Source organism: Marinisporobacter balticus (genome assembly GCF_004345705.1).
Taxonomy (GTDB): domain Bacteria; phylum Bacillota; class Clostridia; order Peptostreptococcales; family Thermotaleaceae; genus Marinisporobacter; species Marinisporobacter balticus.
Window position 1 is genome coordinate 115343 of record NZ_SLWV01000006.1, and the last position, 46256, is coordinate 161598.

The following is a 46256-nucleotide window of genomic DNA, read 5'->3' on the forward strand; positions in this document are numbered from 1 at the left end:
CGATTATCTCTTCCGCCACAATATGAAGATATTAGTTCTACACAGATTAGGAATTATATTGATCAGAATCGAGAGATCTCAAAGCTGATTGATCCGATTGCACAGAAATTTATTTATGAGAAAGGTTTATATCGAAGAGAACCGCAATACAAAACTTTGATGGAAACAAAATCTGTATCGGTAGAGTTGGTAAAAAATTTAGGGGGGAAGACTTTAAGTGAATTATCTACTTTATCATTTATGAATTTTGAAGAAAGTTATGCAAAACTTAAAAATTTTTCAAAAAAATTAAATCCAAGAATATTAATATTGCGTTCTATTGAGAAAAATGGCGAGATCCTAGGGGTTTCAGCTTTCCATTGGGTACGTTCCAGTATGCTTTTTAAGGAATTTAAGGATGAAAATATTTCAGAATATATAAGAAAACATGCTATTGGAAGGATTTTAGTGATGGATGGTATTTTTGTAAAGGATCAACAAGAATTTGAAAATATGGAACAAATGATGCTGACGGAAACGTTAGCTTATGCATTACCAAAGGATTATACTTATGCAGTTTACAAAAATATGATGCATGGCACTAACGCTGAATGCATCAGTGAAATATTAAAATGCCAAGGCTTTGAACAAATATGTCATGAAGAGAATCCTGTTTTTGTCGTAAGTATGACACATCCTTGTTCTTTGTATCTAGATATAGAATCTATTATAAAAGAGCCCTTCAGAAGTAATCAAAATGTGATGAAAATGGTAAGACATTCAAGAAAAAAACTTCAAGAAGCCATAACAAAGCTTTACCCTGGAAATTTGGTAATATCCTTTGATAGAAATATGGTCTATGAGAATCTCATAAAGAAAATATGTGATGAAAATAGGGTGTCTACCATTCCTACGGTACCAAGACAATTAGGAACAGATATGTGTGTTCCTTTTGGAGCAATATTAAATGGCGCTATAGTCCCTAATACAGTGACAAAATCAATGCATACAGAGAAAATTTTTGATCCAGATATGAAAAGATTTGTCATTGAGGCGTATCCGAATTATCTAGATCTTGAAAATCAGGTGAAGATGATTCATTCCTTTAATCGACCTGTCATATTGGTAGATGATCTATTAAACAAAGGGTATCGAATAAAAGCGATTGATCCTCTTTTGAAAAATGAAAAGATCAATGTAAAGAAAATTATTGTAGGGATTCTTTCAGGGAGAGGAAAGGAACTTATGGATATGCAGAATCGAAAAGTGGATTGTGCCTATTTCATACCTAAATTGAGGGTGTGGTTTAATGAAAGTTTTTTATATCCTTTTATAGGAGGAGATACTTTATGGAGAGGAGATGATTTAAAAACAAATTTGGTACCCTCTGTAAATTTGATCCTTCCATATACCGTACCTACATTTATTCGTGGGGCGAAAAAAGATACGATCTATCATTTGTCACAGACTTGTATTGAAAATGCAATAGAAATACTAGAAACATTAGAGGAAGAATACCAAAAAATAAATGAAAGAAGTCTTACATTAAGAAATCTTGGGGAAGTATTTATTGCATCAAGATATCCAGATCATGGAGAAGATATGAATTATGACTTAAGCTTACATCCATCACACTATCTAAGAAATGATTTAGAGCATTTAAGCAGACTAAAAATGCTTATGGTTGATAGGCATGAAAATCAATAAATATCTACATGAATAGTGTTCCCTTTGTGCATAATAATCACAAAGGAGTGATACTATGCAATTTTATGATGTGATTAAAAACAGATCTAGTATAAGAGCATTTAAGAACACACCTATTGAAAAAGAAAGATTAGAAAGAATGGTTGACGCTGCCATGCAATCACCTTCTTGGAAAAACAATGCATCCTATCGATTCATATTGGTAGATGATCAAAGGAAAAAAGAAAGCTTGGCTGCATCTATTATGAATGAAACAAAAAAGGCGGCAAATGCGATCAAAGAATCGCCTATGGTTGCTGTAGTTGTAGGAGAACCTCTAGATTCAGGCGTGATCCAAGAAAGAGAATATTACTTGGTAGATGGAGCCATTGCTATGGAACATTTCGTGCTTGCTGCAACAAATGAAGGATATGGTACATGTTGGATTGCAGCGTTAAAAGAGGACGAAGTAAGAAGAACACTTTCTATTCCTGAAAGCTTTAGAGTGATTGCAATGACTCCTATAGGAGAAGTGGCAGAAGTAAGAAGTCATGAAGGAAAGAAAGATGTAAGGGCGCATGTATTCTTAAATCAATGGGGAGAAGCATATACAGAAAATGATAGATATGCTGGTATTCATTAAAAATTTGTGTTATATTAAAAAAGTTTCTGCAAAATGGGCAGAAACTTTTTTAATATAACAAAAGGTAAATACTTAAAAAAATAGAAATATATTAAGATATAAGGTATGTAGCAAGAATTCACTTAAGTTTTTAAGGAAAGAGAGGGCTTTTATTTGTTAACAATTAACTGGAAACCAGATAAGGAATCCTCCATTCCTTTATACAAACAAATCATTGATTATAGTAAGGATAGGATGAGGAATGGGGAATGGACAATAGGAAGTAAACTTCCTACGCAAAGAGAATTAGCAAAGATTTTTGAGGTGAATAGAAGTACCATTGTAGAAGCTTTAGATGAATTGAAAGCAGAAGGGTTAATTGAAGGGAAAAGTGGTAAAGGCACAAGTATTGTGAATAATACTTGGTCACTACTTGCATCCATATCTCCACCAAATTGGTAGGATTATATTGCAAGTGGTGTGCACAAACCAAATTTACAGCCCATTCAGTTAATTAATAAATTGGAGTTTGAACCAAATATGATTCGGCTAGGAACAGGAGAACTTTCTCCAGAACTTTTTCCACGAAAAAAAATGCAAAGTGTATTTCAGAGCATTTCAGATAAGATAGGGTCTTTAGGGTATTTAGAGCCGAAGGGGTTATTACCTTTAACAAAAATTATCAGTGCATATTTAAAAAAACATGGGGTTGATGTATCTCCAGATTGTATTCTTATTGTTTCTGGTGCATTGCAAGCATTACAATTAATATCTATTGGAATCCTTCAGCCAGGCTCTACTATATTTGTTGAAAAACCTTCTTATATAAAATCACTAAGTGTATTTCAATCTACAGGAATGAAATTAACAGGATTATCTATGGATGAATATGGAATCCGAGTAAACGAAATAAAAAGAAGTAATAAAAATACAACACTGCTTTATACGATTCCTACATTTCATAATCCTACAGGAATCATTATGCCAGAAGAACGACGTAACAAAATCATTACAATATGCGAAAAGGAAAGAGTGCCCATTATTGAAGATGATGTTTATAGAGAACTGTGGCTAGATGAATTACCACCAAAACCATTAAAATCGAAAGATAAAAATGGCAGCGTGCTATATTTGGGAAGTATTTCTAAAACGCTAGCGCCTTGGTTTAGAATTGGTTGGTTAGTAGGTCCTGAGCCTGTTGTAAACCGTTTAGGAGATATTAAAATGCAGACAGATTATGGGTCTAGCTCTCTTTCTCAATGGGCATTAGCAGAGTGGATGGCGAGTGGATTATATGAAGAAAACATATTGGAAGTAAGAGAAAAATTGAGGATTAGAAGGCAAGTAGCGCTAAACGCTTTAGAAAGAAATTTTTCTGATATAGCCATATGGAACAAACCAAAAGGTGGATTTCGAGCATCTCTTCCAGTAGTAGATGCGAATATATTTATTTTGGGTGTAGCTTTGGCTTCTTTCTTTTGGTTTACTGGGATTACAACTATTGCATCTGTCTTTAGAAACAATATAAACATAAAAGTTATGAGATGGATTAATCTAATCTGTGGTGGTGTGATGATCTATTATGGGTTGAAGTTAGTATATACTTTTATTGTGATGATAAGATAATGCATTGAAACAAAAGAACATCTAGGTGAATTTTCAGATGTTTTTTTGTTTCGAATTTCAGAAATAATCATGGAATACAAGCATATTATTATAAAATGAAATGTTTTTTTTACAACAGATGGAACTTTTTCCATAAGGAATGCGTCTTATAATATATGATGAAAAAGAGGAGTGATAACATGAAAAAATTTGTTGCTTTACTAGTAATGATTTCATTGATCTTAGGGTCTGTAAGTCCCTTGTATGTTTTTGCAGAAAATGATCAAGTGCTTGAAAAAGTAATTAAATTAGCAAAAGAAAAATTTTATATTCCAGATAATTTTACTGAATTTAACTATGATGTACACATGCTAGATGACAAAAAAGTATGGAATATGCATTGGCATAGTAAGGAAGATAAGGATGGAAGCATAGAAGTGTCTATAAATGATACAGGGCACATCATATCTTATTATTCAAATAGATATAAAAATTATGATGAAAAGAAACTTCCTAAATATAGTAAAGAGGAAGGAAAAAAGATTGCTGATGGTTTTATAAAAAAAGTAGATGCAAACCTGTTTTCACAATTAAAATATGAAGCAGATCAGCACAACCAAATAGCAGAAGAATATGGATACCATTATGTTAGAATGATTAACAATATTCCGTTTTATGGAAATAATGTAAGAACGGAAGTAGATAGTGAAACGGGTAAAGTGACGAGTTTTTATTGTAACTGGAATGATGTATTTTCTTTTCCAAAACCTGAAAAAATTATTTCATTAGAAGAAGCCCAAAAAGCTTTCCAAGAAAAATTAGGATTAGAGATGATTTACAAATATAGATATGATGAAAAAGCAATCAAACCCTATTTAGTGTATACGAGTAAATACAAGCAGGATGCAAGTATTGATGCTTTTACAGGAGAAAAAGTAGAAATGAAGTATCCTATACGCTATGGAAGAGGAGGGAATGCAAAAGAAGAGGTCTCAAGTGATGGAGCAGCAATAGAATTAAGTCCTGAAGAGTTAAAAGCTGTAAAAGAAGCTTCAAAACTACTATCAAAGGAAGACGCTGAAAAAATAGCAAGAAATACAAAGATCCTAGAACTTACTAAATTTTTTAAACTAATGAATGCTAGTTTAAATAGGGATTGGCTTATAAAAAAAGATTTTACGTGGTATCTCTATTTCAATAAAGAAAAAGAAGAAAATGGAGAAAGCGTGGTTGATTATGTGAATGTAGGCATTGATGGAATCACAGGAAAAATCAAAAGCTTCTACCTTTCTGATCAGTATAGAGAAGATGAAAAGGCAGTATTTGATAAAGAAACCTCTAAAAAAGAAGTAGAAAAATTCTTGGCAGGTTTTGCAAAAGATCAATATATTCAAACAGAATATGATAAAGATGATTATGAAAATGCTGATGTTGAGAAGACTAAAAAGACCCGTTCTTATACCTTTACATATACAAGAAAAGTAAACAATATTCCTTTTAGAGATAATGCGATAACAGTGGGCTATAATGCAGTAACAGGAAAAATAAGAAGCTTTGATTTAAGATGGTTTGATGTGAATTTCCCATCAACAAAAAATATAGCTTCATTGGATCAAGCATATGATAAAATGTTTCAAGATATAGGACTAGAACTTCAGTATAAGAGTAGTTTAGAGGATGCCAGAGTACCTTACGAAAAGAAAGATGGAAAAATAAAACTTGTATATGCGCTAAATTCAGGAAAACCTGTTATTTTTGATGGGAGAAGCTTAGAAATACTAAACTATGATGGGAAACCTTATAAAGAACAAAAAGATATCGCCTATAGGGACATAGAAGGGCATGATGCACAAGAAGCAATACAAGCTTTGGCCAAGTATGGAATTGGATTTGAAGAGGACACATTCAAGCCAGATCAAAAAATTGTTCAAAAAGATTTCTTCCGTTTATTTGTAAAAACGCTAAACTATTATGCTTCTAATAGAAAAGAGGATGAAGCAATCAAAGAAATGTATGACTATTTAATCAGAGAAAAAATAGTAAAAGAAAATGAAAAATCAGAGGAACATTTTTTAACAAAAGAAGATAGTGTGAAATTTATGATAAGGGCTTTAAAATATGACGAAGTAGCAAAAATTGAAGGTATCTATAAATATCCTTTTAAGGATATAGAGCAAGCATCAAAAAATTTAATTGGGTATATTACCATTGCAAATGGATTAGGGATCGTAAAAGGAAATAATGATGTATTTGAGCCTAAAAAAGAAATGACAAGAGGAGAAGCTGCAATAATGATTTATCATTATCTTAAAAGATAAAGGGTTTGTTTTTCATTTTCTAATGCAGGGATAATAAATAAGCACTATCAAAATTATTGAATTTCAATAAATATTGATAGTGCTTTTTAAATATTGTATTACAATAACTGTTAGATTATCAGCAAATTATATTTTTGCATTAGACTACCTCCTGTTATATTTTTTTATTTAACATTGGAAGATTTTATAAAAAAGTTATAAAATAATAGAGAGGTAAAAATTTAAGGAGGAAAGAGAATGGTTGCAGAAAAAAATATCCAAGAATTTAAAGCAGGAGATGAGATACAAGGGTTTTTTATTGTAAAAAAAATAGAAAGAAAGTTATCTTCAAATAATAAAAACTTTTTAGATTTGACTATAATCGATCAAACAGGTGAAATAAATGGTAAACTTTGGGATTGTCAACCGGGACAAGAGGCGACATCTCCAGCAGGAAGCTTAATAAAGCTAAGAGGAAACGTAAATGAATGGAAAGGGAAACTACAACTAAAAATTAGTTTAATCCGATTGGCAAATGAAAGTGATGGGAAAAATATTAAAGATTTTGTCCTATCAGCGCCATTGAAAGCGGAAGAAATGTTTGATGAGCTATATGGGTTTGTACAAAAAATTAAAAATACAGATATAAAAGGAATTGTGGATGCAATTATTATGGCATCAAAAGAAAAATTAATGTATTATCCAGCAGCAAAATCTTTGCATCATGCCATTCGATCAGGACTTTTATATCATATATTAAGAATGCTAAGAACTGGAGAAAAATTAAGTCAAGTGTATACCAATGTAAATACAGATTTATTATTTGCAGGAATATTACTGCATGATATGGAAAAACTAGAGGAATTGGATTCAGATGAATTAGGGATTGCAGAATATAGCAGAGAAGGACAATTGCTTGGTCATATTAGTATGGGAATAAATCGAATTAGTAAGGTGGGAGAAGAATTAAGAGCAGATGAAGAAGTGATTTTATTGCTACAACATATGGTTCTATCCCATCACTATGAACCTGAGTTTGGAAGCCCTAAAAAACCAATGATTCCAGAGGGTGAATTGTTGCATTATATTGATATGATTGATGCAAGAATGTATGATATGGAGGATCACTTAAAAAATATAAAACCAGGAGAGTTTACACAGCCTATATGGTCTTTAGAGAATAGAAGATTGTATCAATCATCTCTTTAAAAGAAAAAAGAAGGATGTGCTATAGATTTGCAAGTTAAATATTTAATACATGAGTATACTTTTTGTTCATGGGAAGAGACTATATAAAAAAATAAAAAGATAAACCAAATGAGTAAAGTTTGGTTTGTTTTTTATTGAAAAATTTAGGGGCTATTGCGAATTTTTCAAAGAAGATGTGCATATATATATAGGGAAGATTATTTTTTAAAAAAGAAGGGAAAATATAGAAGATATAGAATATAATAAATAAATAGTATAAAAGTACTAATTTTATGGAGGTTGATCGTGTTTTATAACTAAATAGAACAAAGTATTTCATGTTGTTAATAGCAAACTTATCGAAAGGTAAGGACGCAAAGCCATGGGTCTGAAGATGAATTTATTTCTATGATTGCCAGGCTGCCAAAGCATGACAGAATATTTATATGCATAAAAATGTAAGGCGCCTATTTTTTATAGGCGTTTTATGCTTATTTATACTTCAAAAGGAGATGTTTACGTTGAAAAGAAAATTTTTATCCATTGCAGCAATTTATTTGGTGAGTATTTGCTTTTTTATAATCAATGTGATAAATAATTTTCCAGTAGTTGCATCACTCCTATATTTAATTGTTATTGTAATGAGTAGTACATTTTTCAATGAATTACTTTCTTCAAATATATATGTGGCCCTAATTTTAGGAATGCATTGTATAGGGTGTTTAGTAATAGATTATACCTGTATTGATGTAGGGATATATTTATTTTCTTTGACGGCTGTATTGCTTTTTTCATATTTTAAAACATTGCATAAAATTAAAGAAGAAAGGGTTGCTGTGGAAAGAAACCAATTTCAGAAAATAAGATTTAAAAATATGATGGATGCTATTTTTATTCTAGAAGAGAGTAGCTTAAGGATTGTTGATTGTAATGATAAAGCGCTGTCTTTATTAAATAGAAAAGATGGATGCATTGGAAAATGCATTAAAGAATGTATTTCTAGCAATATAATGGACAGCATCGATCTAGACAACTTAGAAAAATATTTCGAGGAAGGAAATGAAGAAATAAAAGTATTAGGTAAAAAATGCAATGATTTTTGGATTGATATGCGTATAAAAAGATTTCATGTGGAAGAAAGAAGGTATTTATTGTTGTGTATATCTGACATAACACGCCATAAAAAAAATGAAGAGGAAATTGAATACTTAGCATATCATGATACACTTACGAATCTTCCAAATAGAAGATATGGTGACGAAAAATTACAGCTAGCGATCAAGAATACTTTAAAAAAGAAAAATATGATGAGCATTATGTTTGTAGATGTAGATGAGTTTAAAATGGTAAATGATCTATTGGGCCATGCTGCAGGAGATAGACTTTTACAAGAAGTTGCCAGAAGGCTTCAAGAAAGTGTTAGAAAGGATGATTTAGTTGTACGCCTTGGTGGGGATGAATTTATGATTATACTTGAAAATATTTGTTTTGCTGATGAAGTGATAGGTATCGCCAACAGAGTTATTGAGACATTTTCACAACGATTTCGTGTAAAAGGAAGATCGTTATCTATTACTTGTAGTATAGGAATTGCAGTACTTCCACACCATGGAACAGATGTGGAAACTTTATTAGAACATGCAGATGTGGCGATGTATGAAGCAAAGCGTAATGGACGCAATAATTTTATGATTTTCAATCATGAATTAAGGGATGAATCTTTAATTGGAGGAACGATCATTTAGTTACATGCGCAGAAAATAAATAGGGATTTTATTTGTATTTGTAAATATAGTATGTTAAAATGAGGCTGATCTACATTGAAAGCTTTAAGCTTTCATATAAAAAAGAATAACATTCATACTGAATTTTGCACTGATCCTTTGGACAGGGACTGAATAGGTTATTGAATGGGAAAGAATAGCTTTTGTTATAGATAAAAGCTATTATTGTATATGTTATGATGAATTTTGATGATACAATACCCTTTCTATGCCCGAGAATAAACTTCGGTCTTAGAGAGGGTATTTTTAATTTTAGAAAAATGGACAAGGAGGAATCATAAATGTTGTTAAATATGCATAAGGGGAAGATACACAGAGCTACAGTAACAGAGGCGAACTTAAACTATGTAGGAAGTATTACAATTGATAAGACATTAATAGATGCAGCAGGAATTTTACCAGGAGAGAGGGTTCAAATTGTTAATAATAATAATGGCGCACGACTTGAAACCTATGTTATTGAAGGGGAAGCTGATAGTGGCATGATTTGTTTAAATGGTGCTGCTGCAAGACTTGTCCAGCCAGGAGACCATGTGATTATTATAGCCTATTGCTGGATTGAGGAAGAACATGCACGAAGTTTTAAACCAAAGGTAATTTTTGTGAATGGAAATAATAAAATGATTGAAAAAAGTGATATGGAAATGCATGGGGACATAAAATAAGGGACGATTTCGTCCCTTTTTTAATACTTACCAACATACGCCCAGCCCATCTTTATCCCAGGATCTCCAGGATTCCATCCTGCTGGAACACCTAAACCAGTTTTTCTGTTAAACTGTAGCCCTTGTATGATTCTTATGATTTCAGCTATATTTCTTCCAACAGGTTGAGGATTTACTAAAAAAGCTTGAATATTTCCTTCGGGGTCTATGACGAAAGTAGCTCTATAGGCAAATCCACCTTTCTCGTTTAATATACCGTATCGTTTTGAGACTTCTTGCGTTCTATCAGATAAAAGAGGATAGTTTATTTTTTTCCCAGATGGAGAAGTTTGGGTGAAAATCTTATGAGAATAAATACTATCTGTACTGATTGCCAATACTTCTGTATTTAATCCCTGAAAAATTTTGTATTTGTCAGCAACTGCTGCAAGCTCAGTAGGTCAGACAAAAGTAAAGTTTGAACCATAGAAAAATAATACAACCCATTTTCCTTTATAATCACTAAGAGAAACCTTGGTGGGGTTTTTATCTACAATACCTTCTAATGTAAACTCAGGAGCAGGGTCTCCTAAATCAAAATAATCATAATATCCTGTATTTTTGATAGGTTTCATATCTTCATGGGTAGATACATGATTTCTATATTTAGGGAAAGAATAGCCATATGGATAGTAAAATGGGTTTTGCATAGATAAGCCTCCTTTTATAATTTTTATTATGTCATACTAAAAAAAGTTCTAAAACTTTTTAGTGCAATATTTTACAATATATAATATGTGATAGCACATTATTTTGTTAAGATACATCCAAAAAATAAATGATTTGTAACAAAAATTTCCTTTTGGTATAATTAATAGTAGGAAATAATGTTATATATTTTGTTTCAACTTAATTTTACGTAGAGATAAAAACACAGTTTCGGTTGGTAGTCCGAACGCATCTAAAAAGAAGATGTCAGTAACCTTCCCCCTCGGGTCGTCCGTTCTCTATGCATTGATTGTATGGGGGGAGAAAAATGAATAAGGTAAAAATGAAATTTACTGTTTTTTTTGAAGGACCATTTTGGATAGGATTAATTGAAAAAATGGAAAACGACCATTATCAAACAGCAAAAATTATATTTGGGCCTGAGCCTAAGGATTATGAGGTACATGATTTTATATTGAAAAATTATTTTCGTATAAAATTTAGTAATCCAATACAAAATGGAGAAGGTAAAGAAAAAAAGATCAACCCAAAAAGATTGCAGAGAAAGATCCAAAAAGAATTAGAGAATATTGGTATGGGTACAAAAGCACAACTCGCTTTAAAGGAACAGTATTCTGTAAACAAAAAGGAAAGAAAGAAAATTTCAAAGGAATATCAAGAGGAACAAAAAAGAATAAAATTTGAGTTGAAACAGCAAAAGAAAAAAGAGAAGAAAAAGGGACATTAAAAAAGAGTGTATTATACAATACATTCTTTTTTAAGTGGCTATAAAGTTAAATTCAAAATCACAAAAACAAAAAATATACAACCATAAATGCTTGAAATACTAAAAAAAAAATGATAAAATCAAGGTAAACGTTTTAGTAAAACGTTTACCTAACATCGGAGGAACAAAATGAAAGTTACGATTAAAGATATTGCTAAGTTTGCAGGGGTTTCTACAGCAACTGTATCCAAAGTAATTAACCATAAAGATGAGAATATTAGTCAGCCTACACGGGAAAAAATATTAAATATTATGAAAGAATATAACTATATACCAAATACTGCTGCAAGAAGTCTTGTAACTAAAAAGACAAAAACAATCGGGTTGGTTATTCCAGATATAAGGAATCCATTTTTCCACGAACTTGCAAGAGGTGCAGAAGATAAAGCCAATGAAGAGGGATACAATATAATCTTTTGTAATACGGACGATCGCATTGAAAAAGAGGAAAAATATGTAAGTATGCTGATTGAAAAAATGGTAGATGGCATTATTTTTACTGCTGCTTCAAAAAGAATGAATGAATTTGAGCATTTAAGAAATAATAGAGTACCGATTATTTTAGTAGATAGAGATATTGATTTAAAAGATATAAAAGGAAAAATAACAGTAGACAATTGCTTAGGAGCATATGAAGGGGTAAAGCATTTATTATCTTGTGGATACAAAAATATTATTTTCTTATCCGGACCACTTAGTACCCATCCTTCTATTGAAAGATTAAAGGGATATAAAAGGGCATTAGAAGAATTCCATATTCCATATAAAGAAGAAAATATATTCGAAGGAACTTACCAAAGTGGATGGGGATATGAGACTGTTAAGATGTTATTGAAGAAGCACATAGATTTTGATGCGTTATTTTGTGGGAACGATTTAATTGCAATAGAAGCAGTAAAAGCATTAAAGGAGGCAGGCATAAAAGTACCGAAAGAAGTTGGCATTGTTGGTTTTGATGATATATATATGGCAACACTTGTAGATCCAGAACTTACAACGATTAGACAGCCTAGTTATGAAATAGGCTATAGCGCTGTTGAGATGCTTATAAATATATTAGAAAAAAAAGTAAAAACAAAAGAAAAAGTCGTTTTAAATACGGAATTGATTATTCGGAAATCAACAATGCATAGATAGAAAAGTTGGAAGGAGGAAAGTGTTATGGGAGATATTACGGTTATTGGAAGTATCAATATGGACTTAGTTACAAATGTAGAAAATATGCCTAAGGTAGGAGAAACGGTTATTGGTTCAGATTTTAAAGAAATACCAGGAGGAAAAGGTGCCAATCAAGCAGTAGCCATTGCAAGGCTTGGCGGAAAAGTAAATATGATTGGGAAAATAGGAGACGATGGATTTGGAAAGACCCTTTTAAGTGCATTGAAAAAGGATAAAATCAATACAGATGGTCTAAAAATAGAAGAGAATACGCCTACAGGTGTTGCAATGATCACGGTAAATGGTGAAGGGGATAATGCGATTGTTGTTATTCCTGGGGCAAACTTTAAAGTATGCAAAGAAGATATAGAAAACAATATAGAAGTTATAGAAAAATCAAAAATGGTCGTATTTCAGTTAGAAATACCACTAGAAACAGTAAAATATGGGCTACAAAGAGCAAAAGAATTGGAGAAATATACGGTTTTAAATCCTGCGCCAGCGAAAAGTTTAGATGAAGAAATGATTAAAAATATAGATTTATTGATTCCAAACGAAACAGAACTTGAAATATTAACCCAAATAGAAATAAAAGAGGAAGAAGATTTTCTACATGCTTCGAAAAAGCTTATAGAAAAAGGTGTAAAATCGCTAATTATTACAATGGGAGAAAAAGGATCACTTTATATAGACAAGAAATGTGTAAAGAAATTTCAAGCAAAAAAAGTAAATGCAGTAGATACAACAGCAGCAGGAGATAGTTTTATAGGTGGCGTGGTTACTTATCTCGCAGAGGGTAAAGAAATTGACGAAGCGATAGTATTTGCTTCAAAAGTAGGGGCCCTTACTGTAACAAAGAAAGGTGCCCAAAGTTCATTGCCATATTTAGAAGAAGTAGGAGCATTTGAGGAGGAGTAGCTTTGAAAAAGACAAATTTAATAAATTCTGAAATATCTTATATCATCTCAAAAATGGGACATACAGATATGCTAACCATTGCAGATAGTGGCCTTCCTATACCTAAAGAAACAAAGAGAATCGATTTGGCATTAAAAAAAGGAATGCCTTCTTTTTTAGATACATTAGAAACAATTCTTGAGGAACTTAGGGTAGAAGAAGTAATAATTGCTAGAGAAATGAAAACAGTGAGTCTAGTACTTTATGAAAAGTTAATGAAAAAGATTGAAGAATTGGAAAAAGAGGAAAACATGAACATTAAAATTGTTGAGGTAGAACATGAAGCATTCAAAGAGGTTACAAAAAAATCTATGTGTGTTGTTAGAACAGGAGAGTTTACACCTTATGCGAATATCATTTTAAAATCTGGCGTTGTATTTTAAGGAGTGATAGGAATGAAACAACCTATTTTTGAAATGAAGGCGATTACCAAAGAATTTCCTGGAGTTAAGGCTTTAGATCATGTTGACTTTAAGATTCATAAAGGACGGGTAATGGCTCTTTTAGGTGAAAATGGAGCTGGAAAATCTACGCTCATGAAAATATTAAGTGGTGTTTACCAAAAGGATGATGGTGAAATCATCTATGAAGGAAAAAAAGTTGATATTAAGGGACCAAAAGATGCGCAAGAAGAGGGAATTTCTATTATTCATCAAGAGTTAAATTTAATTCCTCACTTGACAATTGGGGAAAACATTTTCTTAGGACGAGAACCTGTAAATGCTTTCAAAAAGATAGATTGGACAAAGCTTTATAAGGATTCAGAAGTTCTCCTTAAAAAACTTAAGGTAGATAAAAGTCCTAAAGAATTGGTTGCGAGCTTGAGCATTGGAGAGCAGCAGATGGTTGAAATTGCAAAAGCGCTATCTTTAAATGCAAAAATTATTATTATGGATGAACCAACAGATGCTTTAACAAAAAAAGAAACGGAAAGCCTTTTTCATGTGATTCATGAATTGAGAGCACAACAGAAGAGCATCGTTTATATATCTCATAGATTAGAAGAAATTTTTCAAGTTTGTGATGATGTAACGGTTTTAAGAGATGGAAAATTCATTGGAGAAGCGCAAGTGAAAACTTTAAATGAGGATCAGCTCATAGAAATGATGGTTGGAAGAAAACTTACGGAACAATTTCCAAGTGTTGTTGTTGAAAAAGGTGATGTAGCTTTAGAAGTAAAAAATTTATCGAATGAATATGTAAAGGATATAAGTTTTTTATTAAGAAAAGGTGAAATTCTTGGAATATCAGGGCTTATGGGTTCTGGAAGAACAGAACTTGCAAAAAGCATATATGGTGCTTTGCGCAAAGATAGCGGAAAGGTTTATATAGATGGAAAAGAGGTAAATATAAAGTCAACACAAAATGCTTTAAAAGAAGGCATTGCTTATGTATCAGAAGATCGAAAAGGACAAGGATTAATTTTAGGACTTTCTGTAAAGGAAAATATGAGTATATCCTCATTAAAAGATTTTGAAAGTCCAATATTTAAAATTAATAGAACAAAAGAAAAGAAAGCTGTAAAAAATTATATTGCCCAAATGGCAATCAAAACGCCAACTGAGCGTCAAAAGATTAAAAACTTAAGTGGAGGGAATCAACAGAAGGTTTCTATTGCAAAAGGGCTTATGACAAATCCAAAGATTTTAATATTAGATGAGCCAACAAGAGGGGTCGATGTAGGAGCAAAAAAAGAAATCTATGATCTTATAAACAAATTTAAACAAACAGGAATGAGCATTATTATGATTTCTTCAGAAATGCCAGAAATATTAGGAATGAGCGATAGAATATTGGTAATGCATCAAGGAAGAATTACAGGAGAACTTGATAGAACGGATGCTTCGCAAGAAAAGATTATGAAATGTGCAGTGGGCATAAAGGAGGTTTCGTATAAGGATGAATAAAAAATTACTCATGAAATTTAAATCAATTATTGGACTTATTGTTTTTTCGTTGATCGTTTCTGTTCTAAGTCCTAGGTTTTTAACCGTTTCAAATATATTAAATGTATTAAGGCAAACTTCTATCAATTCCATTATTGCAGCAGGAATGACATTTGTTATATTAACAGGAGGGATAGATCTTTCAGTAGGATCAACTTTAGCATTTTGTGGAGCAGTATGCGCATATTTCATATCAGCTGGAATGAGTGTATTTTTAGCAGTGACCATCGCTTTGGCTATAGGAGCATTAGTAGGTTTGTTTAGTGGGATAATTATTAGCAAAGGAAAAGTACAACCTTTTATTGCAACACTTGTTACGATGACAGTACTGCGAGGCGCAACATTAGTTTTTACAAATGGAAAACCTATTACACTAGGAAGTGATAAAGCTTCTGAAGTTTTTTCAAAGATTGGGGCAGGTTATTTTCTAGGAATTCCTATCCCAGTATATTTAATGGTTTTGGTATTTATGATTGCTTATTATGTATTAACGCAAACAAGAATTGGAAGATATGTTTATGCACTAGGAGGAAATGAAGAAGCTTCAAAGCTTTCAGGACTAAATGTATCAAAAATAAAATTATCTGTATATGCAATCAGTGGGATGCTTGCAGCACTAGCTGGGGTAGTGATTACAGCAAGGCTTTCATCTGCAAATCCAAATGCAGGGGCAGGATACGAATTAGATGCAATTGCTGCTGTTGTATTAGGAGGAACAAGTCTTGCAGGAGGAGCAGGAAGTATACTAGGGACAATTATAGGAGCACTGATCATTGGTATTTTAAGTAATGCCCTTAATTTATTAGATGTTAGCTCTTATTATCAAATGATTGCAAAAGGAGCAGTGATCTTAATTGCTGTATTAGCAGATCGAAAAGAGAAGTAAGTTTTTTTAGTGAATGATAGATGTGTGAAAATAAAGATCTAACATCATACATCTACAGATAAAAGAAATAAAAATTTAAAAAATGGGAGGAAAAAAAATGAAAAAAGGTTTATCAATTCTTATGGTAGCTATTTTATTAATGGGGTTATTAGTAGGCTGTGGCACACAAGAAAAAGTACAAGAAGCAAAGGATGAAACACAAAAAATAGGTCTTGTTTTATCTACGCTAAACAATCCTTTCTTTGTAACTTTAAAAGAAGGTGCTGAAGCGAAAGCAAAAGAATTAGGTTATGAAGTAGTTGTATTAGATTCACAAGATGATCCATCAAAAGAACTTTCAAATATGGAAGATTTAATTACAAGAGGTGTTTCTGTAATATTAATCAATCCAACTAACTCTGATACAGTAGGAAATGCCATTAAATTAGCAAATGATGCAAAAATTCCTGTACTTACACTAGATCGAGGAGCAAACAGTGGAGAAGTGGTATCTCATATTGCTTCAGATAATGTAGCAGGTGGAAAAATGGCAGGAGAATATGTAGTTGAAAAATTAGCTAAAAAAGGAAAAGTTATCGAATTAGAAGGAATCCCTGGGGCTTCTGCTACAGTAGATAGAGGAGCAGGATTTAATGAAGCATTAAAAGGTACGGAGATAGAAGTTGTAGCAAAGCAAACAGCGAACTTTAACAGAACTGAAGGACTAACAGTTATGGAGAATATCTTACAAGCACAACCAGAAATTAATGCTGTTTTTGCACATAACGATGAAATGGCATTAGGAGCTTTAAAAGCTATAGAAGGAACAAACAGAGAAATCATGGTTGTTGGTTTTGATGCTACAGATGATGCTGTGGCATCAGTGAAAGAAGGAAAATTAGCAGCTACAGTTGCACAACAGCCAGATATGATTGGTTCTCTTGGTGTCGAAACGGCAGACAAGGTTTTGAAAGGAGAAACTGCTGAGAAATTTATTCCTGTTGATCTAAAATTAGTTACAGAATAATACGAAAAAATTCAGGATAAAACTTTACAAATGTATCATATTGGATTACAATGAAATTAATTAAATAGTTTTGCTAGGGGTGCCTTTTGGCTGAGAAGGAAAAATCCTAACCCTTTAAACCTGATACAGTTAATACTGATGTAGGGAAGCAAGAAGATTAGATTCATTGATTTTAAAGCTTACCCTAGGGTAAGCTTTTTTGAATGGAAAATTTCATAAATTTTGGGGAGCTCATATAGATGGGCTGAGAAAGAGATGTGATCTCTGACCTTTATAACCTGATTTGGATAATGCCAACGTAGGGAATGATGCTTATACTTTTAAAGTGCAAATTCTCTATGAATTTGCACTTTTTTTATTAGAGCGATGACAAGAAAGGAGAAAGAAACTTGATTATAAATGGAAAAGAAATGGATTTTGAAACTAAAATTACAATCAGTGAAATGTTAAAAAAACTAGGCTTAGCTGAAGAAAAAGTAGTTGCAGAAGTAAATTTTAAAATCATTTCAAAAGAAGAATATAAAGAATATGTATTAGATCAAAGTGATAAAGTAGAAATCGTAAGTTTTGTTGGAGGCGGTTGATTTGAAAATATTTATAAATGAAAAAAATGTTATTGTGAATGAAAAAGATACAGCATTTGAGGTAAGAGATTTTGTGAAAAAGGATGCAGATATTGTAGTTGTAAACGGGTTTATTATAAGAGAGGATGTAGAGTTAAAGGAAAATGACAGAATTACATTGATCATAAGAGGAGAAATTCCAAATGAAGAGGAGTTAGAAGCTTCGCTTGTTTCTAGGCATACCCCTGGTGTACATGAAAGGGTAAAAAAAGCATGTGTAGGAATTGCAGGACTTGGAGGACTTGGATCAAATGTTGCTATATCTCTTGCTAGAATTGGAATCGGGAAATTACTATTAGTAGATTTCGATGTTGTTGAACCAAGCAATTTAAATAGACAGCAGTATTTTATAAAGCATATAGGGATGAAGAAAACTGAAGCATTGGCAGATGTATTAAAAAATATTAATCCATTTGTAGAAGTTGAGCGTAAAGATTTATATCTTGATGAAAGCAATATTGAAGATTGTTTTAAAGAGGCGGATATTGTGGTAGAGGCTTTTGATGATCCAAAATGTAAAGCAAATTTAGTGAATACCCTATTATCAAAATTTCCTGAGAAATATATCGTTGCAGCTTCGGGAATGGCTGGTTATTTTTCTAATAATACCATTCAAACAAAGAGAAAATTAGATAAATTCTATTTAGTTGGAGATGATACTTCAGAAGCAGCTTTAGGATGTGGACTTATGGCACCAAGAGTTGCAATTGCTGCAAACCATCAAGCAAATACAGTGCTTAGAATTATTTTAGAAGAATATGAAATTTAGGAGATGATGTGATGGATGAATTAATGATTGGAGGAGTTACGTTAAAAAGCAGGTTACTCCTTGGCACAGGGAAATTCGCGAGAAAACAAATAATACCAGATGTAATTAAAAGTTCTGAAACACAGGTTGTTACTATGGCTGTAAGAAGAGTAGATCTTGGGGCGAAGGAAGAAAATATACTTGAATATATCCATAAGGATATTGTATTACTTCCAAATACTTCTGGTGCAAGAAATACAGAAGAAGCTGTTAGAATTGCAAGACTTGCAAGGGCTATGGGATGTGGAAATTGGGTGAAGATTGAAGTCATATCAGATAATAAATACCTACTTCCAGATAATCATGAAACGATAAAAGCAACAGAGATTTTAGCAAAGGAAGGCTTCGTTGTACTTCCTTATATGAGTCCTGACTTAATGAGTGCAAAGCGGTTGGTAGAAGCTGGTGCGGCTGCAGTAATGCCACTAGGTGCACCCATAGGAACAAATAGAGGAATAAGGACAAAGGAACTTATACAGATTCTTATTGATGAAATAGATCTACCTATTATTGTTGATGCAGGAATAGGAAGACCATCAGAGGCAGCTGAAGCTATGGAAATGGGGGCTGACGCAGTTTTAGTAAATACAGCTATTGCTACTTCAAATGATCCGATTAACATGGCGAAAGCCTTTTCACTTGCAGTTAAGGCTGGAAGACTTGCTTATCTTTCGAAATTAGGACCTGAAAAAGAATATGCTCAGGCTTCTTCTCCTCTTACAGGATTTTTGAATGAAGGTGAGATATAGTGAGCTTTTACGACCAATATATAAATTATAAAACCTTTGATTTTGATCATTTCTTTGAGCAGGTTACTGAATCAGATATAAAAAGAATTTTAAACAAGAATAGAATAGATCCATATGAATTTTTAGCATTACTATCTCCAAGTGCAGAGAATTTTCTAGAAGAGATGGCACAAAAAGCACAGAAGCTTTCCTTGCAGCATTTTGGAAAGGCTATACTATTATTTACACCTATGTATTTAGCGAATTATTGTATCAATCAATGTGCTTATTGTGGGTATAACATTCAAAATAGTATAAAAAGAAAGCAATTAACCTTAGATGAAATTGAAAAGGAAGCCATTGCGATTTCCTCTACAGGACTTAGACATATATTGATTTTAACTGGAGAATCTCCAAAAGATACACCAGTAGATTATATTGTAGAAGCAGTGAAAGTACTCAAGAAATATTTTGATTCTATTGGGATAGAAATCTATCCATTAGCTGAAGAAGAATATAGAAAGATGATAGATGCAGGGGTAGATGGTCTTACTGTATATCAAGAGGTATATGATGAAGTAATTTATGATCATGTGCATATTTCAGGACCTAAAAAAAATTACAACTATAGATTGAATGCACCAGAGCGTGGCTGTAAGGCAAAGATGAGAAATGTAAATATTGGGGCACTTTTAGGATTAAATGAATGGAGAAGAGAAGCTTTTTTTACGGGCATTCATGCAAATTATCTTCAAAATAAATATCCAGATGTATGTATTGGTGTATCTCCACCTCGGATAAGACCTCATGCAGGGGTGTTTGAGGATGTATATCCTGTAAGTGATAAAAACTTGGTTCAGTATATGCTTGCTTTAAGAATATTTTTGCCATACTTAGGGATTAACTTATCTACAAGAGAAAGCGCAAAATTTAGAGATCATTTAATTGCATTAGGGATCACGAAGATATCAGCAGGAGTAAGTACAGAAGTTGGAGGACATAGTTCTGAGGATAAGGGAGAAGGACAGTTTGAAATATCTGATAGTAGAAATGTAGACGAAATGAAAGAAGTTATTTTAGCAAATGGATACCAACCTGTATTTAAGGATTGGATGCATATATAGGAAAAGAAATCGAAAGAAATATTAAGAGAGGATGACTGAATGTTATTTTTGATTACTAATAGAAAAATAATAAAAAAAGATACACTACTTCAAATAATTGAAAAAGCAGTAGCAGGTGGTGTAGATGCGATTATTTTACGAGAAAAGGATTTAGGATATGATGAATTATATAAAATAGCTGAAGAAATAAAAGAAAAGATTGAAGGAAAAAATACTTACTTGATAATCAATGGAAATCTAGCGGTGGCAAAAGATATAAAGGCTGATGGATATCATGTAGGGTTTCATGACTTGATGACAGAGAAGCCTGATTGGAATGGATTTTTAGGTGTTTCTGTGCATAGTGTAGAAGAAGCTATTTTAGCAGAAAAAAATGGAGCGCGTTATTTACTTGCAAGTCATATATTTGAGACAGCTTGTAAGAAAGGATTAGAACCTAGAGGCATTGATTTTATTAAAGAAATTAAAGTATATGTAAATATTCCTGTTATTGCTTTAGGCGGTATAAAGCTAGAAAATGTTGAAGAAGTTTTTGGTGTAGGGGTAGAAGGTATTGCTGTTATGTCGGCTATTATGTGTGCTGACGACCCTTATAGCGTAGCAAATAAATTTAAAAACAAGATATGTACAGCCTTATGATAAATTTTGAAAATTTAAAAGAATATTTTATTTTTTAGGAGAGTATAGATTTCTTAGAATGTGAATAACTAGGAGCTGAAATAGTTTCTAAGCACTTTGAGCAACGGAAAATTCAAAGAGGATTCTTTAAATTTTCGTTGGCGAAATAAGCATATGCGATTAGCTACATGCGAATTTTTTATAAAAAAGGAGAATGATAAAAATGACGTATACAACACAAATGGATGCTGCCAAGAAAGGGATCATCACAAAGGAAATGGAAATCGTAGCAAAGAAGGAAAATATGGATGTAGTAATTTTAAGAAATCTTATTGAAGAAGGAAAAGTGATTATTCCTGCGAACAAAAACCATAAATCATTAGATCCAGAAGGGGTAGGAGAGGGATTAAGAACAAAGATTAATGTAAATTTAGGAATTTCAAAAGACTGCTGTGATGTAGAGAAAGAGTTAGAAAAAGTAAAAGTAGCCCTTGAGATGAAAGCGGAAGCGATTATGGATTTAAGCTCTTATGGAAAAACGGAAGAATTCAGAAAAAGAACTGTAGAAATTTCTCCTGCAATGATTGGTACAGTTCCTATGTATGATGCAGTAGGTTTTTATGATAAGGAGCTAAAAGATATTACGGCAGAAGAATTTTTAAAGGTAGTAGAAAAGCATGCAGAAGATGGGGTAGACTTTGTGACAATCCATGCAGGACTCAATAGACAAACGGCTGAGGTCTTTAAAAGAAATAAAAGGCTTACGAATATTGTTTCAAGGGGTGGGTCATTACTTTATGCATGGATGGAATTAAATAATAAGGAAAATCCATTTTTTGAGTATTATGATCAATTATTAGATATCTGTGAAAAATATGATTTAACATTAAGTCTTGGAGATGCATGTAGACCTGGAAGCATCAATGATGCTACCGACGCAAGTCAAATTCAAGAGTTAATGATATTAGGAGAGTTAACGTTAAGAGCATGGGAGCGAAATGTACAGGTAATGATCGAAGGACCTGGGCATATGGCAATCAATGAAATACCTGCAAATGTACTCATTGAGAAAAAACTTTGTCATGGGGCGCCATTTTATGTATTAGGACCCATTGTTACAGATGTAGCACCGGGATATGACCACATTACGAGTGCTATTGGTGGTGCACTCGCTGCAAGTCATGGCGTAGACTTTCTATGTTATGTTACACCAGCAGAGCATTTAAGATTACCAAATTTAGAAGATATGAAAGAAGGCATTATCGCTACAAGAATTGCTGCCCATGCTGGAGATTTAGGGAAAAATATTAAAGGCGCAAAACAATGGGATGATGCTATGAGCAAAGCAAGACAGCAGTTAGACTGGCCAAAAATGTTTGAATTGGCTATTGATCCTGAAAAAGCAATTAGATATAGAAAAGAATCTATACCAGCCCATGAAGATAGCTGTACGATGTGTGGAAAAATGTGTTCTATGCGAAATATGAACAAAATAATGGAAGGAAAAGACCTTAACATGTTAAGAGAGGATGACTAAATTTTTTTTGAAGAACAATAGAAAATCATAAAATAATATTTTTTATAATAAAACTTAGGTCGTTTTATAATATAACCTATAGGAAAGACATTTTCAAAAGTGTCTACACTATAGGTTTTTTTATCTATATTTAACAAAGAATATATATAATTATAATAAATTGCTATCGCATTTGAAAGGAAGTTACAGTAAATTAGAAAATAACATAATATATCGTTTTATATAAAAAGTTAATGTGAACATATTAGAAGAATCTATCTATGAAAAACATTTTTAAATCACCTTTCTAATGCGGTGAAATTTACAGATGCAGGTGGAAGCATCAGGGTTGCAGTTAAGGATAGAGAAAAAAATATATGCATAACGGTAAAGTTTATGTAGCGAGTGAATACGGTATGGGAGAGCGAATTTTTTATTGATTTATGATAAAATATAAATGAAAAGTTAAAATCATAGAATAAAAGAGTTTTTAATGGGAGGGATAGATATGAATTACAGAGATATATTAGAAAATGCAAAAAGAATTTCTGATTTTAAGTGCAAAGTTTGCCCAGAATGTAACGGAAAAGTATGTAAAGGTGAAATCCCTGGTGTTGGCGGAAAAGGATCAGGTTCAGCTTTTATAAGGAATGTGGATCAATTAAAAGAAATAAAATTAAATATGGACACGCTCTATGAGGCATCGAAAGTAGATTCATCTATAGAAATATTTGGAAAAAGATTCAAGTATCCAATCTTTGCAGCACCTATTGGGGGATTGATTCCTTGTTATGGTGAAAAATTGACAGATTATGAATATTCAAAAGCGATTGTAGCGGGATGCAAACAGGCAGGTACAATTGGTTTTACAGGTGATGGGGTAAAAGATGAATATTTTATGGATCCTTTAAGAGCCATTGAAGAAAATGATAGTGTGGGGATTCCAACCATAAAACCTTGGAAGAAAGAAGAAGTACTTAAAAGACTTAGGAGCGCTGAAGAAAAAAATGTAGTCGCTGTAGCAATGGATATAGATGCAGCAGGACTAGCCATATTAGCACAAGCTGGAAAACCTGTTAGTCCAAAGTCTGTAGATGATTTAAAGGAGATTATTGATGCGACAAAACTTCCATTTATAATAAAAGGAATTATGACTGTAAAAGGTGCACGGAAAGCTATGGAAGCAGGAGCTCATGGTATAGTTGTTTCAAATCATGGAGGACGGGTATTAGACCACACACTTGCGACAGTTGAGGTACTTCCTCAAATTGTAGCAGCAGTCAAAGGACGAATGAAGATATTTATTGATGGTGGTATAAGAAATGGGCTAGATGTTCTAAAAGTACTTGCTTTAGGTGCGGACGCTGTTTTAATAGGAAGACCTTATGCAGTTGCGGCTTATGGAGGAGGATCAGAAGGGGTTGCTTTATATACAGAGAAAATTGGTAAAGAGTTAGTAGAAGGCATGATTATGACAGGATGTAATAACTTAAAAGAAATTAATCAAGATATTATTTTTAGACCGTCTATATAGACGGTTTTTTCTATAAGTAATCAAAACATGAATTTGTTACTTTTATTTGGTATTTCAATCAATGTTTTATGTAATAATGTGCTTGAAATTATCTAAATATGTATCCAAACACTAAAAAATTATGATAAAATCATCTTAGAATAGACAAAAACTACATTTTGGAGGCATATGATGAAATTAAATTTTCAAAATAAAAAAGTCAAATTAGCTATTATTATTCTACTTATTATGTTGCTCGTTCATTCTATCGTTGGAAGTATCTCATTAAAAGCTTTTTTAAATCTGACAGCACTAGAAATTATTGTAGCTGGAATTTTCTTGTCTGTCATTATCAGTTTTTCTTTTGATACCCTAATTGGTACGATAAAGATGATAAAGCTAAGCTTTTTTCATAAAATTGACTACACAACCATGATTTATAAGGTTCATGAACTAAGTATCAAAGTAAAAAGAGAGGGTGTGTTATCTATTCAATCTGATATAGAAGAAGAAGAGCATACATTTTTAAGAGATGCCATGATTCTATTAAATGATTATAAAAAACCTGAGGCTATGCGAGATATTTTAGAAAAAGACATTGCGTCAAGACGTAGTAATTTATATAGAGCGCATAATGTACTGAAAATGATTGCACATATATCCCCATCGTTTGGACTGATAGGAACCTTACTTGGTCTAGTAGGACTTCTTTCAAATATTCATCAAACCGATTTAATTATGAACAATATGGCGTCAGCACTAGTAAGTACCTTGTACGGAAGTTTAATTGCAAATTTTATCGCAGTTCCTCTTATGGGAAGATTAAAAGAATATATTGATGAAAATATTTTACAATATAGTATAATAACAGAAGGAATTTTACTTATTTCCCAAAATGATACGGCTAGAAACGTTTTTGATAAAATGAATGTGATGTTAAAAGAAGATGCACGACTAGTATATCCTCGCAAAAAAATCGGTGAAAGGAATAGGGAAAGCGATGAAGTATGATGAAGAAAAACAGGACATGGATTTATCTACCAATTGGCTGATTACTTATAGCGATATGATTACTATTGTTTTATGCTTTTTTATTATTTTTTTTACTATGACATCAAAAGAAATGAGTGTGCTCTCTGAAATAAAAGATGTTCTTTCAACAGAGGTAAGCACATTAACATCTGAGAATGAAAAACTAAAAGGAGAAAAAGCATCCTTAGCAGCTAAATTGTTTGATCTTAAAAACATAGAAACGGATGTAAATACATCGGAAGAAGATTTTATTACTTTTTTAAGAGAAAACAATTTATTTAGCCAAGTAAAGATTGTCCAAAATGAAAAGGGGCTTCTTATTCGTTTTAAAGATAGTGTTTTATTTAATAGTGGAAAAGCAGATTTATCAGAAGCAGGATATAATGTATTAAATCAGATAGGAGATAAATTAAAAACCATAGATAATGATATTGTTGTAGAGGGATTTACAGACAATGTACCGATTCATACGAAAGAGTTCCCATCTAACTGGGAATTATCTGTGTCACGAGCCATTCAAGTAGTGAAATTTTTTACAGAAGATAAGGCTGTAGATGAAAAGCGTATATCTGTTAGTGGTTTTGGTGAACGCAATTCGATTGATAGTAATGATACATCTGAAGGACGTGCGAATAATCGAAGGATTGAGATTACTATTTTAAACTAAAAACTGTCGCAAAAGCGACAGTTTTTCTACTTCGTATATTATATATTTTTAAACAAATTTCAATAATAGCAGTAACGTGTGGGTTTTTACGTGGATAATAATAGTAATATTTACATATGCATGAAAAATTATAGGGAACAATAGGAGAAGAGCGTTTAAAAGATATGCAGGAAAATGCGAAAAAATGTAGAATTGTATGGTAATAAGAAATATTTTAAATAATAATGAACATTTAAAATAATAATAAAATTTCATAAAATGTACAGGAGGGATTTGTTATATGAAAATGAAAACAAAAATTATTTTATTGGTTTGTTTTTCAATAGTTGTTACTGTACTAACAATTACCTTACAAACAAATGTGATTATAGAAAGATCAAGAGAAAAAATACTTGAGTTATATGCGCACTCTAGAATCAAAGTAATGAATAATTACCTCCTTGAAACTTCCCAAGAATTAGAGAATAGAGTATATGATAATACATGTTGGGATGATGCATTTTATAACTTAGAAGAAGAAAATATACCTTGGATTAAAGAGAATATTACAGCCTATTTATATGAACAACCTAATTTTCAAATAGATTTGGTATTTTTGCAAAAGAATGATGGTACCTACAATGCGTTATATGGAGAAAATATTTCTAAAGATGATTTGATTGTTACAAATGCCTATAAAAAGGCGCGAAGTGGAAAGATTATGAACAAAGAATACATAAAGATTAGGAATAATGTGTATGAAATTGTTGCTGCTCCTATTAGGACGGCAAAGGATGAAACAAAGACAAATGGCATATTACTCTTAGGGAGAGCAATCAATGAAAAGTTTCTGATGAAATTATCAGGATATTTAACTTTAGATCATGGAGAAAAAATCAATATGGTAAAAAACCATTCCCAATCAAATGATTTTTCTTATCATAATAATTATATGGTGGTTTATCATCCTGTTAAAGATAGAGATGGAAACAATTTGACTTGGATCAAAGTAAGCTATGACATATCTAATTTTGATCATTTGAAATATTTAGTTTTCAAAGAAATTATACTAACAGTCATACTTTATTCAACTGTTCTTGCAGGAATAGCTATGTTTTTTATCAATAAAAGTATGAATAAAATACAAAAAAGTATTACACAGATTAATGCGATTGCCCAAGGAAATTATAAAAACCGATTAGAAGAAAAAGGGTCTCATGAAATGATTGAACTTGCAAAAAGTGTAAATCGTCTTTCAGAAGAAATAGAAACAAGGATTCTAGCCCAAGAAAATAATTATTTAGAATCGGTGAAAGCTTTAGCAACTTCATTAGAGATAAAAGATGCATATACAAAAGGTCATTCAGATCGCGTTGCCTTTTATGCTACGCATCTTGGGAAAGTTGTGGGTTATGAATCATTAGATGACTTGACTAATGCAGCATTGGTTCATGATATTGGAAAAATTGCTGTGTCAGATACAATACTCAATAAACCTGGAAAACTAACAGATGAAGAATATGAAATCATTAAGAAACATCCAGCGTTGGGTTATAAAATATTAGATGCTTCCCATATGTTTAAACATATTAAATATATTATAAAATATCATCATGAGAAATATGATGGTAAGGGGTATCCGGATGGCTTATGTGGTAAAGATATCCCGCTTGGCGCAAGGATTTTAGCTATAGCGGATGTATTTGATGCACTTACTAGTAACAGAGCATATAGAAAAGAAATGCCTATAAAAGAAGCGATGGAAATCATCATAGAGGGAAGTGGAACCCATTTTGATGCTGCGCTTGTAGAAGCGTTTGAAGGAATAATCTATAAATTATATGAGGAAACTGATTTATAGAGCTTTAATAGGGTATAACATTTATATTTGTAAATATTTACATAAATGGAAAAATGAAATTGAGATTTATTGTAAGCAAAGTAAAATAAAAAAATGTATTGTTATTATTTTTAAAATTTGATATGCTATAAAAGCAAGGAATTATTTAGGAGTTGAGTACATGAAGGATATTGAATTAGCGAAGGAAATGTTAGAAAAGAGCGCACTCACTTTGGTCATTGTCAAAGCGGAAAAAGTAATATTTTCTAGTAAAGATAAAGGAATTAAGCCTATGTATACAGTCATAGCGACTATGAAAGAAAAACTTGATGGTGCAAGTGTCGCGGATCGAGTAATCGGAAGAGCTGCTGCCATGCTGTGTAAATATGGGAATATCAAAGAACTACATACAAAGATTGTTTCTGAAGGGGCTGTGGAAGTACTAGAAAATAGTAATATCCTATTTAAGTACGAAGAAAAATTTCCCTATATAAAAAATAGAGACAAGACAGATATGTGTCCAGTAGAAAAACTATCACAGGATACAGACAACCCCGCTCTTTTATTAAAAAGAATTCAAAACTTCTTAGAAAATATAAAGAATGAGAATAAATAATGTTTATCACACATATAAATAAAAGGCTTTGCATTTCAAATTCATAAAAAATATGTATATAAATACAATGATATAGAAATCATTGATTTGAGAGCGAATTCTCAATAGATTATGTATAGGTTAAAATAAAAAATACTGTTTTTTATTTATATGATGAGGATTATGATTCATATCATATAAATTAATTATGATCCTTTAATGTTTAATCATAAACTTTGAAGAGAACAAAATAGAATAAAAAATAAAACCATGAAGGTATTTTCCAAGTAGGAAACTTTCATGGTTATTTTTATGAGGAGGAATTATAATGGATCAAAGATTAAAAACAAAGAATTTAATATTAAGTGGGTTATTGCTTGCTATGGGGATTTTATTACCGATGTTTTTTCATAGTGCAGGAATGATGGGAAAAGTATTTTTGCCTATGCACATACCTGTTTTAATAGGGGGATTTATATTATCGCCTTATTTAGCTTTCGCTTTGGGGGTACTTACGCCTCTTATTAGTGGAGGAATTACAGGGATGCCGGTTATGTTTCCAATGGCTGTTATTATGGCATTTGAGTTAGGAACCTATGGACTTATAGCTTCGTTGGCTACGAGAAAAATGAAGTTACCTGTTATGCCTACACTCATCATATGCATGGGCGCTGGAAGGATTATAGCGGGTGTAGTCGTATTCTTTTTTGCACAGTTTTTTGGCCTAAAAATGAATCCAATTCTTTTTATAAAGGGTGGAATCGTTACAGGACTTCCTGGAATAGGCGTCCAATTAATAATCATTCCAGCTGTAATATATGGATTAAAAGGCATAATAAGAAATGAATGGATAGAAGGATAGTTAAATAGATAATGCTAGAGTTGAGTATGATTACTTGACTCTTTTTTTTTTTTATCTTTTTGTAAGACTCTCATTTTTGATAGATATACTAAGCGACTAACATCAAATTTAAATTTAGGTGAAGTAGAATCATCATCTCAATCTTCAATGTGCTACTTTGCTGATGATTTAGAGGATTTTGCAATATCATACAAAACACGAATAATGATTTTTGAAAATGAAATAATGAAGAGCAGAATAGGTGATGAGATATATAAATAAATATGTAATGCACATATAACATTCATATTATAGGAAATATGATAAAATATTCCGATTATGCTGAAACAATAAGGAGATAGTTGCATGTGATTACGAATAAGGTTGTGTATAGATATTTCAATTCATGTTAAAATTTACTTTTAAGAAAAAATTTGGATATAAACGAAGGAAAAAAGGTAGCCATACGTACTATTCGTTACTCAACTTTCGCAGTTTAAAAAGGAATCCTATTCCTAGAATAAGCAGCATTTTTCTGCAATGAAAAACAAGAACATAGCCTTTTCGGATATAATTGAATCACCATAAATCAACTCCAAAAGAAAAGACTGTTCTCGATGACTTCGATTATACCAGATTTTACAAATAATGAAAAGTAATTAAAATCTACGTTCGAACTTTTCTTCAAAGAAAATAAAATTAGTTCGTTTTTGAGGCAGTTAAATGTGTCAAAACTAAAAGGGACATCTTGCATTTTTGTCTCTTGCAAAAGAATTTCAATGTCGTTCATATGATGCTATGGTTGCTCGTACAACGATTGTCTTTATCAGATATATCATGCTGAATTTAGAACAACGAAAAATACTGATTTCCGAACATTAGGTAATATTTATTATTATTGTTGCGAGGAGCTAGAAGATATTTACTTTGCATCATCTATGCAGATTTTATTGGATTTGTTGAAAGAAGCTTTGCATGAAAAATTATTTCTTATAAAAGAACAAATTAATTAATTTATGTACTACTTTATTGCTAGCTTACCTGTTTTCTTCAAGGAGAGACTGACTTTTTCGTCCTGCGAAAGGTGCGTTAAAATAAAATTCATATCTCATTGTATGAGTAATCTATATATAGTATTAAATTTCAAAATTTGATATAATTCGTCAAATATATGTTGACAACAAAAATAATTGGGAATATTATATATAAAGAGGCCTACTGATATTGATTATCAATATTATTTAACAAAAAGTATCATCTATTTACATCTACTATAAAAAAACGGAGGTTTACAAATGAACAATCACAAAATCTACAAGAAAAACTTAAGCTTTATTTTAATATTTGCTATGTGCTTTGTCACCTTATTTTCTGGGTTTAATCCTGTAGTAGCACATGCGAATGAAATTCACAATCTTTCACAAGATGATGAACAAATTTGTGAACAATATCGAATAAATAAAGCCTTTGATGGAGAAATCATTATCAAATACAAACCTGGAACCGTAAAAAAGCACAGTGCTTTAAATAATCTATTCAAAAGTAAATCTAATACTTACAAAGAAATACAACCTATGCTTTATAAGCTAAAAAAGGGTGAGAGTGTTGCTGAGGCAATTAAAAGATTCAGTAACGATGGCGAAATTGAATACATCGAACCAAACATAAAATACAGAATTTGTAAAAATGCACTCTCTTCTGAGGAGACAAGCAATCAATCTGTAAGTAGTGCTGTATATCATCAAATAACAATTAATAAAACTTCTGAAGATGTAACAGTTTCTGAAAGAGTATATATTGATAAATATTTTGATCAACAATGGGCACTAAAAGATATTCAAGCTGAAAAAACTTGGCAACAGCTTGGGAAAGTTAAAGGTTGTGCAGTTGTTGCTGTATTAGATACAGGTGTTGATTATATGCATCCAGATTTAGAAGGAAGAATCATACAAGGAGAAAATTTTGTAAAAGAAAAGAAAAATGGAAGCAAATACCCAATCGATTATGGGATTATGGATGATAATGGCCATGGTACTTTTGCATCTGGAATTATTAGTGCTTTATATAATAATGGTCTTGGTATAGCAGGACTTGCAGGAGAATTGGATGTAAAAGTTCTTGCTGTAAAGGTTATGAATGATGATGGCGAAGGAGATGTTTTTGAAATATCTGAAGGTATTCGCTATGCAGCAGATGAAGGGGCAGATATTATCAGCTTAAGTCTTGGCGGAAAAGGCTATAGTCAAACAATGGCAAACGCCGTTAAATATGCACAAGACAAAGGTATTTTAGTTGTTGCTGCTGCTGGAAATGATGGAGAAGATGGAAGTGATTTTTATCCTGCAGCATATCCTGGGGTATTAACAGTAGGTGCTATAGGAGTAGATGATAGTATTGCTGACTTCTCGAACTTTGGTGAAGTATTAGATATCATGGCACCAGGGGTACAAATTTATTCTACTTCTATAGAAAGCGAAGCTGAATTTGGAAATGAAAAAGATGGATATTATGCTAAATTTAATGGTACGTCATTTTCTTGCCCCTATGCAGCAGGAGTAGCTGGTGTTTATAAATTAACACATCCTAAATCAACACCAGAAGAAATCAAGGAAGTTTTAATACAATCCGCTTACGATTTAGAAGATGTAGGCTGGGATGAAAAAAGTGGTTATGGTAAATTAAATATGTATACTACATTAGACCAAAATGGAGGAGTTGGTAGATACATCAAAATTCAAAACTTAAAAAGAAATGATTATTTAAGAGATGAAGTAACTTTAACTGCTAGCGTTTTAAGGGATTATGATGAAATAAATAAAGTGGTTTTTTATTTAGACAAAGTAAGTAAAAAAAATATAATCTCAGAAATAAAAAATCCTAAAGTGAACAGATACACTTCAAAATGGGATACAACAACTCAAAAAAATGGTACTTATCAACTTATTGCAGTAGCTTATAAGGATAATGTAAAAAAAGGAGAAGATATTATCCCTATTAAGATAGTGAATGAAGTTACAAATGGAATGTTATTAGAAGTCAAAGATCCAGATGGAAACCCTGCAATCAATTCCCATGTAAATGTGTATATAAAAGATACAGAACATGAAGAATATGATTATGATAGAATTTTTACAGGAAGAACCAATCATCTAGGAATCGTAAGAATCCCTGGTACATTAGGACAAGATTTAAGTAGTGTACATGTCATCATACAAGGTGGATTTGACTATAAGGACATGCCAAAGGGAACAAGTTTATTTATCTACAACAAAACATTAACAGGTCCTGGGAAATTTACGATCACAGGTAAAAATACTCAACCCGTACAATTTAAAACTTTAGATAAAACTGAGTTAGAAATTACAGATGTGGCTTATTATGCAACAGCAGTAGATAAAAATGGTGTGAATATTGGTACAACCAATGAGCTAAATAATAATAAGCAAAAATCACCCATTATATTTATAGATCAAGGTTCTTATGACTTCTTCTCATATAGCAACATCAATGGGGACACTTATTTCTTAACAAAATGGGCAAAGGATATAAAAAAACATCAAGAGAAAATGACAATGATATTTGATGGGCAAAAGACAGGACAAATTAATTTAATAACAAATAATGAAAATAAAGTAAAAGCAGGTATGGTATATCTTTACAACGAGAAGACAAATGCCTCTTTAGGAATAAAACTCGGTGGAGAAAATGTATATGTATCTAGTGATACATATAGGTATAAAGTAGATGCAGAAGTAGAGGATCTAAATGGAGGCCAAAACTGGATTTATACTTTTGACAGCGGTAAAAAAGGGATTGAAATTCCAGAAAATAAAACAGTAAATATATCAGCAGGCGGAAAAATCAATATTGCTAATTTTGATTTAAGTTATGAAGCAGTAGAGGATCACGTGCTTGAAGCAAATAAGATCTATAACAAAGATAAAATTAAAATATTTAAAGAAGATGGTACAACTATCGTGAAATTTCCAATTGGATATGAACTTTTTCAAACATTGAATAGATTTGCAGACAGTTATGGAAATTTTGTATGCAAAATCAGCAGAGGTTCATTAGGGAAAAATGGTATTATGAAAAAAGAAGATATGAGTAAAATTCAATCTGAAGATGTATTACAGCCTAGATTCAGAGTTATTAATAAACAAACTGGAAATTATGAATATCCTATGTATTGGGAATACTTTAAAGATACCCCTGACTATTCTCCAGACGGTGAAAAAAGTTCAACATTCTTTGAATTTGCATTTTGGGATATTATGAGTCTTGATGGTAAGGTTGGCGATTATGAACTTCAGCTATCCTTGGATAAAAATCCTTTAACAGATGGAAATTTAGCTAAAAAACTAATCGCAAGACTTTATGATGATAATCTTCATAAAATTATTACTTATGATGAGAATTGCATCACAACTCATGTAAACCCAGATACACATTTAACAGTTCCTTATATATATATATATAGCTTAAAAGATGATATAGATGCTATAAGTAGTGCTTCATTAAAACAAAATAATCCTATGGAGGATGGAGAAGTTGATGCTACAAGCAGTGCTTCCATTAATACGTCTAAGGAACATTGGGAGCAAGTTTATGGTGCTTGGGGTAATAAATATCAAAATGAAGGATATTTTGGGACAGTAGCTCTTGATTCTACTATCAAGCTATCTAAAAAAGAAAATGGGAACCTAGCAGTATTCAGATATACTTTAGGAGATGATCGATACTTATATTTATTTAGACCATTTACAAATCTTGAAGATTTAGATAAAGAAATTCATCTAAAAGATATAAAAATTAGACAAGTCGATTTAAATGATCTTAAATCAAATGGTAAAACTGTAGATCATATAAGTAAAGGAAACAATTTAATTTATCGTCTAGAAAATCATAAAAATCTACCAATTCGTATGCCTATATTTAAAAATCATGTATGGGTAGAAGAAGGAACCTATAGCCTTGATGGACAGTATATCTCTCATGCAGATGATAATGGGGATTATACAAATTACTATGTTGTTGAAAAAGATGTAAATGTAAATGAAGATAAAAATATTACATTTGATATTTCTAAAACAGCAAAACTTGTATTAAAACCAACTACAGATGGCTTTAAAAAATGGAAAGGGGCAGCATTGCTTCCATATAGTGATTATAACCAAACATTCAAAATCGAAGAAAGTCAAGGAAGTATATTCTATATTCCAACAGATATAGATTATAATAGTATCAATATTGTTTTAGGGCTTAGTGATCCTGAAAAACCTTCATATATATGGAACTATTTATTCCAAAAAGAAGGAAGTACTAATCTAGAAGCTGGTAAATCCTATGAATTACAAGTTGGTGGAAACTTAAAACCAGTCATTGAACTAGAAAAAAATACTTATAAAAGTACAGAAAACATAAATGGTTACTCAGCAGTGCTTGATGAGTATAACAACAGGCTTTTAAGCACAAGAATTAGTCCCGATCATGAATGGTTTGATGTAGATAAGAGAAATTCAAATACCAAAACTACGCTATATAGTCTTTCAAATAAAGGTATCTTTACAGCTACTTATGATAAAAAATCTGACTATATCATCCAACATGAACAAAAAGATAATGCAAATCTTGTATATCCATATATAAGACTATACAAGAAAGAATCAAATGGAAATGAACAACTTTTATACAATGAATCCAAACCACGTTATTACCATAATTTTGATGAATCCTTAATAAGCCTAGGAAATGGTCAATATCGTGTAGAACTTGCATATGCAGGAAATCCTAATGGATCTACCTTTACTGGAAAAGATAAAGGATTGTTTACAATTAATAATAGTTCTTCTAGTGGAGGAAATTCATCTGGGAGTTCAGGTGGAGGTTCTCCAAATAATAAGTCTATTCCTAACGAGAAAAATATAGATCTTTTAAAAGAAACAAAAGCAAAGGAAATTGGAGATAAAACTGTAATTTCTATTGAAGAAAAGAAACTTCAAGATCTTAAAAACAATAAGAACTTAGAAAAAGTTATATTAAATATGTCCAATAAAAAAGATATTGAAATCAAGTTAGCTGGTAATGCTTTAAAGGACTTAGTAAAATCTAATACAGTTATTACTTTTGATATTCAATCTCAAAGTGCAGGTTATCAATTACCTGCTTCTGCAATCAACTTTGATGAAATAGAAAAACAATTAGGTTCAAATGTAGAAAACTTAAGTGTAAATATCAGTACAATAGATGCAAAGACAGAAAAAGAAATGAATGAAATATTCCCGAATGCTCATGTAAAATCATTAAGCAAACCAATAAACTTTACTATTGAAGTAAAAGGGGAAAATGGGAAAACTATTACAGTACATGATTTTGGTAAAAACTATGTAAAAAGAACCATCTTATTAGATTATAATGCTATTGATAAAAACAAAGCTACAGGTGTACGGTATAACCCTATTACAAAAGAATATAGCTTTGTTCCAACAATATTTAAAGAAGTTGATGGAAAATTAGTAGCCACTCTAAAATCTCCTTCTAACAGCTTTTATATCGTTGTTAAAAGCAGTAAAACCTTTGATGACGTACAAAATCATTGGGCAAAAAGAGAAATAGAAACCCTAGCATCTAAATTTATCATAAATGGTGTATCAGAAAATCATTTTGATCCAGATAAAAATATCACTCGTGCAGAGTTTATCACATTATTAGTCAAATCATTAGGCTTAAATACACATAAAAATACAGTTCAATTTAAGGATATAGCATCAAATGATTGGTATAAAGATACAGTATCTACTGGAGCCTACTATGGTCTAATAAGTGGCTATAAAGATCAATCATTTAAACCAAATAAGGCCATCACTAGACAAGAAATGGCTGTTATCATTCAAAAAGCTATTGCTTTAACAGGAAAAGATTATCAAAACTATGACTTAGATAGAACGCTTAAAATCTTTAATGATCAACCTTCTATGAGTGATTGGTCTAAGAAAGCTATTTCTACAATGGTTAAAACAGGAATAGCCAAAGGAAGAAATGAGAATGAATTTGCACCACAGGCGAGTGCTACACGTGCAGAAACAAGTATTATGATCTATCGTTTATTAAATTTTTTAGAATTTATTGATTAAAAAGAATCCTTTCTCAAAGACCACTGAAAAAGTAATAAAATGGTACTTTTTCAGTGGTCTCTATATAAACTTATATCCGTTATCCAAATATATCTTCTATATATTCCTTTGTTCTTAAATCCCTAGGATTCTCAAATATCTGATTATATTCTACAATCTCTCCATCTAATATACTAGACAGGCAAGCTTCAACTGGTTTGTAGTTATTGTCATTGGATTTATAATTCGTACAGATACTTTAGGTATTACTTCCGTAATTCGTGATTTAGACATTTCACAAAAAATATATACCACTATGATACATTTCTTTCGGTCAACATCTTGGTAACTACAGTCGATGCTTAATCAATGGATGCATTGTGTAAAAAACTTTTCTGCATTGCACTTTCTTTAAAAATCCATGATGGTATCCGAATTATACGTCCTTGGGATGCGCATGAAACAGAAAAGGTAGTCAGGTGGTAGAAATGATTAGAGATGGATGAAAGTACCCTCATGCATCTTGTTACAAAAGTGAAAATGTCTTCTTGATTTAGAGTCAACAAGTATGATAAAACTTTATGCTTATCGCTTCAAAATTAAAGGTACTTTCAGAGAACTGAAACAGATTATAGATGGATTTAGTTATCAATTTTGGTCCTAAGTCAATGCCAAAACTAAAAAGATATTTAAAGAAAGATGAAGAACAGCCTATTGAGGAAATAATATCACAAAAAGATAAAGGCCTGGTTTTGGCAACAGTAAAATCTATAGAAGGTTATGTCCTAATGAGTGCCATTGTTATAGGGTTATTACAAATTTTACCACTTTAATTTTCTTTCGATATGAATATATCAAGAATTCCTATACACTTTTTAAGAACAAAATCTGAAAATATTCATGTAGAGCCTTTGGATTATGAGGATTTGCTCGGTTCCTAAGAAAATATAAGTTTTGACTGTCTAGTACCTATTGAAATTTTTATATTTTTAATATAAACTATAATAAAGAAAAAGATTTTATTATTGTATGCATATAATCTGACTGATGGATTTTATTCATGAGGAGGATCTGTGATTTTGAAAGTCTAATTGCAAGGATTTTTCTGAGCAAAAGGTGAGAAAGTGAGTATATATTAATACTATGACTTTATAACTTTCCTTATCTTTTAAGGAGAGTTTTTTGTGTTTAATTTTATTAATGAGGTGTTTTATGAAAAAAGTTAAAGGATTTATTGTACCAGCAATTATTTTTTGCATATGGTGGAGAGGTTCAGAATTAGGTTTGTGGAATGCTTATATTATTCCCCACCCTATGAAGGTAGTAAATGCTTTTGTAATTCTTTTTAAAAAAGGGATTTTATTCAAGCATGTAACGGTAAGTTTATATAGAGCCTTGTTAGGTTTTACGATTTCATTTATATTTGCTTTTTTATTAGCCATTTCATTGTCTTTCAGTAAAAATCTACTAGAATTATTAGAAAGAATTTTAGATTTTATGAGACATATTCCACCTATGGCATTAATTCCTGTGTTGATCTTGTGGTTTGGTATTGGAGAAATGTCTAAGCTTGCGGTCATTATATTGGCTACATTTTTTCCAATATTTTTAAATACATTAAGTGGGATTATGTGTTGTGATCAAAAGCTTATTGAAGTTGGAAAAGTATTTGGATTTAGTAAATTTCATATTTATATAAAGATTATTTTTCCACAGGCAATACCATCTATTATGGTAGGTGCTAGATTAGGATTTGGATATAGCTGGAGGGCTTTAATTGGTGCAGAAATTATTGCAGCTTCATCGGGACTAGGGTATATGATTTTAGATGCAGAACAATTATCAAGACCAGATATTATTATTGTGGGGATTTTTACTATTGGGATACTTGGTTCTACGATGGATTATATTTTATTTAAATGTACAAATTGGTTTTTACATTGGGAAAAACAGGAACAAAGAGGTGGGGAAAATTGGCTCAGCTAGTGATAAGAAATCTATCCAAGAAATTTCATATACACAATAAAGAAATTACTGCGCTAGACAATATAAATTTATCAATTAATGAAGGAACCTTTGTAACAATTGTGGGTAAAAGTGGTTGTGGGAAGACGACGCTTCTAAAAATTCTGTGTGGATTAGAAGAAAAAACATATGGAGAAATTACGACGAATTGCAAAAACATAGGGATTGTTTTTCAAGAGCCAAGATTGATGCCTTGGTTGACGGTTGAAGAAAATATGCAATTTTCATTGCTAGAAAGAAACCATGAACAAAAATATTTAGTAGAAAAATATTTAAAACTGTTAGATTTGTATTCATTTAAGGATGCATATCCATCGCAAATATCAGGTGGAATGGCACAAAGAGTATCTTTGGGAAGAACTCTTTGTTATAATCCAGATATTATTTTAATGGATGAGCCATTAGGTGCATTAGATGCTTTTAACAGGAGAAAGCTTCAAAAAGAAATCATAGACCTTTTTTTAAGAGAAAAGAAGACCATTATTTTTGTTACCCATGATGTAGAGGAAGCAACTTTTTTAGGACAAAGGATTGTTGCATTAGATCAAGGACGCATGATTAAAGATATATCCAATAATTTAGAGTATATAAGAAAAATCAATGATATTGATTTTTTGAATATTAAGGAAGAAATTTTAAATGCTATTTTAAGAGATGTGCAAGGGTAAGTAATTTATTTTAAATATAACAAACAAAAAGGGGAGAGGGACATGAAAAAATTTATAAAGCTTTTATGTGTTATTTGTGTTTTGATATTAGTATTAACAGGTTGTGGTAACCGCACAAATGAAGAGACAAGTGCTTCTAGTGTGCAAAGTCAAGTTGAAACAATAAATATTTCCTATGTTACAGCACCTTTAAATGTACCATCTATCATTGAAAAAAATGAAAATTTATTTGAAAAAGAGTTTGGTGACATAAAAATAAATTTTCCGGAAATAACCCAAGGTTCTAAAATGACAGAAGCTATTGCAACAGAAGATTTGGATTTTTGTAATGCGCTAGGGGGTACTTCAGCTATAATAGGAAAGGTAAATGGAGTGGATTTAAAGATTGTTGGGATCTATTCAAGAGCACCAAAAGGTTTTACCATTATGACAAATGATAAAAATATTCAGTCAGTAAAAGATTTAAAAGGAAAGAAGATTGCAGGACCTAAAGGAACGATTTTGCATCAATTATTGATTGCAGCAGGAAATGAAGCAAATGTAAGTATTAATGATATGAAATTTATCCAAATGGACATAGGAAATGGCGTATCGAGTATGATGAGTGGAAATGTAGATGCAGCATTAGTTGCAGGACCAGCGGTTATAAAAGCTCAAGAAGGTGGTGCGCATATTCTTAGAAATGGAGAAGGGCTATTAGATGCTACGATTGTCATTGGAGTAAGAGCGGGATTTTTAAAAGAACATCCTGACCTTGTAGAAAAATATATGCATGTTCATGAAAATGCATTGAAGATTATGGAAGAAAATGAAGAAAAAATGGTTAAAATGGTAGCAGAGGAAACTGGGGTTTCTGTTGAAGAGGTAAAAGCCATGTATCCATGGTATGATTTTAATCCAATGATTACAGAAAAAGATATAAAAGAGCTAGAAAAAACGCAAGACTTTTTATTTGATAATGATATGATTCCAGAAAAAATAGAACTAAAAACGCTTTTAATAGAGAAGTAAATAAATCCTCCTTGGAAATCTTTCTAAGGAGGATTTATTGTATTTATATGTAGCGTGTGTATTGATTGCATATGAAAGTTGCGTTATACTTTGGAAAGTAATAAAAAATAATAAAAGATAATTAAAAAATATTGGATAAATGAAAAGGAGTGTATTATGAGATATAAAGCAGTTATTTCTGATTTAGATGGAACATTATTAAATAGTGATCATAAAATAAGTGATTATACAAAAGAAATCATTCATAAGGTAATTGAAAAAGGCGTTAAATTTTTTATTGCAACAGGAAGACATCATATGGATGCAAGTTATATCCGAGAACAATTAGGATTAGATACAACACTCATTACATCAAATGGGTCTAGGGTGCATAATGAAAAAAGGGAAGAAGTTTTTGCTTATGATCTAGATGAAGAAATTGTACAGAATATTTTAAATATGGATTTTGATTCTGATATTTATGCAAATATGTATTTAGGAGATCGGTGGCTTGTTGAAAGAGAAAATAAATGGGCAAATCAATTTAAAAATGAATCAGGTTTCTTTTATGAAATTATAGAGTTTAAAAGCTTAGAAACCTATAAGGCATCAAAGATTTTCTTTATATGTGAAGAGCATGAAAAATTAGTACAGGTGAAAGAGAGAATAGAAGAAGCATTTCACGGGCAATTAAATATAGCCTTTTCTCTTCCAGAATGTTTAGAAATCATGTCCCAAGGGGTTTCAAAAGGAATGGCATTAGAGAAGGTTTTAAAGGAATATGCTATTTATCCAAATGAAGTAGTTGCCTTTGGGGATGGATTCAACGATTTGGAAATGTTAAAGTTCGCAGGAAAAGGTCTTGTGATGGGAAATGCACAAGACAAGCTAAAGATGGTACTTGTGGGTCATGAAGTGATTCAAACAAATGATGAGAATGGTGTGGCGAAGTATCTTGAAGAACTATTTTTATAGCAGATCCTTAAAGAAAATCATGAAATCCTCCGTGCAATAATGATATATATAAATAGGCTTTTAAGATACATAGGTTAAGGGGGTGATAATAATGGACAAAATTTTTTATACTTTAGGAGTAGCAAGTATTGGTGGATTTATTGGAATAAAATTTAAAATTCCAGCAGGGGCTTTTATAGGGGCAATGATTGCTGTAGCAATTTATAATATTTGTACTGAATTAGGGACATTACCTTCAAATTTTAAATTAGCTGCACAAATTGTTGTTGGGGGTATGATTGGGTTAAACTTTACAATGGATACAGTACATGCACTAAAAGATTTAATTGTACCTGCGTGTATATTAATAGTAGGATTAACATTTTTTAGTATAGGTTTAGGATTTATCATTTCTAAACTTACAGGATTAGATTTAGTAACTGCCCTTTTTAGCTGTTCACCAGGAGGGCTTACGGATATGGCATTAATCTCTGAAGCCTATGGTGCGCAAACACCTAAAGTTGTACTACTGCATTTAATGAGACTAATTACGGTTATAATGGTATTACCGATTGTTATAAAAATGTTTACACGGTTTGTGCGATGAGAAAAAATTCCGAAAGAATAAAAATAGGATGGAAATTTTTCACCCTATTTTATTCTGAAATTTGTGTAGTTCCTCTTTGAAGACCTGTAAATCCTGTACGGACGAGCTCAATGATGCCATAAGGGGTCATAAGTTCTGTAAAAGCAGAAATTTTCCCGAAATCACCAGTAAGTTCAACAGATAATGTTTCACTAGATACATCAATGATTTTTCCTCTAAATATATTGATGGTTTCAATAATAGCTGCTCGGTTTTTAAGAGGGGCGTGTACTTTTAATAGAATTAATTCCCTATAGACAGATTGCCCGGGCTTTAATTCTATTACTTTAATCACATTGATTAATTTATTGAGTTGCTTTTTAATTTGCTCTAAGGTATAGTCGTCTCCGCTGACAGTTATGGTCATACGTGAAACCTCTTTGTTTTCTGTTTCTCCGACAGATAAACTATCTATATTATATCCTCTTCGACTGAACAACCCTGCGATTCTACTCAAAACTCCAGAATTATTTTCAACCAATACGGATAATACATGTCTATGCATATGCATCCCCCTCTATAAGGTACTAAATTTTGGATCAACCATACATTCTAGCAGATAGCCTCTTTTGCTTTTCAAAGCGCTTTGGAAAGCGGATTCAAAACTTTTTATAGAATCTACCCTTTCACCAGGCAAGTCATAAGCTTCTGCGATTTTCACAAAATCAGGATTTTTACTCAATTCAATAGCAGTGTACTTCCCTCCACAAAACATATCTTGTAGCTCTCGAACCATACCTAATCGACTATTATTAAAAAGGATGATGATGATATTCAAATCATTTTCTGATAATGTACCTAATTCACCTAAAGACATTTGGAGTCCAGCATCGCCTACAACGCAAAGTACCGTTTTTTCAGGAGAAGCGAGTTTTGCACCGATGGCTGCTGGAAGACTATAACCCATGGTACCTAATCCGCCAGATGTGAAAAATTTACGATTCTCCTTTATGACAAAGTTACGTGCAGCCCATATTTGATTTTGACCTACATCTGCTGTAAGGATGGTTTCTTCGTCAACAACATTAGATAAAAACTTTAATGCTTCTTTTGGATTTACATAGTTTTCATCATATGTTTCTTGATGATTTTCTTTCATATTATTTATTTTTTCCATCCATGTAGCTGTTTCAAGGGGGATACATTTTTTTATAAACTGACTTAATATTATTTTTGCATCACCAACGATAGGAATGGTGGTATCAATATTTTTGCCTACCTCAGCAGGATCGATATCAATGTGAATAATACTTTCTTTTTCATGTAATAGATTCATACCAGCAGTAGCACGATCGCCAACTCTTGTACCAATAATCATCAGTAAATCACAATCCATAACAACTTTATTTGAAAAACTGTGTCCATGAGAACCCACCATCCCTACGTAATAAGGAGAATCTGAAGGAAGTGCGCCAATCCCCATTAATGTGTGAACAACAGGAATTTTTGATTTCTCTGAAAAAATCTTTAGTTCTTTTGAAGCTTTTGCACAGATAATGCCACCACCAACGCAAATCAAAGGTTTTTTGCTATTTTTTAATTTTTGTAAAGCTCTTTTGATTTGACCCGTATGTCCTTCGTAAGTGGGTCTATAGCCTATAATATTTACATTCTTTGGATATTCAAAGTTGATATTTTCATTTTGAATATCTACAGGAATATCAATAAGTACAGGACCAGGTCTACCTGTAGAAGCAATATAGAATGCTTCTTTTATGATTTTAGGAAGATCTTGTGCATTTTTTACTAAATAATTATGTTTGGTAAAAGGCTCAGTAGCTCCTGTAATATCAGCTTCTTGAAATACATCTTTTCCAATAGAGGTAGATTTTACTTGACCTGTAATGATGACAAGGGGAATAGAGTCCATATAAGCAGTTGCAATGCCAGTAATTAAATTAGTTGCGCCTGGACCTGAGGTTGCTATACAAATTCCTGTTTTACCGCTAGCTCTTGCATAACCACTGGCACTATGAGCAGATGACTGTTCATGTCGAACTAAAATATGTTTTATATGGGACTTTCTCAAAGCGTCATAAAGGGGGAGTATTGCCCCTCCGGGATATCCAAAAACTAGATCTACATTTTCTTCTTCTAAACATTTTATGATTGCATTTGAAGCTTGCATAATATCTCTCCTCTTTATAAAAAAATCATATACCGTGATCTATTGTAGTTGTGTATTGTAACAATGAAATTTTAAAAAAAGTTAGACTTGCTTAGTAGTAAAAAGATGAAAATAGGTTAATAAAAATGATTTTAAGTATTGTAACAAAATATATGTGTATATGTCAAATGTATTTAATGAAAATTCAGAAAAAAATATGGAGACGACAAACTGAGAATATTTACAAAATAAAATTTTTAAAAAATATTCGATAAATGGTTGACAGGGAAATAAAACTTTGATAGAATACGTGACAATACATTAAAAATTAGTAAAATGATAAAAGCAATGATGGAGAGCACATTTTTTTATAAGCAGTTTCAGAGAGTCGGTGGTTGCTGTGAATCGATACTGTCCTAAAATGTTACTCGCTCCTAAGCTTTTTCTCTGAAATCATAGTAGGAGATAAATGAGTGGCCTCATTATCGGCTAGAGTTTGATTGAACTTGAAAAGAGAGGCTTTTGTAATTGAACAAAGAGCAACTCAAGGTGGTACCGCGGGGAAAAATATATCTCGTCCTTGAATAAGATGTTATTCTTGGACGAGTTTTTTATTACAAAAAAATAGGATAGATAAATTTGGGGAGGATTGAACATGGCAAAGCAAATAAAAATATTTGATACAACTTTAAGAGATGGAGAACAATCACCGGGATGCAGTATGAATCTTCAAGAAAAAATTCAGATGGCAAAGCAATTAGAGCTTTTGAAGGTAGATGTGATTGAGGCAGGTTTTGCTATTGCATCCCCTGGAGATTTCACTTCTGTAAAAGAGATTGCAAAGCACATAAAACATTGTACTGTTGCAAGTTTGGCAAGAGCGTTACCAAAGGATATAGATGCTGCGTGGGAAGCTATAAAATATGCAAAGAGCCCAAGGATACACACATTTATTGCCACATCACCTATTCACATGAAATATAAATTACAAATGGAGCCGGAGGAAGTTCTTGAAAATGCTGTAAATATAGTAAAATACGCTAAAAAATATTGTGAAGATATAGAATTTTCAGCTGAAGATGCGACAAGAAGTAATCCGGAATTCTTAGCAATGCTATTTGATAAGGTCATCAAAGCAGGTGCAACGGTTATCAATATTCCAGATACGGTAGGATACACCACACCTGATGAATATTATCACTTTATAAAAACAATAAGAGAAAAATCGTCTCAGTTAGATAAAGTAGACATATCTGTACACTGTCATAATGACTTGGGAATGGCGGTGGCAAATACATTGGCTGCACAGAAGGCAGGAGCTACCCAATTTGAGTGTACAGTGAATGGGATTGGAGAAAGAGCAGGAAATGCAGCATTAGAAGAGATTGTTATGGCAATGCATACAAGAAAAGATGTCCTTGGTTTATACTGTAATATTGATACAACACAAATTGTGCGGACAAGTAAACTTTTAAGTACCATAACAGGCGTACAGGTACAACCGAACAAGGCTATTGTTGGAACAAATGCTTTTGCTCATGAATCAGGCATCCATCAGCATGGGGTATTACAAGAGCGAACTACCTATGAAATTATGACACCTGAATCTATAGGGCTTTCTCAAAATAAGATGGTACTTGGAAAACACTCAGGAAAGCATGCTTTTGAAGATCGATTAAAAATTTTAGGATATGAGTTATCAAAAGAAGAGTTAAGTAAAGCTTTTGAACAGTTTAAAGAATTGGCAGATAAAAAGAAATCTATTTATGATAAAGATATTGAAGCCATTGTTACAAGAAATACTATTGTTTATCCTGAAGTATATAAACTTAAGCGATTTGTGATTAACAGTGGAAATACCATTACATCTACTGCAACAGTAGTATTAAGTAATCAAGATCGAGTCATAGAGGAAGTATCCATAGGGGATGGACCTGTAGATGCAGCTTTCAAGGCTGTTGAAAAAATTGCAGGCATAGAGATTACGCTAGAGGATTATGGATTACATTCTGTTACAGAAGGAAAAGACGCACAAGGAGAAGCTATTCTGAAACTGAAGCATGATGAAAAAATCTATACGGGTAGGGGGCTTAGTACGGATGTTGTTGAAGCAAGTATCAAAGCTTATATAAGTGCAGTCAATAAAATAATATATGAAATAGAAGGAATTAACGAAGTATAAGGAGGAGAAAACTATGGGAATGACGATGACACAAAAGATACTAGCAGCACATGCAGGGCTTGAAAATGTAAAAGCAGGGCAATTTATTGAAGCCAATTTAGATATGGTACTAGGAAATGATATCACAACACCAGTAGCTGTAAAGGAATTTAGAAAGATGGGTGCAGAGAAAGTATTTGATCAAAAGAAAGTATCCATTGTTCCTGATCATTTCACACCCAATAAGGATATAAAAGCGGCAGAGCAGTGCAAAATGATTCGCGAATTTGCATATGAAAAAAATATAGAAAACTATTTTGAAATAGGAGAAATGGGCATTGAACATGCACTTCTTCCTGAGAAAGGATTGGTTGTAGCAGGAGATGTAGTAATTGGTGCAGATTCTCATACTTGTACCTATGGGGCATTAGGTGCATTTTCTACAGGGATTGGTAG

At 31.9% G+C, this 46256-nt stretch carries 39 protein-coding genes, 3 riboswitches and 1 other annotated feature (1 of these 43 cut by a window edge); of the genes, 36 read left to right on the top strand and 3 right to left on the bottom strand.

What is annotated here, in order from left to right:
* The 8 genes from EV214_RS06690 to panD form a co-directional block, all read left to right on the top strand.
* Positions 1-1686: the 3' portion of a cytidyltransferase gene (locus EV214_RS06690; protein WP_132243999.1), read on the top strand. The gene continues 3204 nt to the left of window position 1, outside the view; the window shows 1686 of its 4890 coding nt (coding positions 3205-4890); its start codon lies beyond the left edge, outside the window; it ends in the stop codon at positions 1684-1686.
* Positions 1687-1741: 55 nt separating this feature from the next.
* Positions 1742-2308, top strand: coding sequence for a nitroreductase family protein (locus EV214_RS06695; RefSeq protein ID WP_132244001.1), 567 nt, complete (start codon positions 1742-1744; stop codon positions 2306-2308).
* A gap of 153 nt (positions 2309-2461) precedes the next feature.
* Positions 2462-2749 carry a winged helix-turn-helix domain-containing protein gene (locus tag EV214_RS19075; protein ID WP_243116578.1) on the top strand — a complete coding sequence of 96 codons (288 nt, stop codon included), beginning with the start codon at positions 2462-2464 and terminating at the stop codon, positions 2747-2749.
* Between the two features lie 18 nt (positions 2750-2767).
* On the top strand, positions 2768-3913 hold the full coding sequence (locus EV214_RS06700; protein ID WP_243116579.1) for an aminotransferase class I/II-fold pyridoxal phosphate-dependent enzyme: 1146 nt from the start codon (positions 2768-2770) through the stop codon (positions 3911-3913).
* A 179-nt stretch (positions 3914-4092) separates the two neighbouring features.
* Positions 4093-6210 carry a YcdB/YcdC domain-containing protein gene (locus tag EV214_RS06705; RefSeq protein ID WP_165916284.1) on the top strand — a complete coding sequence of 706 codons (2118 nt, stop codon included), beginning with the start codon at positions 4093-4095 and terminating at the stop codon, positions 6208-6210.
* A gap of 237 nt (positions 6211-6447) precedes the next feature.
* Positions 6448-7398 (top strand): 3'-5' exoribonuclease YhaM family protein, encoded by a 951-nt coding sequence (locus EV214_RS06710; protein WP_132244005.1) that lies wholly within the window; start codon positions 6448-6450, stop codon positions 7396-7398.
* 318 nt (positions 7399-7716) lie between these two features.
* Positions 7717-7805: riboswitch (cyclic di-GMP riboswitch) on the top strand.
* A 93-nt stretch (positions 7806-7898) separates the two neighbouring features.
* Complete coding sequence (locus EV214_RS06715; protein ID WP_165916285.1) at positions 7899-9122, top strand: GGDEF domain-containing protein; 1224 nt, start codon at positions 7899-7901, stop codon at positions 9120-9122.
* A 320-nt stretch (positions 9123-9442) separates the two neighbouring features.
* Positions 9443-9826: an aspartate 1-decarboxylase gene (panD, locus tag EV214_RS06720; protein ID WP_132244009.1), complete on the top strand. Its 384-nt coding sequence runs from the start codon at positions 9443-9445 to the stop codon at positions 9824-9826.
* A 20-nt stretch (positions 9827-9846) separates the two neighbouring features.
* Here the strand turns inward: panD and EV214_RS19080 are convergent, their stop codons facing one another.
* The gene (locus EV214_RS19080) at positions 9847-10440 is read right to left on the bottom strand and encodes a peroxiredoxin (protein ID WP_243116581.1); all 594 of its coding nucleotides are present in this window, start codon (positions 10438-10440) and stop codon (positions 9847-9849) included.
* Between the two features lie 401 nt (positions 10441-10841).
* Here EV214_RS19080 and EV214_RS06735 point away from each other — a divergent pair, with 401 nt between their 5' ends.
* The 26 genes from EV214_RS06735 to EV214_RS06860 all read left to right on the top strand — a co-directional run bounded on the left by EV214_RS06735 (position 10842) and on the right by EV214_RS06860 (position 41493).
* Positions 10842-11261: a YjdF family protein gene (locus tag EV214_RS06735; RefSeq protein ID WP_132244015.1), complete on the top strand. Its 420-nt coding sequence runs from the start codon at positions 10842-10844 to the stop codon at positions 11259-11261.
* A gap of 168 nt (positions 11262-11429) precedes the next feature.
* A complete protein-coding gene (locus EV214_RS06740) occupies positions 11430-12437 on the top strand; it encodes a LacI family DNA-binding transcriptional regulator (protein WP_132244017.1) in 1008 nt (335 codons plus the stop codon).
* A 24-nt stretch (positions 12438-12461) separates the two neighbouring features.
* Positions 12462-13376 (top strand): ribokinase, encoded by a 915-nt coding sequence (gene rbsK, locus EV214_RS06745; protein WP_132244019.1) that lies wholly within the window; start codon positions 12462-12464, stop codon positions 13374-13376.
* 2 nt (positions 13377-13378) lie between these two features.
* Entirely contained in the window at positions 13379-13798 is a 420-nt protein-coding gene (rbsD, locus tag EV214_RS06750; protein ID WP_132244021.1) for a D-ribose pyranase, read from the top strand.
* Between the two features lie 12 nt (positions 13799-13810).
* Positions 13811-15322 carry a ribose ABC transporter ATP-binding protein RbsA gene (gene rbsA / locus EV214_RS06755; RefSeq protein WP_132244023.1) on the top strand — a complete coding sequence of 504 codons (1512 nt, stop codon included), beginning with the start codon at positions 13811-13813 and terminating at the stop codon, positions 15320-15322.
* On the top strand, positions 15315-16247 hold the full coding sequence (gene rbsC, locus EV214_RS06760) for a ribose ABC transporter permease (protein WP_132244025.1): 933 nt from the start codon (positions 15315-15317) through the stop codon (positions 16245-16247). The genes rbsA and rbsC overlap by 8 nt, the downstream gene beginning before the upstream one ends.
* A 97-nt stretch (positions 16248-16344) precedes the next feature.
* Entirely contained in the window at positions 16345-17253 is a 909-nt protein-coding gene (gene rbsB, locus EV214_RS06765; RefSeq protein WP_132244027.1) for a ribose ABC transporter substrate-binding protein RbsB, read from the top strand.
* A gap of 65 nt (positions 17254-17318) precedes the next feature.
* A riboswitch (TPP riboswitch) is annotated at positions 17319-17417 on the top strand.
* A gap of 49 nt (positions 17418-17466) precedes the next feature.
* Positions 17467-17575, top strand: a riboswitch (TPP riboswitch).
* A 67-nt stretch (positions 17576-17642) separates the two neighbouring features.
* Positions 17643-17837 carry a sulfur carrier protein ThiS gene (thiS, locus tag EV214_RS06770; protein WP_132244029.1) on the top strand — a complete coding sequence of 65 codons (195 nt, stop codon included), beginning with the start codon at positions 17643-17645 and terminating at the stop codon, positions 17835-17837.
* Position 17838: 1 nt separating this feature from the next.
* Entirely contained in the window at positions 17839-18645 is an 807-nt protein-coding gene (thiF, locus tag EV214_RS06775) for a sulfur carrier protein ThiS adenylyltransferase ThiF (protein WP_132244031.1), read from the top strand.
* 11 nt (positions 18646-18656) lie between these two features.
* Positions 18657-19433, top strand: a complete 777-nt coding sequence (locus EV214_RS06780; RefSeq protein WP_132244033.1) for a thiazole synthase — start codon at positions 18657-18659, stop codon at positions 19431-19433.
* Positions 19433-20536 (top strand): 2-iminoacetate synthase ThiH, encoded by a 1104-nt coding sequence (gene thiH / locus EV214_RS06785; RefSeq protein ID WP_132244035.1) that lies wholly within the window; start codon positions 19433-19435, stop codon positions 20534-20536. Before EV214_RS06780 ends, thiH begins: the two co-directional genes overlap by 1 nt.
* A gap of 39 nt (positions 20537-20575) precedes the next feature.
* Entirely contained in the window at positions 20576-21175 is a 600-nt protein-coding gene (locus EV214_RS06790) for a thiamine phosphate synthase (RefSeq protein WP_132244037.1), read from the top strand.
* A 202-nt stretch (positions 21176-21377) separates the two neighbouring features.
* Positions 21378-22691, top strand: coding sequence for a phosphomethylpyrimidine synthase ThiC (gene thiC / locus EV214_RS06795; protein WP_132244039.1), 1314 nt, complete (start codon positions 21378-21380; stop codon positions 22689-22691).
* A 487-nt stretch (positions 22692-23178) separates the two neighbouring features.
* The gene (locus EV214_RS06800; RefSeq protein ID WP_132244041.1) at positions 23179-24204 is read left to right on the top strand and encodes an alpha-hydroxy-acid oxidizing protein; all 1026 of its coding nucleotides are present in this window, start codon (positions 23179-23181) and stop codon (positions 24202-24204) included.
* 171 nt (positions 24205-24375) lie between these two features.
* A complete protein-coding gene (locus EV214_RS06805) occupies positions 24376-25194 on the top strand; it encodes a motility protein A (protein WP_165916286.1) in 819 nt (272 codons plus the stop codon).
* Entirely contained in the window at positions 25184-25882 is a 699-nt protein-coding gene (locus tag EV214_RS06810; protein ID WP_132244045.1) for an OmpA/MotB family protein, read from the top strand. The genes EV214_RS06805 and EV214_RS06810 overlap by 11 nt, the downstream gene beginning before the upstream one ends.
* 280 nt (positions 25883-26162) lie before the next feature.
* Positions 26163-27722: an HD domain-containing phosphohydrolase gene (locus EV214_RS06815; protein WP_132244047.1), complete on the top strand. Its 1560-nt coding sequence runs from the start codon at positions 26163-26165 to the stop codon at positions 27720-27722.
* A 160-nt stretch (positions 27723-27882) separates the two neighbouring features.
* Positions 27883-28317 (top strand): DUF1893 domain-containing protein, encoded by a 435-nt coding sequence (locus EV214_RS06820; protein WP_132244049.1) that lies wholly within the window; start codon positions 27883-27885, stop codon positions 28315-28317.
* A 307-nt stretch (positions 28318-28624) separates the two neighbouring features.
* Positions 28625-29158: an ECF transporter S component gene (locus tag EV214_RS06825; RefSeq protein ID WP_132244051.1), complete on the top strand. Its 534-nt coding sequence runs from the start codon at positions 28625-28627 to the stop codon at positions 29156-29158.
* A 1274-nt stretch (positions 29159-30432) separates the two neighbouring features.
* Positions 30433-36270 carry a S8 family serine peptidase gene (locus EV214_RS06830; protein ID WP_132244053.1) on the top strand — a complete coding sequence of 1946 codons (5838 nt, stop codon included), beginning with the start codon at positions 30433-30435 and terminating at the stop codon, positions 36268-36270.
* 614 nt (positions 36271-36884) lie between these two features.
* Entirely contained in the window at positions 36885-37082 is a 198-nt protein-coding gene (locus tag EV214_RS06835; protein WP_132244055.1) for a hypothetical protein, read from the top strand.
* A 379-nt stretch (positions 37083-37461) separates the two neighbouring features.
* Positions 37462-38235, top strand: coding sequence for an ABC transporter permease (locus EV214_RS06840; protein ID WP_207669637.1), 774 nt, complete (start codon positions 37462-37464; stop codon positions 38233-38235).
* Complete coding sequence (locus tag EV214_RS06845; protein WP_132244057.1) at positions 38223-38942, top strand: ABC transporter ATP-binding protein; 720 nt, start codon at positions 38223-38225, stop codon at positions 38940-38942. The genes EV214_RS06840 and EV214_RS06845 overlap by 13 nt, the downstream gene beginning before the upstream one ends.
* 42 nt (positions 38943-38984) lie before the next feature.
* A complete protein-coding gene (locus EV214_RS06850; protein ID WP_132244059.1) occupies positions 38985-39953 on the top strand; it encodes an ABC transporter substrate-binding protein in 969 nt (322 codons plus the stop codon).
* 156 nt (positions 39954-40109) lie between these two features.
* A complete protein-coding gene (locus EV214_RS06855) occupies positions 40110-40907 on the top strand; it encodes a Cof-type HAD-IIB family hydrolase (protein ID WP_132244061.1) in 798 nt (265 codons plus the stop codon).
* A 91-nt stretch (positions 40908-40998) separates the two neighbouring features.
* Positions 40999-41493 (top strand): AbrB family transcriptional regulator, encoded by a 495-nt coding sequence (locus EV214_RS06860; RefSeq protein ID WP_132244063.1) that lies wholly within the window; start codon positions 40999-41001, stop codon positions 41491-41493.
* Between the two features lie 49 nt (positions 41494-41542).
* On the opposite strand, the gene ilvN is transcribed toward EV214_RS06860, so the two are convergent.
* On the bottom strand, positions 41543-42037 hold the full coding sequence (ilvN, locus tag EV214_RS06865) for an acetolactate synthase small subunit (protein ID WP_132244065.1): 495 nt from the start codon (positions 42035-42037) through the stop codon (positions 41543-41545).
* Between the two features lie 12 nt (positions 42038-42049).
* Positions 42050-43660 carry a biosynthetic-type acetolactate synthase large subunit gene (gene ilvB, locus EV214_RS06870; RefSeq protein ID WP_132244067.1) on the bottom strand — a complete coding sequence of 537 codons (1611 nt, stop codon included), beginning with the start codon at positions 43658-43660 and terminating at the stop codon, positions 42050-42052.
* Between the two features lie 318 nt (positions 43661-43978).
* Positions 43979-44224 (top strand) — a binding site (T-box leader).
* Positions 44225-44294: 70 nt separating this feature from the next.
* Between ilvB and EV214_RS06875 the strand changes: the two genes are divergently transcribed.
* Both EV214_RS06875 and EV214_RS06880 read left to right on the top strand, forming a co-directional pair.
* Entirely contained in the window at positions 44295-45821 is a 1527-nt protein-coding gene (locus tag EV214_RS06875; protein ID WP_132244069.1) for a 2-isopropylmalate synthase, read from the top strand.
* Positions 45822-45834: 13 nt separating this feature from the next.
* The coding region (locus EV214_RS06880) for an aconitase family protein (protein WP_243116580.1) at positions 45835-46256 on the top strand (422 nt) is incomplete at its 3' end.

Coding starts and splice junctions, on each gene's coding strand:
- rbsK (WP_132244019.1), top strand. CDS start 12,462: ATGGGAGATATTACGGTTATTGGAAGTATCAATATGGACTTAGTTACA.
- EV214_RS06860 (WP_132244063.1), top strand. CDS start 40,999: ATGGACAAAATTTTTTATACTTTAGGAGTAGCAAGTATTGGTGGATTT.
- thiC (WP_132244039.1), top strand. CDS start 21,378: ATGACGTATACAACACAAATGGATGCTGCCAAGAAAGGGATCATCACA.
- EV214_RS06740 (WP_132244017.1), top strand. CDS start 11,430: ATGAAAGTTACGATTAAAGATATTGCTAAGTTTGCAGGGGTTTCTACA.
- panD (WP_132244009.1), top strand. CDS start 9,443: ATGTTGTTAAATATGCATAAGGGGAAGATACACAGAGCTACAGTAACA.
- EV214_RS06850 (WP_132244059.1), top strand. CDS start 38,985: ATGAAAAAATTTATAAAGCTTTTATGTGTTATTTGTGTTTTGATATTA.
- EV214_RS06835 (WP_132244055.1), top strand. CDS start 36,885: ATGGATTTAGTTATCAATTTTGGTCCTAAGTCAATGCCAAAACTAAAA.
- ilvN (WP_132244065.1), bottom strand. CDS start 42,037: ATGCATAGACATGTATTATCCGTATTGGTTGAAAATAATTCTGGAGTT.
- EV214_RS06815 (WP_132244047.1), top strand. CDS start 26,163: ATGAAAATGAAAACAAAAATTATTTTATTGGTTTGTTTTTCAATAGTT.
- EV214_RS06825 (WP_132244051.1), top strand. CDS start 28,625: ATGGATCAAAGATTAAAAACAAAGAATTTAATATTAAGTGGGTTATTG.
- EV214_RS06710 (WP_132244005.1), top strand. CDS start 6,448: ATGGTTGCAGAAAAAAATATCCAAGAATTTAAAGCAGGAGATGAGATA.
- rbsC (WP_132244025.1), top strand. CDS start 15,315: ATGAATAAAAAATTACTCATGAAATTTAAATCAATTATTGGACTTATT.
- EV214_RS06855 (WP_132244061.1), top strand. CDS start 40,110: ATGAGATATAAAGCAGTTATTTCTGATTTAGATGGAACATTATTAAAT.
- rbsA (WP_132244023.1), top strand. CDS start 13,811: ATGAAACAACCTATTTTTGAAATGAAGGCGATTACCAAAGAATTTCCT.
- EV214_RS06840 (WP_207669637.1), top strand. CDS start 37,462: ATGAAAAAAGTTAAAGGATTTATTGTACCAGCAATTATTTTTTGCATA.
- EV214_RS06820 (WP_132244049.1), top strand. CDS start 27,883: ATGAAGGATATTGAATTAGCGAAGGAAATGTTAGAAAAGAGCGCACTC.
- EV214_RS06695 (WP_132244001.1), top strand. CDS start 1,742: ATGCAATTTTATGATGTGATTAAAAACAGATCTAGTATAAGAGCATTT.
- ilvB (WP_132244067.1), bottom strand. CDS start 43,660: ATGCAAGCTTCAAATGCAATCATAAAATGTTTAGAAGAAGAAAATGTA.
- EV214_RS06780 (WP_132244033.1), top strand. CDS start 18,657: ATGGATGAATTAATGATTGGAGGAGTTACGTTAAAAAGCAGGTTACTC.
- EV214_RS06790 (WP_132244037.1), top strand. CDS start 20,576: ATGTTATTTTTGATTACTAATAGAAAAATAATAAAAAAAGATACACTA.
- EV214_RS06830 (WP_132244053.1), top strand. CDS start 30,433: ATGAACAATCACAAAATCTACAAGAAAAACTTAAGCTTTATTTTAATA.
- EV214_RS06810 (WP_132244045.1), top strand. CDS start 25,184: ATGAAGTATGATGAAGAAAAACAGGACATGGATTTATCTACCAATTGG.
- EV214_RS06705 (WP_165916284.1), top strand. CDS start 4,093: ATGAAAAAATTTGTTGCTTTACTAGTAATGATTTCATTGATCTTAGGG.
- EV214_RS06805 (WP_165916286.1), top strand. CDS start 24,376: ATGAAATTAAATTTTCAAAATAAAAAAGTCAAATTAGCTATTATTATT.
- rbsB (WP_132244027.1), top strand. CDS start 16,345: ATGAAAAAAGGTTTATCAATTCTTATGGTAGCTATTTTATTAATGGGG.
- EV214_RS06800 (WP_132244041.1), top strand. CDS start 23,179: ATGAATTACAGAGATATATTAGAAAATGCAAAAAGAATTTCTGATTTT.
- EV214_RS06735 (WP_132244015.1), top strand. CDS start 10,842: ATGAATAAGGTAAAAATGAAATTTACTGTTTTTTTTGAAGGACCATTT.
- EV214_RS06875 (WP_132244069.1), top strand. CDS start 44,295: ATGGCAAAGCAAATAAAAATATTTGATACAACTTTAAGAGATGGAGAA.